Below are 56,063 nucleotides of genomic sequence, written 5' to 3'. Positions count from 1 at the left end.
TCCGCCTCCTCCGGCTGCGTTCCGCCGCCGGACGTGGCCGGCCGCGGACTCGGCTCCGTCATGGGGTCATCCCTTCCCAGTCCCCCATGTCCGGTGTCAGCTGTCCGGTGTCAGCCGAGGATCTGGCGCTTCTGTGCCGCGAATTCCTCTTCGGTCAGCGCCCCTTGGGCTTTCAGGTCGGTCAGTTGCTTGAGCTGATCGATCTTGTTACTCATGTCGTCGCCGGGGGTGGCCGGAGGCGGTGCGGTCTGGGCGGCGGGGGCCGCGGCCTGCTGCGCGTCGTCCTGCTGTGCCCATCGGCCCGCCTGTCGCCGCGATACGCGATTGGACACCGCGGTGGCGGTTCCGGCAACAACGGCGGTGCGGGCGACGCCACGAAGAAGTCCGGGCATGTTCACTCATCTCCCACGGTGCGTGCGGGGCGGGCCGTCGCGCGGACGGTCCGCGGGTCGTTGCTCTCAGCCGGCGACCGGTCTGTCGGGGGCCGTCGCCTCGGCCGCGTCCAGCGAGGCCAGCAGGGCCTGGACGGGAATTCGGCCGCCCGCCACCAGCTGCGCACCACTGCGCCGCATGGCCCGGGCGAAAGGTGCCGCCCAGAGGTTCTCGTACACCAGGATTCCCGCGGAGTTGCCCGGCTCCAGCGCGGCCCCGGCCTCGTCGATGTCGTCCTGGCCCAGCAGCCCGGACGAGGCGCCCTCGAAGACGGTCAGGTCGACCTCGTCCCCGAGGTCCCTCAGTTCCAATGCGGCTACCGAGCCGTCGCTGTCCTTGCGGACGAAGAGGAGGTCGAGGATGCGGATGATGCCGCGATCGACCAGATCGACGAGCAGGGGGAAGCCCTCGCCCGTCATGCGATTGCCGGGGAACTCGACAACCATGTAGTCGACGGGTCCCATCGCTTCGAAGTCGTCGCTCATCGCCACTCCTCACGAGCGGGTAGGGGTCCGGGCCTCGCGCGGCGCTCGCCACGGCAGACCGCGGTGGTCAGCCCTCCAGGTCATTGCAGCACCCCGCGGAGGGCTTCGCACTTCCACTTCCCACGTGCGTCAGAACCGGGCGTGGGCGGTGATGTCCGCGCCGAACTCCTCGATCATCGCGGGCGTCACCGTCGGCCTGCACTGGGCGATCGCCGAGAGACAGTCCTCTGTGCTCGCGCCGAGCGCCCTTTGGTCGCCCTTGCCGCTGCCGAGCGTCTCCAGGTCGCGCTCGAACGCCGTCTGGGCGGCGATCCGGGCCGCGTGCTCGATGTCGGCGGGGGTGAACAGATCGGTGGCCGCCACCAGGACCGTCACATCCACGTCGGGCCGGCCGTCCGTGTACCGGGACCAGATCGCCGCTCGGGCCGCCGTGTCCGGCGTGCCGATCGGGATCAGATAGTCGAATCTGCCGGGGCGCAGAAACGCCGGGTCCAGCGAGCAGATGGAGTTGGTGGCGCACACCAGCAGGCGCTCGTCCCGCTCCCGGAAGCCCGGTATGAGCTTGAGCAGTTCATTGGTCACCCCGTGCATTCCGCCCGGCTGTGCGGGCTCGGTGCGGACCGGGGCGATCTCCTCGACCTCGTCGATGAAGACCAGGACCCGTTCGAGCTCGGCGATCCGGGCGAACGCGCTGCGCAGGGCGGCCGCCAGGTTTCCCTCGTCGGCAAGGCGGGACGGGAGCAGTTCGACGAACGGCCAGCCGAGCTTGGAGGCGATGCCCCGGGCGAACGTGGTCTTCCCCGTACCGGGCGGGCCGAACAGGGCGATGGCCCGCGGCGGCCTGACACCGTGGCGGGCGGCTCGCTCAGGTTCCGCGAGCGGCAGTACGACGCGCCGTTCGATGAGGTCCTTCTGCGCCTCCATGCCGGCGATCTTGGCCCACAGGTCGTTCGGCAGGAACCGGCCGCCGAGATCCTCCAGCAGACTGGCCACGGGGCCGTGGAGCGGCTCGACCTTCTCGAAGTAGGCCACGGCAGGCTGCCGCGTGTAGCCCGCATTGAGCAGACCCTCGCCCAGCAGTTCTTCCTCGGGCAGTACGTAGGCGATACGGCCCACCCGGGCGGCGACGAGCCGTCGCTCCAGCTCCACCAGAAGGGCGCTCGCCAGTCCCCGGCCGCGCCAGGCCGAGGAGATGGCGATACGCATCACCCAGGCGCGCTCACCGGCCACGGAGGCGAGGGCCGTGCCGATGGGGACGCCCCGGTGGACGGCGACCACGGCGGGCTGCCGCGAGGTGAGCGCGCCGATGCATTCCGCGAGTGAGAAGACCGATTCCTGTCCGAGTTCGGCCGTGGTGTCGATCAGGTGGACCACCGCCGCGAGATCGCTCTCGCGGTAGTCGTGGATGAGCCAGTTCACCGGTACCGCCCCTCGTTGGGTGCTGTTCCGGTGAGGCTAGGGGCGGCTGCGCGGCGGGTCCTGCTCCACTGTGCACAACGCCCAGCCTGGAAGCCCGACGTTACGTAGGTAGCCAGGACCGGCCAGGATCTGGCGGCCGGTGCGCGAAGTCAGGCCTCGGGGCCCGTCGTACGGTGGACGACGTTCGACTGCTCGCCGTAGTAGTAGGCCCGGACGCGGACGGTCGACTTCTTCTCGTCGGGCAGGGTGATCAGGCCGATGGATTCGATGTCGGGTCCCGCGACCGCGGCGACGCGGAAGTCGGGGTCGCCGGCGGGCCGCAGTTCGATGAGGTAGCCCTCCTCGCCGCGGGCGCGGTCCTGCCAGGTGAGCCTGATGCCGTTCGCATGCATGACCGTGACCTTCAGCCCCGCGGGAGCCGCGGCCTTCGTTCTCACCGAGTGGGACGGGCCGCTGTCGCCCACCGACGTCCGTGGCTCCGCCCATTCGTGGTCGTTCCGCTGGTCCCGCTGGCTGAAGTCGCCCGCGGGCAGCGTGACGTTCACCGCTGCGGAGGTGGGCCCGTAGAAGGGCCGCAGCCGGTAGTAGAAGGGGGTCTTCGGCATCAGATCGGGGTGCGTGAACGCCGCCCGGCCGGGCGGCAGGAACTGCAGGATGGTGTACGGGCCGCCGGGTTCGGTGGCGAACTCGACGGTGCGGCCTGCGGCTCCTGGATCGCGGCCGTTCCAGCGCAGGGTGATGTCGGTCGGCGAGTCGAGCGTCGCGGTCAGTGTCATCCGCGGCCTCTCGGCGGTGGGGCTTTCGGCGGGCGCGTCCGCGCAGCCGGCCACGGCGGCCGACGTGACGGCAATGACGGCTGCGGCGGCCGGCGCGCGGTACGCGCCCCCAACTGCTTTCATCCCGGCCCTACTTGCGCCAGAACTTGATGCCGCTCCACACCACGGTGGCGGGACCCTGACCACTGCTCGTCCGGTACGCCCCGAACTTGTCGTAGAAGCTGCCGCCCGGGCTGTCGTACGTGTGCTTCAGCGACCCGTTGATGTAGGTGCGGTGGCTGCTGCCCACTTGGTGAACGGTGTTGACCCGTACGCTCGTGCCGACCGTCGCCCCATTGGCCACGGTGGAGCCGCCGTGCACCGCGTAGAGCCTGCCGCCGCGTTCCACGGCCAGCATGAAGTAAGGCCCCGCGGACGGCGCGTCCCTGAACGTCTGCTTGAGGCTGATCCGGGTGCCACCCAGGCTGGTGATCTTGAAGTAGCCCTCGAACTGGCGGGTGCCGCCGGTGTACGTGGCATACCGCCGCTCGGCGCGCTGATCGCCGCTGCCGGTCGAGCAGGTGAGCTTGAAGGTGAGGTTGTCGACCTGGCCACAGCCTCTCTCCTGGACGTTGAACGAGGGCGACTGCGAGGTCCAGCCGCCCGGCTCGACTTCGGCGGAGGCGCTCGGGGCCACCAGCAGGACTCCGCAGATTCCTGCTAAGCCGGCGAGCATGGGGCGTTTACCGGTCATCTTCCACTCCCTCGACGCAGACTGTTCAGATATATGAATGCTGGGCCGGTAGCTGAACAGCTCAGCGCATAGCAACGTAAGGGCATGGCGTGTATTCGTCAATACAGTGCTCCGGCTCTATGCCTGGGCGATCAGGCGGTCCACGGCCGCCGTGCCCGTGGAACGGACCGGCCCGAGGCCCCGCGCGTCGACCGGCTGCTGGGCGAGCGCCAGCATCGGCATCGGCCCCGGCTGCTGCACCGCCGGCTGTGCCTGCGGCAGCGGCTGCGGCTTCGACTGGGGCGCCTGCGCCAGCATCGGCGCCAGCGGCTCCGGAAGCGGCTCGGGCACCTGGGTGCGCTGCCCGTACAGCACCTGCTCCATCGCCGACATCAGCCGCATCACATCCTGCTGCGGGCGCACCACCAGCCGCAGGAACCGGCTCGAACTGCCGATCTTGTTGCTGCACTCGCGCACCAGCACCCCGTGCTCGGCGAGCAGCCGGTCCCGCAGGACCGTCCCGTCCACGCCCTCCGGCAGGCGTACGTAGAGGAAGTTGCCCTGCGAGGGGTAGACGGTCAGCCCCGGCAGCTGGGAGAGCCGCCAGGTCATCTCCTGCCGGTCGCGGCGGGCCTGCTGAAGGCTCTCGGCGTACTCCTGGCGGTGCTCCTTCAGCATGAACACCACGGTCTCCGCGAAGGAGTTGAGGTTCCACTTCGGCAGTGCGGCCCGCACCTTGCCGGCCAGACTGGGATTCGACACGAGATAGCCGAAGCGCACTCCGTGCAGCCCGAAGTTCTTGCCCAGGCTGCGCAGCACGATCACATTCGTCCGCAGGACGGCCTCCGCGGCGACGCTCGGCTCCTGTTCGGCGTCCGAGAATTCGAGGAAGGACTCGTCGACGACGATCAGGTCCAGGTCCTGGAGCGAGTCGAGCAGAGCGATGACCTGCTGCTTGGGCAGGAAGCCGCCGTCGGGGTTGTTGGGGTTGCAGATGACCGCGGCGCGGGAGCCACGGGTCCGGACGAACTGTACGAAGGACGTCGGATCGAGGCGGAAGCCGTGCGCCTCGGGCAGCAGGAGCATGTCGACGCGCTTGCCGGTCTCCATCGGCTGGTCGGTCCACCGGCCGAAGGTGGGGACGGGCACGGCCAGCGACTCGTGCACCAGCAAGTGGTCGATCCAGGTGATCAGTTCGGTGGAGCCGTTGCCCATGGCGACGGTCTGCGGGTTGAGCCCGAGCACCTGGCACAGCTCGGCGGTGATGGTGTCGGCGCCGCTCGGGTAGTAGGTGAGGATCTCGCGCAGCCCGCGGCCGAGCTGGTCGAACATCGCGGGGGTGGGGAAGTACGGATTGCAGGGGATACAGAAGTCGGTGATCTCACCGGCGGGGCCACCGCCTGCCCGGTTCAGCGTGAAGTACGACGGGCTGTGCGCGGTGGACGCGCGGAAGAGTGCGGTGACATTGCTGCCGGCCATTGACCCTGCCTCCCCTGCATGGAACGGCCCGTACGGATGCGCATGGACCCTCCACGTATACGGAGGAAGATGGGGTGATGTTCACTCCTTCGGGCCCCACCTTCCGCGAGCTCGCCGTGCAGGCGCTCTCGTCCACCGAGCACGGCTACGACCTGCTCGCGCCGAAGTTCGACGAGACGCCCTTCCGGACGTCGGAGCGCCTGCTGGACGAGGTGGTTCACGCGGTCCGGCCGCTCGGCCCCTTCTCGTCGGGACTCGACGTCTGCTGCGGCACCGGCGCCGGAGTGGGTGTCCTGTCGAAGCTGTGCGAGGACCAAGTCACCGGTGTCGACTTCAGCGCGGGCATGCTCGCCGAGGCCAGGAGGTCGGCGGAGACCCGGCCGGGCGGACCGGCGGTGAACTGGGTACGGGCCGACGCCCGCGCTCTCCCCTTCGAGCGGGCCTTCGACCTGGCCGTGAGCTTCGGGGCGTTCGGCCACTTCCTGCCCCGGGAGCGGCCGCTGCTGTTCGCCGAGGTCCACAAGGCCCTGCGGCCGGGCGGCCGGTTCGTCTTTCCCGTTCCCGCGCCGCCCCGGATCGGCTCGCGGCTCTACTGGACGCTGTGGGGTTTCGATGTGGCGATGCGCGTACGGAATCTGCTGTGGCGGCCGAGCTTCGTCATGTACTACCGCACCTTCCGGCTCCCGGATGTGCTGGCCGATCTGAGGCGGGCGGGGTTCTCGGTGGAGCTGCTGCCGATGCAGGATCTGGGCCGGTTGCCGGACGGCAGACCGCGCTGCCGGCTGGTGGTCGCACGCCGCGCGTGAGGCGCGGGGTGCCCTGCCGGACGCAGGCCGGATCCCGAACCGACTGATCTTGGACAGACGGCAGTTCGAGATCCGGCAGCATCTCACGCGTCAGGGCGTGGCGATTGGCGGTTGTGCCAGCCGGGCGAGCTCCAGGGCCTGGTCACGGAACCACTCGCCCGCCTTGGGGTCGACGGTGCCGCGCTCGGGGTCCTCGGGACCCGCCGTACCGCGCAGGCACAGGCCGTCCGACTCCCCCGGGGTCTTGATCCACAACCGCGCGTCGTGCAGCGGGTCGCCGGTGCTCAGGGTGGGACGGGCGCCGAGGCCGCGACCGGGCGGGTTGCACCAGTCCTGCGCGTCGGTGTACTTGCCGACGGGCGGGGTCCAGGGGCCGAGGCCGTTGCGACTGCTGTCGGTGACGAAGTGCTTCATCCCGGCGGGGTCGGCGGGGGCGTTGTCCTTCATCCAGGCCAGGGCAGTGGGGCGGGGCCAGTACTGGGAGGGGCAGTGCGCCGGATCGCCGCCGGCCGCGGCGTGGGCGAGACAGGCGGAGATGAGCTTGCCGTACCAGGCGTTGGCGTCGTCGGTCTGGTAGTTGGAGGCGTTGGTGTAGAAGCCGGTGGCGCGGGCGCCGCCGCCCTTGACGAGGCGGGGCACGATGGTGTTGACGGAGTGCCAGGCGGGGTGTCCCGTGTCGAGGTAGACCTTGGTGCGGGCGAGGGGTTCGAGCGTGTCGACCGCGTAGTCGACTTCGGCGTAGCGGGCGGCGGTCCTGGTACCGGCGGCGTCGTCCTGCCCGCAGTCGGCGGGCAGGAGGGCGAGCGCGTCCGGTTCGAGGACGATGAGCGCGTGGCGCCCGCCGATGCCGCGGGCGATGGCGTCGATCCAGGCCTTGTACTCGGCGGTGGTGGAGGCGCCGCCGCCGGAGTAGCTGGAGCAGTCGCGGCCGGGGATGTTGTACAGCGCGAGGACGGGCACGGCGAGGTTGTCCGCGGCGTCACGGACGACGGTGCGGACGTCGCGCTCGATGTCGGAGGGGGTTTCGTCGCCGTACCAGACGGCGTGCGGCGTACGAACCATGGCGAGGATCTTGGCCTCGTCGGCGGGCCGGCCCTCGCGGCCGAGGTCGAAGGCGTGGCGGAGGGCATCGGGGTTGGCGGCGGGGGTGTAGAGCCGGGTGAGTTGGGGGTCAGGCTCGGGCGCGGTACGGGCGGGCTCGGGCGCGGTACGGGCGGCGGCGGGCTCGGGGGCGGTGCGGGCGGCTGCGGGTTCGGGGGCGGTGCGGGCGGCTGCGGGCTCGGCCGAGGGGCCGGAGAGCAGGGCGGCGGCGAGGGCGAGAGGTAAGGGCACAAGGCGGAAGGGCGATGGGATGCGTCTCACGGGTTCACTCCTGGGCAGCGGTTGGGCCGAGGCTGTCGTACGCCGAGGTGGGCGGCGGGGGTTGTGCGGGTCGCGCGTGTCTGGACTGTCACCCCGGTGGGTACGTGTGTGCGATGAGGGGCCATTCTTTCCCCTGCCCCGTCCCTTGCCGAACCCGGGGGCTGCACCCCCGGCCCCGGCAGGGGACAGCCGGTGTTCAGGGGGCTTACGCCCCAACACCCCCGGGGAGCACGGGCTTCGCGGCGCAGCTCGCGCGGGCGAAGCCGTGCACCGCCGGGCCCCTCGCCGGCGACGCGAGCCGGCCCAGGGCAGAGGAACGGGGCGCCGGCGCCCCACCCGCTCCCGCGCCGCCCGGCGGTGTCGTCACAACCAAGGCCCCCGGGGGCGTCAGGCGACCGACCCGATTCGCCCCGTCAGTTCCTGCTCGGCGTCGTGGTGGATCGGGGTGTGCGCTCCCGTCAGGGAGACCCCGCTGCCGCCGCGGCGGTTCGCCACGATCTCCGCCGCGATCGAGAGCGCAGTCTCCTCCGGAGTGCGCGCCCCCAGGTCCAGGCCGATCGGGCTGCGCAGACGGGCCAGTTCGAGTTCTGTGACGCCGACCTCGCGCAGGCGGGTGTTGCGGTCCTCGTGGGTGCGGCGGGAGCCCATCGCGCCGACGTAGGCGACGGGAAGCTTGAGCGCCAGTTCGAGGAGGGGGACGTCGAACTTGGCGTCATGGGTGAGCACGCAGAGGACCGTACGGCTGTCCACCTCCGCCGACTCCAGGTAGCGGTGCGGCCAGTCGACGACGATCTCGTCCGTCTCCGGGAAGCGGGTCCTCGTCGCGAAGACGGGGCGGGCGTCGCAGACCGTGACGTGGTAGCCGAGGAACTTGCCGACCCGTACCAGCGCGGAGGCGAAGTCGATCGCACCGAAGACGATCATCCGGGGAGCGGGGACCGCGGACTCCACGAGGAGGGTCAGCGGCTGCCCGCACCGGCTGCCGTCCTCGCCGATGACCCGAGTGCCCGTGCGGCCCGCCTCGAGCATCGCGCCCGCCTCTGCCGCCGCCGTACGGTCCAGTTCCGGGTGGCCGCCCAGCGATCCCTCGTACGAACCGTCGGGGCGGACCAGCATTGCGCGGCCCATCAGATCGGACGGGCCGTCCGTGATTCTGGCGAGGGCCGCCGCCTCCCCCCTGGCGGCGGCGGCCAGCGCGCCGGGGAAGATCCCGCCGCGTACCGGCGTGACGAGGATGTCGATGATGCCGCCGCACGTCAGGCCGACGGCGAACGCATCCTCGTCGCTGTAGCCGAAGCGCTCGAGGACGCTCCCGCCGTCCTCGAGCGCCTGTCGGCACAGCTCGTACACCGCGCCTTCCACACACCCTCCGGAGACCGACCCGATCGCCGTGCCCTCGCTGTCCACGGCGAGGGCCGCCCCCGGCTGCCGGGGCGCGCTGCCGCCGACGGCCACCACAGTGGCGACAGCGAACTCGCGTCCCTGCTCGACCCACCGGTTCAGCTCTTCGGCGATGTCCAGCATGTCGGTCTCCTCAAGGGTGTGGGTGGGCAGCGGGACTTACTTGACTCCCAGCCAGCCCTCGATCGGGTGAAGGGCGAAGTACGCCAGGAAGACGACGGACAGCACCCACATCAGCCAGCCGACGTCACGCGCCTTGCCCTGTACGGCCTTGATCAGGACGTGCGCGAGGACGCCCGCCGCGATACCCGCCGTGATCGAGTACGTGAAGGGCATCAGCACGGTGGTCAGGAAGACCGGGATCGAGGTCGCCTGGTCGTTCCAGTCGATGTGCTTGGCATTCGTCAGCATCATCGATCCGATGACGACGAGCGCGGCGGCGGCCACCTGCGTCGGGATGACTTGGGCCAGCGGGGTGAAGAACAGGCAGAGCGTGAAGGCGAGGCCGGTGACGACGCTGGCGAAGCCGGTGCGCGCACCATCGCCGACGCCCGCGGTGGACTCGACGAACACCGTCTGGCCGGAGGCGCCGGCGAGGCCGCCCATCGCGCCGCCCGCGCCGTCGATGGCCAGGGCCTTGTTGAGTCCGGGCATCTTGCCCTTGTCGTCGGCGAGGCCCGCCTGCTGGCCGATGCCGATGATGGTGCCCATGGCGTCGAAGAAGCCGGCCAGTACGAGGGTGAAGACGATGACGCCGACGGTGATGCCGCCGACGCTGCCGATGCCGTCGAACGAGACGCTGCCGAAGAGGCCGAAGTCCGGCGTGCTGACGATGGAGCCGGTGATCTCGGGGGCGTTCAGTCCGCCCCAGGCCTTCCTGTCGAGCCCGGCGAACTGGTGGACCACGGCGGCGAACAGCGTGCCGCCGACGATCCCGATGAGGATCGCGCCGGGCACCTTGCGGACCTGCAGCAGGAAGATCAGCAGGACAGTGACGGCGAAGCAGAGCACCGGCCAGCCGGTGAGCATGTCACTCGTACCGAGCTGGATCGGCTTGGCTCCCGCGATGCCGCCCTCTCCGGGCATGGAGGTGACGAAGCCGGCCTGGACCAGGCCGATGAGGCAGACGAAGAGACCGATCCCCATGGTGATCGCGTGCTTCAGTGCCAGCGGGATGGCGTTCATGATCAGTTCGCGCAGGCCGGTGACGACGAGCAGGACGATCACAAGACCGTAGATGACGCACATGCCCATCGCGTTTTCCCAGGTCATCTCCGGAGCGACCTGGAAAGCCATGACGGCGGAGACGCTGAGTCCCGCGGCGAGGGCCAGCGGCACATTGCCGAGGAGGCCCATCACGATGGTGGTTGTGGCGGCGGCGAAGACAGTCGCGGTGGTCAGCTGATCACCGTCGAGCTTGTGGCCGGCAGCATCAGGCACCGACAGGATCACCGGGTTGAGAAGGATGATGTACGCCATCGCCATGAAGGTGGTGATGCCGCCACGCACCTCCCGACCGATGGTCGACCCTCGCTGGGTTATGTGGAAATACCGGTCGAGCCAAGACCGGCCGGCGGGCTGACGCGAACCCGCGCCGGCGTCCTCCGCCGTGGTCTTGGTCTCAAGGGACTGCTGGGTCATGGTGCCTACTCCCAAGGTTCACAGGGGCACCCGCGTGAGCGTTGTAGCTGCGGGATTTGGGATGGTGCGTTGGCTGCACGACCCGGGGGACGGCCCGAGACGAACTGGTTTTGCCTGGTGTTACAGGTACTGCTGGGGTTGCTTGGTACTGCTGGTGTTGCTGGGATACGCAAGGACCGCGAGCGGTGCGGTACTTGAGTTCTCCGGGCGGTGCGGACGCGCGGAATTGTGACGTTCCTTGGAGGCACGGCGCACCGCCCGGAGAGTTTGTGGGGACGGTGATCAGGTGCCGGTGAGGTGCTCGGGGCGCACCGGCGTCCTGTTCAGCTCCAGACCCGTCGCGTTCCTGATCGCCGCGAGGACGGCCGGAGTCGAGGAGAGGGTCGGGGCCTCGCCGACGCCGCGCAGTCCGTACGGCGCGTGGTCATCGGCGAGCTCGAGTACGTCGACGGGGATGGTCGGCGTGTCGAGGATGGTGGGGATCAGATAGTCCGTGAAGGAGGGGTTGCGCACCTTCGCGGTCTTCGGGTCGACGATGATCTCCTCCATGACCGCGACGCCCAGCCCCTGGGTGGTGCCACCCTGGATCTGGCCGACGACGGACAGCGGGTTGAGCGCCTTGCCGACGTCCTGGGCGCAGGCCAGCTCCACGACCTTGACCAGGCCGAGCTCGGTGTCCACCTCCACCACCGCGCGGTGTGCGGCGAAGGAGTACTGGACGTGACCGTTGCCCTGGCCGGTGACCAGGTCGAAGGCCTCGGTGGGACGGTGGCGCCACTCGAGCTCCAGGTCGACCGCCTCACCCTCGAGGACGTCCACCAGGTCGGCGAGTACCTCGCCGCCGTCGGTGACGACCTTGCCTCCTTCGAGCAGCAGCTCGGCGGTGGCCCATGCCGGGTGGTACGAGCCGAACTTCCGGCGGCCCATCTCCAGGACCTTCTCGCGGACGTTCTCGCAGGTGTGCTTGACCGCGCCGCCCGTGACGTACGTCTGGCGGGAGGCCGATGTCGAACCTGCGGAGCCGACCTGGGTGTCGGCCGGCTGGATCGTCACCTGCGTGACGCCGAGCTCGGTGCGGGCGATCTGCGCGTGGACGGTGACACCGCCCTGGCCGACCTCCGCCATCGCGGTGTGCACGGTCACGACCGGCTCGCCGCCCACGACCTCCATGCGCACCCGCGCGGTGGAGTAGTCGTCGAAGCCCTCGGAGAAGCCGACGTTCTTGATGCCCACCGCGTAGCCGATGCCACGGACGACGCCCTCGCCGTGCGTGGTGTTGGACAGCCCGCCCGGCAGGGCGCGTACGTCCGCCTCCTCACCGGCCGCGAGCCACTGCTGCTCGGGCGGCAGCGGCCTGGCCTTGATACGGCGCAGCAGCTCGGCGACGGGAGCCGGCGAGTCGACCGGCTGCCCGGTCGGCATGATCGTGCCCTGCTCCATGGCGTTGAGCCGACGGAACTCGACCGGGTCGATGCCCAGCTTGGCCGCGAGCTTGTCCATCTGCGCCTCGTACGCGAAGCACGCCTGGACCGCGCCGAAGCCGCGCATGGCGCCGCAGGGCGGGTTGTTGGAGTAGAGCGCGAGCGCCTCGATGTCGACGTCGTCGAGGACATACGGGCCGACGCTCAGGGACGCGGCGTTGCCGACGACCGCCGGGGAGGCCGACGCGTATGCGCCGCCGTCCAGGACGATCCTGCACTTCATGTGCGTGAGCTTGCCGTCCTTGGTGGCGCCGTGCTCGTAGTAGAGCTTCGCCGGGTGCCGGTGCACATGTCCGAAGAAGGACTCGAACCGGTTGTAGACGATCTTGACCGGCTTGCCGGTACGGAGTGCGAGCAGGCAGGCGTGGATCTGCATCGACAGGTCCTCGCGGCCGCCGAACGCGCCGCCGACCCCGGAGAGCGTCATCCGCACCTTCTCCTCGGGCAGGCCGAGGACGGGAGCGATCTGGCGGAGGTCGGAGTGCAGCCACTGGGTGGCGACGTACAGCTCGACACCGCCGTCCTCGGAGGGGACCGCGAGGCCGGACTCCGGGCCGAGGAAGGCCTGGTCCTGCATGCCGAAGGTGTACTCGCCCTTGACGATCACGTCGGCGCGCTTGGCGGCCTCGTCGGCATTGCCGCGGACGATCGGCTGGCGGTGCACGATGTTCGGGTGCGGGACATGGCCGATGTGGTGGTCGGTGCGGCCCTCGTGGACCAGCACCGCATCGGGCGCGGTCGCCGATGCCTCGTCGGTGATGAGGGGGAGCTCGACGTACTCGATCTTGATCTTGGCGGCGGCGCGGCGCGCGGTCTCCGGGTGGTCGGCTGCGACCAGGGCGACCGGCTCGCCGTGGTGGCGGACCTTGCCGTGGGCGAGCACCGGGGTGTCCTGGATCTCCAGGCCGTAGTTCTTCACCTCGGCGGGGAGGTCGTCGTAGGTCAGCACGGCGTAGACGCCGGACGTCGCGAGCGCCTCGGAGACGTCGATCGACTTGATCTCGGCGTGCGCGACGGTGGAGCGGAGCGTGTGGCCCCACAACATGTCCTCGTGCCACATGTCCGAGGAGTACGCGAACTCACCGGTGACCTTGAGCGTGCCGTCGGGCCGCAGCGTCGACTCGCCGATGCCGCCCTTGGTCTGTGAGCCCTGAGAGATGTTGGTGGGAGTGCCGGCCGGAGCGGTGGCGACTCTGGTGTTCCGTGCCATCGTCAGACCGCCTCTTCCTGGCGGGCAGCCGCGAGGCGGACCGCGTCGAGGATCTTCTCGTAACCGGTGCAGCGGCAGAGGTTGCCGGAGAGCGCCTCGCGGATGTCCGCGTCGGACGGCTCGGCGTTGCGCTCGAGCAGCTCGTCGGCGGCGACCAGCAGGCCGGGGGTGCAGAAACCGCACTGGACGGCACCGGCGTCGATGAACGCCTGCTGGATCGGGGAGAGTGTCGACGGGTCGCTGCCGCCCTCGCCGGTCTGGGAGTCCCGGGGCCTGGACTCCCACTGCTGGGCGTCCTGGAGGGAAGTACCGCAGGCACCGGTGGCGCAGCCGTGCTCGGCGCGCTGCTTGGCGAAGTCCGCCAGGCCCTCTACGGTGACGACCTCGCGGCCCTCGACCTGACCCGCGGCGACGAGGCAGGAGCAGACCGGCACGCCGTCGAGGCGGACCGTGCAAGAACCGCACTCGCCCTGCTCACACGCGTTCTTGGAGCCGGGCAGGCCCATGCGCTCGCGCAGTACGTAGAGAAGGCTCTCGCCCTCCCACACATCGTCGGCTTCCTGCTGACGACCGTTGACCGTGAAGTTCACGCGCACTGTGCGCTCCTCTCGTTGCCTCGAAAGGCCTCCCAGGTCCAGCCCAGGGTCCGGCGGGCCATGACGCCGACCGCGTGGCGGCGGTAGCTCGCGGTGCCGCGCACATCGTCGATCGGGCTGCAGCCGCCGGATGCGAGCTCCGCGAACTGCTTGGCGACCGACGGGGTGATGATCTTCTTGCTGTCCCAGAAGCCGCCCTCTTCGAGCGCGGCATTCAGGAACTCCTCGGCCGCCTTCGCCCGGACCGGAGTCGGGGCGGCGGAGCCGATGCCAGTACGCACCGTGCGGGTCTCGGGGTGCAGGGCGAGGCCGAAGGCGCAGACCGCGATGACCATCGCGTTGCGGGTGCCGACCTTGGAGAACTGCTGCGGCCCGTCGGCCTTCTTGATGTGGACGGCGCGGATCAGCTCGTCCGCGGCGAGCGCGTTGCGCTTCACACCGGTGTAGAACTCGTCGATCGGGATGAGGCGGCTGCCGCGCACCGACTCGACCTCGACCTCGGCGCCGGCGGCGAGCAGCGCCGGGTGGGCGTCGCCGGCCGGGGACGCGGTACCGAGGTTGCCGCCGACGCCGCCGCGGTTGCGGATCTGCGGGGAGGCCACGGTGTGCGACGCCAGTGCCAGACCGGGCAGCTCGGCCCGGAGGTGCTCCATGATCTGGGTGTACGGCACGGAGGCGCCCAGGCGAACGCTCTCCTCGCCGACCTCCCACTCGCACAGCTCACCGATGCGGTTCAGGTCCATGAGGTACTCGGGCCGGCGGTGGTCGAAGTTGATCTCGACCATCACATCGGTGCCACCAGCAATGGGTACAGCGGTGGGGTGCTCGGCCTTGGCGGCGAGCGCCTCCTCCCAGCTGGCGGGGCGAAGGAAGTCCATGAGTGGCTCTCTTCTTCTTCATCGGGGGTCGTTCGTCGCAAGCGGGCCCGGACGGTTGACCCTCGACTGGTTATTCATGTGCTGTTAACGCGGTGTGGCCCCAGTACACAAGCCGTGCCCCGCTCGGTGCAGTCACCGAAACCATGAAGGAGTTGGCTGGTCGCCCGTCTCGTCTTGTAGATTCGAACGAAAGGCGAGGCTCAGTAACCTCACTGTTTCCCCATGAAAACCGTGGCCAGGGGCCACCGGCAACAACGAGACAGATCGGCGGCGACGAGATGCGGCTGCGCGCACTTCTGGAAACCGAAGCGCTGGGGCTGCGGCTGCTCGGCGGCGAGGACGAACTCGACCGCGGTGTTCGTGGCGTGATGACGACCGACCTGCGGGACCCGAGCCGGTATCTCTCGGGCGGCGAACTGGTGCTGACCGGGCTCGCCTGGTGGCGTACGGCGGCCGACTCCGAGCCGTTCGTCCGGATCCTGGCGGGTGCAGGGGTGGCAGGTCTGGCGGCCGGTGAGGCGGAGCTCGGAGACATTCCCGGTGATCTGGTCGAGGCGTGTTCGCGCCATCGGCTGCCACTCTTTGCAGTCAATGAATCCGTTGCATTTGCGACGATCACGGAGTACGTCGTACGCCAGGTCTCGGGTGAGCGGGCCGGTGATCTCGCGGCGGTGGTGGACAGACACAGGCGGCTCATGACGTCGGGACCGGCGGGCGGCGGACCCGAGGTCGTACTGGACCTCCTCGGCTCCGACCTGGACCTCCGGGCCTGGGTGCTCTCCCCCACCGGACGTCAGATCGCGGGGGCGGGCAAGCCGCTGCCGCCCGCGGTGAGCGCCGCGCTGGCGGGCGAGCACCTGGCCGCCACGCGCACCGGCCGCCGAGGGCCGCACCGGGCGACAATCGGCGGAGTCACGTACTCCCTCTTCCCTATCCGGAACGCCGGTCGCGGGGCCGTCCCCGCCTCCAGGGACGTACGCGAGACCGTCCTGTCGGACTGGCTGCTGGCGGTCGAGGCGGACGCGAGCGACTGGCCCGCCGCCCGTCTTGACCTGCTGCAAGGCGTGACCCAGCTGATCGCCGTCGAACGGGACCGGCGCGAGGCGGCCCGTACGGTACGGCGCCGGCTCGCCCAGGAGGTCCTGGAACTGGTCCAGACGGGCGCCGCGCCCGCCGAGATCGCGGCCCGGCTGCGGGTGGCCGCGCCGGTGCTGCTGCCTGGCCTCGGGACCGCGCCGCACTGGCAGGTCGTGGTGGCCCGGGTGGACTGGGGTCAGGACGGCGCCGCGGGTGCGGGGGTGGCGGCCGGCGGGACGGCTACGGCGATCGAAGCCGGGCCTGTCGCCCAGTCCCTGCTCGAGGAGATCCTGGTCGACCCGGCGGCGGCGGGACCCGACGCCACCGACCGGATTGCGGTCGCCCACACCGGCGAAGAGGCCATCGCACTGCTCCCGCTGCCTGCCGTCCCCGCCGACCCGGACGCGCCCGACGCCGGGTCCACTGAGGCCGGGCTGCACGCGGACGCGCTGCTGAGCTCCGTACGCGACCCGCTCTCGGCCGGCCTCGCCGACGACGGCAGGCTCACGCTGGGCGTCTCCGCCGCGGTCAGCTCGGCGGAGGGGCTGCGCGGCGCGCTGGAGGAGGCCCGCCACGCCCGCCGCGTCGCGGCGGCCCGCCCGGGCCGGGTCTGCGCGGCGGGCCACCACGAACTGGCCTCGCACGTCCTGCTGCTCCCCTTCGTCCCGGACGACGTCCGCCGCGCGTTCACGGCCCGCCTGCTGGACCCCCTGCGCGACTACGACCGCCGCCACCGCGCGGAGCTGATCCCGACGCTGGAGGCGTTCCTGGACTGCGACGGGTCCTGGACGCGATGCGCGACGCGGCTGCATCTGCATGTGAACACGCTGAGGTACCGGGTGGGCAGGATCGAGCAGCTGACGAGCCGTGATCTGTCCCGGCTGGAGGACAAGCTGGACTTCTTCCTGGCGCTGAGGATGAGCTGAGGTCTTTCTTTGGGGGGCGGGGGTGCGGGGCGCCGCGTGCGGGCTTTGGGCCCCTCCGGGCTCGACTCCTCGGGGTTGGCGTCAGGATGAGGCTGTGCCAGTCGCTCCACGTCGGGTGGAGGCCTGAGCGCAAGCGTCAACGGAGTGGTCGTCGGTCTTCAGCGGCTTGTCCTCACCGGCCGTGGCCGCCTTGTCGTCCCAGGCGTACGACGGCATCTCGGAGAGCAGGCCGTGAAGGCGCGGTGGATCGAGAGGCGGCCTCGCGGCCGCTGGTCACCTCCCCCTAGCAGTCCTCGCCGAACTTGACCGCGCTGATGGTCACAGGCTGCCCATCGAGCTTGTTCCCGGCCGCCGGATCGGTCCCGCAGACCTGCCAGTTCGATTCGAGGAGCACCATGCGGTCCTGCCCGCTGCTGTCTTTGACAGTGAGGCTGGTCGATGAGTCGAGGGTCTGGCGTGCAATCTTGACGGACTTGCCCTTCAGGTTGGGCATGGTGCCGCCTGCTGCTTCGGGCTCGTCCTGGTCTCCGCCCGCGGGGCAGTCCTCTTCGATCTTGACGGTGCCAAAGTCGACCGTGGCGTTGGTCGGGTGATTGCCGGGGGCGGGGGTCTGAGAGCAGACCTTCCAGTTCCTGTCGAGGGCCTGCATACGGCCGCGGCCGAGAGCGTCGTGGGAGTCAAGGGTGTAGAAGCCGGCTGCTTGCGCTTCGTCTTGGGCTGACTGGAGGCCCTTGCCGACGAAGTTCGGCAGGGCTGCGGTCTCGGTGCCGCTGTCGGAGGCGGGCGCTTCGTTGTCCGCCGTCTTTGTGCTGCCCGTCGAGGTGTCGGTCGTTGGGCCGCAGGCGGTGAGTGCGGCGAGTAGGAGCGCGGCGGCGGCCGCGGTGGCGCGGGTGCGCATGGTCCCCCCAAGGACATAGCGGATGAGAGAGCCCATCATCGGGGACCGGTGCGTCGTCCGGGGTGGAAATGGTGAAGTCCCACACAGAGGTGAACCTGTCGACTATGTCCGGGCACACCGGACTTGGGGACAAGATGCGGGATTGATCGCGTAAGTGCAAGCCCGGCCAAGCGGTGTGGCGGGTCACCACGGCCCCTGGTCCGCGCCCGCTGCGCGCGGAGTACCAGCGGGTGTGCTGCTCCCCCGCCTCGTCGGCGTCGGCCGGCTCCTGCTCGTCGGCGTACAGCTGTTCAAACCCGCCCGGCTCGTGCGGGGGTGCAGCAGCCGACTGCTCCGGGGCAGGCTGCGGTGTGGCGTCGGGGCCCACTCCCATGCGGCGGAGGAAGCTCCGGATGCGGTTCTCGTCGGGTGGAAGATGCCGCCTCCCCCGGCTTACCGTTCGTTGCGGTCACCCGTGGCGGTCCTGGCGAGATCCACTTTGTTGACGCCGATGCCGCGGCCGACGTCCCAATCCTGACCGTACCTTCGCCACTGAACGACGGGGCCACCTCGCGCTGATCTCCCCGGCAACGGCGCCCGCGGCGACCCCATCGGCCGCTGACCGATTGTGAATTCATTCACCTGACCCCTTGGCCTGGCATGGCCATCCATGCTGAGATGCGACAGACTCAACAGCTCAATGGCGTGCTCGGGGAGGGCAATGTGGCGCATACCGCCATGTCTGGTTCCGGAACCACTGCAGGTGACGATCCACTCCAGACCGCGGTATGGCGGCTGCGCTCGCGCGGCTGTTGGACCGATGCGGCAGCTCTGCTCGAAGCCCACACAGCGAATCCCGCCGCAGCACTCGAACGGGCCGGACTGCTCGTCGAGCGCTGTCTGTTCACCGCCGACGGCTGGGCCGAGGCGGAGGACGCGCTGCGTACGGCGGAGGCCGTGGCCCAGGACGACGAGGAGCGCGGCGGCGCGGCGAGCGAGCGCGGGCGGCTCGCGTACGCGGCGACCCGCCTCGGCGTACGCGACCGTGCCGACGAGGCCCGCTCCGCGCTCGGCCGGGCTGCGGCGCTGCTCGCCCCCACTTCACCGGGACGCCCGCTGCTCGACTTTCGCCGCGGCCTGGTCGCGGAGCACATCGCGGACTCTCCGCAGGCCGCCCGTGCCGCGTATCAGCGCGCACACGCCGGAGCCACCGCGCATGGGGACGCGCTGCTGCTCTCCTTCACCTGGCACCACCTGGCCGGACTCGCCCTGCGCGACGGGCAGTTGGCGGAAGCGCGGCACGGTTTCACCGAGTCGCTGCGGATCCGCGAGGAGCTCGGCTATCTGATCGGCACGGCACCGGTGCTGGCCTCGCTCGCCGACTGCGAGCCGGAGCCGGAGGCGGGCCGACTGCGGGCGGAGGCGGGCCGGCTGTTCCGCCTGCTGGGCGGCGTACCGGTGTGGCTGGCGGGCCAGTTGTCATCTTCGGCCCCGGCCCAGTCCTCCCCTCCGCAGCCCGAGCCTGCCGCATGACCGGAGGCGGGCCCGCTCACGCCTCGCCGAGGTCCGAGCTGATCCAGCGCTGCGGCCGCATGTGGATGACCACCTGCTCGCCGTGCTCCTTCCAGGCGAAGTCGACGTAGCCGTCGACCTTTTCGGCCGGGAGGTAGCGGGCCGAGATCTCGACGAGCTGTTCGCGGGTGGCCGGGACGGTCTCGATGACGGGGCCTTCCACGCAGACGTACCGGACGGTGGGCGTGACGCGGTCGACCATCAGGCTGAACCGTCCCGCCCGGGCGATCAGAGCGGCCTTACGCGAGTCACGCCCCGTCATGATCCAGATGTCGCCGCCAGGTGCGTACTGGTACCAGATGGGCACGGTGAGCGGAGCCCGCCCGTCCTCGCCCGCGTCCACCGCCAGCGCGGCGATGTGGGGCTCACCCAGAAACTGCTCACGCTCTTCACGGGTCAAGGCCACGAATATCTCCTTCGTACGGATTCGGGGGCGCTCCCGGACGGAGGCCTCCTACCCAGCCTCTGCTCCTAGCCGACCAGCCAGGAAAGGGACTTGGCCGGATTCATCACGACCAGAACGACCCCGACGACCACGAGCACCCAGAAGACGCCCCAAACCCTGCGCCGCCGCGCCTGCCGCTGCTGGGACGGCCACGCCCGCCACGCGTCAGGTTCCGCCCGAACCTGATTCCCGCGCTTGCCCCAGCCCCGCACTCTGCCGTGCCGCCGCGCGGCCTCCTCGTCCTCACGCCGCAGCCGCTCGGTCACCATCCGCGCCCGCGCGGACGGCTCCTTGGGCGCGGCGAGGCGTGCGGGCCCTTCGCTCTCGCGCTGGAACTCCTCCCACGCCTCGTCGGGTATGGACGACTCGGGCAGCTCCGCGGACATGAATGACCCCCCACTCGATGGACAATCCTCTGGCCAAAGGTTAGCGGCGAGCTCGACGCGGCAGCGTGGCTCAGGACTCGGCGGTCGTGATGACGCTCCACTGGCCGACCTCGTGGTAGTTCGAGTCGTAGACGACCGAACCAGTGCCGGGTTTCAGGTCGTAGTGGTGGAGGTTCCCGCCCCAGTACCGCAGGATCCGGCCCAGCTCGCCGGCGGCGCCCCCGTCAAATGCTTTGTCACCCATATCGACTTCGAGAAGAAACTTCACTTCTCGCCTCCAGTACCAGATTTGATCGCCGATGGCGATGTGGCCACCGGCTCGTGGCTTCAATCATTTCATTGAAGTGCTACGAGGGACTTTTGAGGCAGAACCCCTGGCCATCGATCAGAAATGACCGAAAAGTCTCAACCCGCAGTGAGGCGGTAGGGTGTGCCGTCCCGCGCACAACAGCCAGGAGGCGAGGCGGTGTGAGTGACCGATTGCGGGCCATCGACCTCGCGCGTACGGCAGGCATCTCGGTTCAACAGGTCCGCAACTACACAGAGATGGGGATTCTGCCGCCGGTCGAACGCACCGCCGGCGGCTACCGCATCTTTACGAGCGCCCACGCCAAGGCGCTCGTCGCCGCCCGGGAAGTGGCCGCCGGTCACGGCTGGAAGACGGCCCGTACCGCCATGCGTGCCGTCCACGACGGCGACCTGGAGACCGGGCTGGCCGCACTCGATGCCAGCCACGCCGAACTGGACAGGGAGCGGGCTGAACTCGCCATGGTGCATGATGCCCTCGACGCAATCCTGGCAGGCCGGACCACGTCCGGGCCCACGTCCCGGCAGGGTATGCGCATCGGCCAGGTTGCCGGCGCTGTGGGCGTACGGCCACCGGTGCTCCGTCTCTGGGAGGCCCGCGGTCTGCTGCTACCGGGCCGTGAAAAGTCCACGGGATACCGCGTCTACCCCGATTCCGAGGTGCGGATGGCACACGTCGTCGCGCTTCTACGACGCGGCAACTACCCCCTGGCCACCGTGCGCGCGGTCCTTGATGAACTGCGCACTACCGGCAGCCCCGAGCGAGTGGGCGAAGAGCTGGCCAACCGCGAACGGGATCTGCACCGCCGAAGCCTGCACCGACTCAGGGCCTCCGCGGCCCTGTACACCTACGTTCAGCAGCTCGGACAGCCTCAGGGATCGGCGGCAGCGGCACCGGGCAGCATCCAAGTCATGGGGATGGCACCGGGCGCTTCCGAGGGCTCCAGTCAGGAGGCGAAGTCGGCCATCCCGCCCCCGCCCGTGGTTACGCCGCCGTGAGGCTTGGGTGCGCGGAAGGGGGGCGTGTCCTGTTGGCACGTTGTTCCGGCCGGCGGGAGGGTGCCGTCGATGAAATAGCGGCTCTCGTATTCCTTGACGCAGCTGCTGGGGTTGATCAGTGCGGTGTGCCCGTACCCGCTGTTGGTGAGCAGGCGGGCGTTGGCCAGCTCTTTGGCCATGGCCTGCGAGCCCGAGTAGGGAGTGGCGGGGTCGTAGGTGGTGCCGACCACCAGGACGGGGTGCGCCGTCGGCTTGTTCCACGGACCGCTATAGCGGTTGGCCGCTACGGCCGACCAGTCGGCACACCCCTCGGTGGCCCAGGTCCAGAAGCGTCCGGCGTCGCCCGCACGGGTGGCGCTGGCCTCCTCCAGGGCGTGGTAAGCACCGGGGTCACGCGGATTGGGGCTGTCGCCGCAGAGCACCGCACCGGCCTGTTCATCGCCCGTGTACGGATTCGGATTCGGGACCGGTGGTGCGGGTGGGGGTGGGGACGGCTCCGGGACGCGGCCCTGCCAAAGGTTCTGCAGCCTGCCGGCGAGGTCCGTCCATCCGGGGTGGACAACGTAGAGGCTGCTCACTGCGTCACTGGCCGTACGGCCATAGGTCCACGCGCCCACGGGATGCTCCCGGAGCCGCCGCAGCAGCTGGTCGAACTTGTCCCGGGTAGCTTTCGGGCTGCCGGCTGAGAAGGCGCAGCGGGCGGTGGTGGTGGACCCGCACAGGGCGAGGAACCTGTCCAGGATCGCTGCCGCGCCGCGGTCCGCGCCCATGCGCAGGAATGTCGTGAGCCGGGGGTCCTCGTTGGACGCGTGGTTCGTCCAGGCCTGCGGGTCGATGTTGCTGTCGAGGGCCAGAGCGCGGACCTTGTCGGGGAACAGGTTGGCGTAGGTCGCGCCGAGGATCGTGCCGTAGGAGATCCCGAGGTAGGTGAGTTGTGGGTCGCCCACCGCCTGGCGGAGCTGGTCGAGGTCGCGAGCGGTGTCGGCGGTCGACACATGCCGCAGGAGCTCGGGGTCACGCTGCTGGCATCGCCGGGCCAGATCCTTGTACGCGGCGATCCAGGTCGTCCGCTCCTTTTCGCCCGCTGGGAAGCCGCCGGCCGGTTTGCTCGCACCCCAGGCGTCGGCTTCCTCGGGACTCTCGAAGCAGTTCACCGCGGTGCTGTTGCCGATCCCGCGGGGGTCCCAGCTGACGATGTCGAACCGCTCCCGCACCTCCCGGGGGAAAGCCTCGTAATTCTGTGGCATCTGCACCGTTCCGGGCCCGCCGGGGCCACCGGGGTTGAAGAACAGGGTGCCGATGCGCCGTCCGGGGCCGGTTGCCTTCCGTTTGACGACTGCCAGCTCAATGGTGCGACCACCGGGGTTGAGGTAGTCCAGCGGCACCCTCGCCGTCGCGCAGTCGAATGGACTGCCCTTGACGCAGGGTCTCCAGTCCAGCTTCGGGGCGGGCACAGAAGGCGGCGGCGCGCCGCGGGCCGGAGCGAGATCCGGCCCGGTGAATATCGTCGAGCAGACCACCGCCGCGGCGAGGGCCGCCGCATGATGCCGGCGGCTCGCTATGGATCCGGGTATGTGCATACTCCGTCCGTCCTCCTTCGTGGCTGAGCGCCCGATGCCACCAAGGTCCTGGACGTCGGCACGCATCCGCATCAACAGCACCGCGGTCCGACAAGGCGCACAAGCCAACCGCGGCCGAATGCGCGAGCTGCTCGAGGGCGCGTACATCGCCGGCCGCTCCAGGCAACGTCACGGCCGTGCGCGGCGCACTACTGTCCTAGGGGCCGTCAGCCGTCCGCGCCCGTGAAGTGCTCCCGCACCAGCGACCGCACCACCGCCAAGTCCTGCGCGGTCAGCGCCTCCAGCAGTGCCATGTGTTCCGCCGCGTCGGCCACCAGGTCCGCGCGGCGCATGGCGGGGGCGCTCGTCAGGGGCCATTGGGAGCGGCGGTGGAGGTCGTCGGCGACCATCACCAGTTGGTGATTGCCGGACAGTGCGAGCACCGCGCGGTGGAAGGCACGGTCCGTTTCGGCGTAGGCGGCGCGGTCGCCGGTGGCCGCAGCCGCCGCCGTTGCCTCGGCCAGGGGACGCAAGGCCGCCCAGCGGGCGGCCGGGACCGTGCGGGCCAGGCGGAGCATGACCGGGACCTCGATCAGGGAGCGGACCTCTGCCAGGTCGGCCAGTTCGCGGGCGCTGCGTACCGTGACGCGGAAGCCGCGGTTGGGGACGACCTCGACCGCGCCCTCGATCGCCAGTTGCTGCATCGCCTCGCGTACGGGCGTCGCCGAGACGCCGAAGCGCTCGCCGAGGACGGGGGCGGAGTAGACCTCGCCGGGGATCAGCTCGCCGTCGACCAGGGCGGTGCGCAGGGCTTCGAGGATCTGGCCGCGGACCGAGTGGCGCTGGACCGTGCGGGGCGCGGTGCCGGGAGCAGGGGGCTCGCTGTGGGTGTGCTCGCCTCGCGCGTCTTCCGGGGCGCGGGCGGACTGCGCCGGAATGCGTGGCTGCGCGGGGCCCGGGCGGTCGGGTGGGCTTGCCTGTCCGGGGACGCGGGCGGACCCGTACGGCTGCGGCAGCGCGGCATCGCGCGCTCGGGCCTGCTCCACTCGGGTCCTCCTCCGGCTTGGTGCCGGGCCCGGCACCAAGCGCAGGGCCCCTGTGCACCATAGGCGGACGGTGCAGCAGTTCAAACATCGAATGCGTCGGGTAAGGTAAGGCTAACCTGCTAACGATCGCGATTCGGTGGTCCCTCAGCATGAGCGTTCCCGCCCCGTTGCCCGCCCTTGCCTCGCCCTTCGGCGAGGCGTACGCGCGCCTGGCCGAGGTCTTCCCCGGGCTGCGTGTGCGGGAGCTCACGGAGGGCGAGCGGCCCCCGTCCGGCGCGGGCTGGGTGGGCGCGGCCGAGCTCGCCGGCGGAGGACCCGCCCTCGACGCCTTTCTTGCCTGGGACAACGCTCAGGTCCTGCGGGACTACGGACAGCAGGCCCGCCCCGACGTGATCGCCAGCTTCGGTCTGCACCGCTATGCCTGGCCCGCCTGTCTGCTGATCACGGTCCCCTGGTTTCTGCACCGCCGGGTGGCGCGGGCGCCCGTCGAGGACGTCGCCTTCCACCGCGCGCGGGGGCGGATGGCGGTCCGGGTGACAGAGTTCGCCTGCCTGCCGGACGACCCCGCGGCACAGCTGCCCGGCGCCCGAGTCGTACCGGACGAGGAGGCACTGCGCGCCGAGGTCCGCGCCGCCGTCGCCGAGCACATCCGGCCCGTCCTGGACGGCTTCGGGCAGCGGATGCGCCGCGGCAAGCGCGCGCTGTGGGGCATGGCGACCGACGAGATCGTCGAAGGCCTTTGGTACGTCGCGCATCTGCTCGGCGAGGAGCAGCGCGCGGTGGCGGAGCTGGAGCGGCTGCTGCCGGGGACCACCAAGCCGTACGTCGGGACCGCCGGCTTCCGCGAGCTCACCGGCCCGGGCGGCGAGCTGCTGCCGACCCGTGACCGGGCCAGCTGCTGCCTCTTCTACACCCTGAGGCCCGAGGACACCTGCGTCACCTGTCCGCGCACGTGTGACGCGGACCGCGTGGACCGGCTGCGGCCGAGCGTCTGATCTCCCGTTTGCCGGTTGACACGCCATCCGACTGGGTGATGTAAATCGAACCAACTCCCCTTGCTCATACGGTAGTTCGAAGGAAACGCACCTATCCGTATGCCGTGGCGCCCCATTGGCGTTCTCTTGCCCCGAAACCCCTTGAGGGCGCTGGGACTTCGGCCACTATGGCGGCCGAAACGCTCTACCGCGATGCAAGGGACACCGCCCATGAGACTGACCGACATATCGCTGTGGCTGCTTCCTGGCGGCGTGATGCTCCTGGGGTGCCTGGGCGCGGTGACGGTGTTCACACGCGGCAAGCGCGCCGGTGACAAGGCCTCGGCCGACGACACCTGGGAACGCAGCGAGGAGCGCCGACGGCGCAAGGAGGCGATCTACGGAACGGCCTCCTATGTGCTCCTGTTCTGCTGTGCCGCCGTCGCCGCAGCACTCTCGTTCCACGGCCTGGTCGGCTTCGGCCAGCAGAATCTCAACCTCACCGGGGGCTGGGAGTATCTCGTCCCCTTCGGCCTCGACGGCGCCGCCATGTTCTGCTCGGTGCTGGCCGTGCGCGAGGCCAGCCACGGTGACGCTGCGCTCGGCTCGCGGTTGCTGGTGTGGCTGTTCGCGGGCGCGGCCGCCTGGTTCAACTGGGTACACGCACCCAGGGGGTTCGGCCACGACGGGGCCCCGCAGTTCTTCTCCGGGATGTCGCTGTCGGCAGCCGTCCTGTTCGACCGGGCGCTCAAGCAGACCCGCCGGGCGGCGCTGCGCGAGCAGGGCCTGGTGCCCCGCCCGCTGCCGCAGATCCGCGTCGTTCGCTGGCTGCGCGCTCCCCGGGAGACCTTCGGCGCCTGGTCGCTGATGCTTCTGGAAGGCGTGCGCACCCTGGACGAGGCGGTGGAGGAAGTCCGCGAGGACCGGCAGCTGAAGGAGCAGAACCGCCTGCGGAGGCGGGACCGGGAGAAGCTGGAGCGGGCGCAGATAAGGGCACTGAACCGGCAGCACCGGGCCTGGGGGCGCGGGCGCCACCGCCTGTCCGAACTACGCTCGGAGCTTCCCGCCCTGGGCTCCGCAACCGGTTCGACACAGGCCGCCTCGGGCAGCGTCGGGTCCGTCGCGGAGCCTGCCATAGCCGAGCCGGGACAGCTGCCATTTCGTTCCCGTCCCTCCCTGCAGGCCGTGAAGGCGGCCAACGGCACTGAGCCGCACACGGTCGACCTCACCGCCGAGGACGACACCCTGACGCTGCCGCGTCTCGACTCCCTGGAGCGGAAGCTCAGGGATCTAGAGCGGCAATACGGGTAGAGGCCGAAAGCCCGTCGGCACACAGTCACGCGAAGGCCGGTCTGCGACTGTCAGGCCGGCCTTTCGCGCAGCTCGAACCAGACCACCTTGCCCACGCCGTGGGTGCGCACACCCCACGCGTCCGCGAGACTCTGCACCAGGACCAGCCCTCTGCCGTGAGTGCCGAGATGCGCTGCTGCCGGCACATCCGGTACCGGCAGTCCGGCCATGAAGTCCCGTACCTCCACGCGGAGTGTGGAGGCGGCGACGGTGGCCGTGACCACCGCGCCGTGATCGGTGTGGACCAGCGCATTGGTCACCAGCTCGCTGGCGAGCAGCTCGGCCACCTCCGCCGTGTCCTGCTTTCCCCAGTGCCGCAGCAACTCCCGCAGCGCACGTCGTACTTCAGGGACAGCGGTGAGATCCGCGCAGCCTAATCGGCGGCGCAGCCGACCGCCGCCCGGGTCTCCCTCCGCCCCAGGTTTCCTGCCGTGTCCGCTCGCTGCAGGCCCGGCACCTCCCTGACGCCCAGTCATCATCCCCACCCGCACGTCGGACAACCCTCTCTCCGGAATGGCCCCTTGTGTCGAATACGTTCACGGAAATGCATGCCCCGCGCGGACAGCGCCACTCATGCCGATTCATGTCGATTCCTCAACCAACGGCAGCGGCGTCAGAGCCTTGGTACATTCCGCAGATTGGAGCGGGCCATCTGGACCATCCGGCCTACGCCCCCGTCCAGCACGATCTTGCTGGCGGAGAGCGCGAAGCCCGTCACCATCTCCGCGCTGATCTTCGGCGGGATGGAGAGCGCGTTCGGGTCGGTGACCACATCCACCAGGGCGGGGCCCTTGTGCCGGAAGGCGTCCTTGAGCGCGCCCGCGAGCTGCTTGGGCTTCTCGACCCGTACGCCGTGCGCCCCCGCCGCCCGCGCGATCGCCGCGAAATCCGGATTGCGGTTGCTGGTTCCGTATGACGGGAGTCCCGCGACCAGCATCTCCAACTCCACCATGCTCAGTGAGGAGTTGTTGAACAGGACGATCTTCACGGGGAGGTCGTACTGGACGAGGGTGAGGAAGTCGCCCATCAGCATGGTGAAGCCACCGTCGCCCGACATCGAGACGACCTGTCGGTTCCGGTCGATGAACTGGGCGCCGATGGCCTGCGGCAGGGCGTTCGCCATCGAGCCGTGGCTGAACGAGCCGATGATCCGGCGGCGGCCATTGGGCGAGAGATAGCGGGCCGCCCACACATTGCACATACCCGTATCGACGGTGAACACCGCGTCTTCGTCGGCGAGTTCGTCCAGTACGGAGGCGACGTACTCGGGGTGGATCGGGACGTGCTTCTCCACCTTGCGGGTGTACGCCTTGATCACACCCTCGAGCGCGTCGGCGTGCTTCTTGAGCATCTTGTCGAGGAACCTGCGGTCCGCCTTGGCCCGCACGCGCGGGGTGAGACAGCGCAGTGTCTCGCGTACGTCGCCCCAGACGGCCAGATCCAGCTTGGAGCGGCGGCCCAGGTGTTCGGGCCTGACGTCGACCTGAGCGATCTTGACGTCGTCGGGGAGGAAGGCGTTGTACGGGAAGTCCGTGCCGAGCAGGATCAGCAGGTCGCACTCGTGGGTGGCTTCGTAAGCCGCGCCGTAGCCGAGCAGACCGCTCATGCCGACGTCGAAGGGGTTCTCGTACTGAATCCACTCCTTGCCGCGCAATGCATGCCCGACCGGGGACTTGATGCGCTCGGCGAACTCCATGAGCTCGGCGTGCGCGCCCGCCGTGCCACTGCCGCAGAAGAGCGTGACCCTGTCCGCATCGTCGATCATGCTGACCAGCTTGTCGATCTCCGCATCTCCAGGTCGCACGGTGGGACGGGAGGTGACCAGGGCGTGCTCGATCGACTTCTCCGGGGCGGAGTGCGAGGCGATGTCGCCGGGGAGCGAGACGACGCTGACGCCGCTCCGGCCGATGGCGTGCTGGATCGCGGTCTGCAGCAGGCGCGGCATCTGCTGCGGGCTGGAGATCAGCTCGCTGTAGTGGCTGCACTCGCGGAACAGCTGGTCGGGGTGGGTCTCCTGAAAGTAGCCGAGGCCGATCTCGCTGGAGGGGATGTGCGAGGCGAGGGCGAGCACGGGGGCCATGGAGCGGTGGGCGTCGTACAGCCCGTTGATGAGGTGGAGGTTGCCCGGGCCGCAGGAGCCGGCGCAGGCCGCGAGCTTCCCGGTGATCTGGGCCTCGGCGCCCGCCGCGAAGGCGGCGGCCTCCTCGTGCCTGACCTGGACCCAGTCGATGGCGGAATTGCGGCGGATGGCGTCGACGACGGGGTTGAGGCTGTCGCCGACGACTCCGTACAGCCGCTGGACGCCGGCGCGGACGAGGATGTCGACGAACTGCTCCGCCACATTCTGCTTGGCCATGGGATGCGTACCCTTTCTCGGCTTGGGGCTTGAACATCCATCAACCCATGGCGGGGTCGGTTACGCCTCCCAGACTGCGACAGCCGTACGGTCGTCGGCGTATCCCTTCACCCTCACCTGGGTGTCGGCGAGGAACGCGGCCAGGCCCGGCGGCTCACCGTCCGCCCAGCGGCCGCCCAGCTCTTTGGCGAGGGCGGGCTCGCCGCGCAGCGGTTCGGCGAGGCCGGTGCTGCACAGCAACAGGGCGTCGCCCGGGTGGGCCACGGAGGCGCGGAACCGGAACGGTTCGGCGGGTGGCGGGGGCGGTGCCTCGATGTACGGGGACGGGGGCGTCGCGATCCCCAGGTCCATGGTGAGACGGTCGCCGTCCGGGGTCTCGGAGGGCGGTGAGCCGAATCCGACAACGGGTGCGCCGGTGACGGCCTCGGGCTCGGGAACCAGGGGCTCGAGGTCCTGCCAGACACCGTCGCGGAGGCGGAAGAGCCCCCCACCGCCGACGCCGAAGAACACGCGGGTACGGCACTCGGGGTCGGCGGAGAGCAGCAGGCACCGCAGGTTGGCGGTGTACTCCTGCGGCTCCACGCCCTGTTCGGCGGCGCTGGCGCGCAGCTTGCCGAAGCTGCGGTCGGTGAGCCGGTGCAGGCCCGACTTGAGGTCGCCGCGGCGGCCTGCCCTTATGTCCTCGGAGAGGCGGACGTGGCTGCGGCCGACGGCTGTGCCGATCCAGCGGCAGGCGTCGGCGGCGGCGCGATGGGCGCCCTCGGCCGCGCGTGCGCCGCTGGCGACGGCGACCAGGACGAGCGCGGCGTCCCCGGTGCCGAAGCGCGCGGTGAGCAGGGCGTCGCGTCGCGGCTCGCCGCGGTAGCGCGCGGAGTCCCCGCGGATGGAGACGGCGCGCAGGGTGTACGTGCCGTAGCTCGCGCCGTCGAGCACGGTGTCGGCGACGAGCTCGTCCAACTCCTGCGGCTGGGCGGCGGGCAGGGCGGTGGGCTCGGCGTCGTAGGTGGGCGGGCCGTCTCCGACGTACGCGACGTGCGGCCGCGCGCCACCGGTCTGCGCCTGGACAGCCGGGGCGGGCCGGGGCGGTTCGGTTCGGGGCCGTTCGGTCCGGGCCGGGTCGGGCAGGGGCGGTTCGGTCCGGGGCCGTTCGGTCCGGGGCCGTTCGGTCCGGGGCGGTTCGGTCCTGGGCGGTTCGGTCCTGGGCGGTTCGGGCGGCGGCAGGGGTGGTAAGGCGGGCGGTCGTTCGGGGGTCGTCGGCGGTTCCCACGGTGCGCGTTGCCGTGGGGGCACGGTCGGCCGGGGCGGGGTTTCCCGCGCGGCGGCATCCGTCTCCCACCAGGCGCGCGGACGCGCCGGTTCCGGCGCCGCTTCGGGCGGCTCGGGCGGGTCAAGCGGCTCCGGCGGGTCGTCCGCGGCCACCGCATCCGCCGCGGAGTCGAATCGGTCGTCCAGCGTGTCGCCCGCCCTCGCCGCGGGACCAATGTCCGGGGCGGACTCGTCGTACAGCCGGTTCCACCAGTCGTCCTCGGCGGCGGGCCTCTCCCCCTGCTGACTCATGCCCTTATTGTCCACCGCGTCGGCCGTACGAAAACGAGGCATCCCAAAAAAGCACAGTACGACAAGTGTTCAGGCCACGGTGTATGCGTTGGCCACGAGCTGGATGACGGAATTTGCGGCATCGCTGTCGGGCGCATCGCTCTCCCCATCCGAAGCAGGGACAGGGATGATGTACGCGGCGGGAATACGCCGTGGCCGGTTTCCGCCACGGCGGCCAGGGAAGTGCACGTCCGGGGAGGGGTCTGGGTGCTGGGAGCGATAGGTCTCGACGAGAGACAGGAGTCGGCATACCGCGCGCTGGTCGCGCTCGGGGCGGCGGAGGTCACCGACCTCGCCCACCGTCTCGCTCTGCCGGAGACGGACACCGAGCGCGCGCTGCGCCGACTGGAGCAACAGGGGCTGGCGGCACAGTCGTCGGCCCGCACCGGCCGCTGGGTGGCGGCCCCGCCAGGCGTCGCGCTCGGCGCGCTGCTGACCCAGCAACGGCATGAGCTGGACCGGGCGGAGCTGGCGGCAGCACTTCTCGCCGACGAGTACCGCGCCGAGGCCACCGAGACCGCCGTGCACGACCTGGTCGAGGTGGTGACGGGCGCGAGCGCCATCGCGCACCGTTTCCTACAGCTCCAACTGGGCGCGGCCGAGGAGGTCTGCGCCCTGGTCACCGGCGATCCGATGGCCATCTCCGCCACGGACAACGAGGCCGAGGAGAAGGCGGCACAGCGCGGGGTGACGTACCGCGTGGTCATCGAGCGGGCGGTGCTTGCGGCGCCCGCGGGCATCACCGAGCTGACCGCGGCGCTGGGCCGTGAGGAGCAGGTACGTGCGGTGGACCGGGTGCCGACCAAGCTTGTCGTCGCCGACCGCGCCCTGGCGATGCTGCCGCTGACGGCGCGCGGGGCGGAGCCCGCGGCGCTCGTCGTCCATGCGAGCGGGCTGCTGGAGTCGCTGATGGGCCTGTTCGAGGCGGTGTGGCGGGAGGCGCTGCCGCTGCGGCTGCGGCTCGGAGCGGGCGGCGGGGTTTCGGAGGAGGACGCGGCGGGGCCCGATGCCACGGATCTGGAGATCCTTTCGCTGCTGCTCGCCGGGATGACGGACGCGAGCGTGGCCAAGCAGCTGGACCTGGGGCTGCGGACCGTACAGCGCCGTGTGAAGGGGCTGATGGAGCTGACCGGCGTGACGACCCGGATGCAGCTCGGCTGGCAGGCGTACGCGAAGGGCTGGGTGGCTCGCGACCTGCGGTAGTGATCCCCATCCTGCACCCTTGGCAGATGGGCGTGTGGCAGCTCCTGATGGTCGGCCTGGTGATGCTGCTGGGCCTGTTCGGGGTACTCGTCCCCGGCGTGCCGGGACGCTGGCTGATATGGGCCGCCGTCCTGTGGTGGTCGATGAACGTGAAGTCCGGTCCGGCCTGGGCGTTGCTGGTGGCCTCGACGGTGGTGCTGCTGATCGACCAGGTAGTGGTGTGGCAGCTGCCGCCGCGCCGGCCGCGTGGGGTGGGGGTGACCCGGCGCATGGTGGTGTGGGCGGGCGCGGGGGCGCTCGTCGGTTTCATCCTGGTGCCCGTCGTGGGCGCGATACCGGGATTCATCGGGGGGATCTACGCCTCCGAGCGGCAGCGGCTCGGCGGGCACGGTCCGGCGGTGGCCTCCACCCGGGCGGTGATGCGGGCGGCGGGGACGAGTGTGCTGGTGGAGCTGTTCGCCTGTCTGCTGGTCGTGGGGGCGTGGCTGGGCGTGGTGATCTCCGGCTGACGGCGCCGAGCCCTCCCTGGCACCGATGTGCTGAACACCGTCCAGATAGAGAGAAACACATCGGATCTCTCCCGCTGTATTGACTGCCTCTCACCGCTTCCCTACCTTCCGTCGAGGGATAGCTCGGATGAATTGACATGTCTGCGTACGAGCCGCCAGGAGGCGACATGGCCACCGCATCAGACCCGTCCAGGGACCCGTCCAGGAGAACCGTCCTTGCCACGGGCACGGCGATCGGCGGAGCGCTGGTGGTGGGCACCGCCGGAACGATCCCCGCACAGGCCGCGCCCTCGTCCGCTCTCGTCGGGGCAGCCTCCCTCACCGCGCCCGAGGACTCCTGGCGCACGGTCCTCGACGACGCCGACCTCGTCTGGCAGAAGATGCCGAAGACTTGGTACGAGGGCCCGTATCTCGGCAATGGCTGCCTCGGCTCCGGCATCTACGCCGAGCCCGGGGGCAAGAACGCCGTCCGCTTCAATGTCCAGCACTCCGAAGTCCAGGACCACCGCCCGCAGTTCGGCTCCCTCTTCGGCCTCGCCCGGCTGCCCATCGGCCACTTCACTCTGGAGCCCGTCGGCACCATCACCGGTCTCGACTGGCGGCTGCGGCTGCGCGACGCCGAACTCACCGGCACCATCACCACCACGGCGGGCACCCTGCGCGTGCGCGCCTTCGTGCACACCACAACGTCCGTACTCGCCGTCGAGATCACCCCGAGTGAGGGCGAGAAGGACTTCCGCTGGGTTTTCCACCCGGCCGATGCCATCAGTCCGCGCGCCGCCTTCCGTCCGCTGCCCGACGGGTACACCGGCAACCCGCCCCCCGTCGTCGAGCGGCACGGCGAACTGACCGCCGCCATCCAGCCGTTGCTCGCGGGCGGCCAGCATGTCACCGCCTGGCGGGAGCGGACCCAGGTCCAGAAGCGGACGCTGTACGTCTCCGTCGCGCACTCGTTCCCGAAGACGACCGCCCGCGACCGGGCGCTGCGTACGGTGCGGGGCGCGTCCTCGGTTCCGTACGACGTACTCGCCCGACCCCACCGCACCTGGTGGGAGCGCTTCTACCGCAAGAGCTTCCTGTCACTGCCCGACGCGCGGCTGCAGCGGTTCTACTGGATCCAGCTGTACAAGACGGCCGCGGCGGCCCGGCGCGACGCCCCCGTCATGGCGACCTGCGGCCCCTGGCTGGAGTCCACCCCGTGGCCCAACACCTGGTGGAACCTCAACGTCCAGCTGGAGTACTGGCTGATCCACGGTTCCAACCATCTCGAACTCGACGCCGTATCAAGGGCCTTGGGCGAATTCCGGAACCAGCTGACCGCCGAGGTCGCCGCCCCCTACCGCGGCGACTCCGCGGGCATCCCCCGCACCACCGACACCCGCCTGGTCAACGGCGGCGCCACCCCGAACGGCAACGGCTACGGCGTCGGCATCCCCGGCCAGAACCCGCCCACCCCCGAGGTCGGCAACCTGACCTGGGCGCTGCACAACGTCTGGCTCTCCTACCGCCACACCATGGACGAGTCGCTGCTGCGCGACCTCCTCTTCCCGCTGCTGCGCAAGGCGGTCAATTACTACCTGCACTTCCTCGACCCCGGCCCGGACGGCAAGCTGCATCTGCCGCCGACGTTCTCGCCGGAGTACGGAGTGGACGCCCCGGACTGCAACTACGACCTGATGCTGCTGCGCTGGGGCTGCCGCACACTCATCGACTCGGCCGCCGAACTGGGCATCTCCGATCCGCTGGAGCCCCGTTGGCAGGAGGTCCTGGCCAAGCTCGTCCCGTATCCGGTGGACGCCAACGGTTACATGATCGGCGCCGGGGTCCCCTTCGCGAAGTCGCACCGCCACTACTCGCATCTCCTCGCGGTCTACCCGCTGTACGAGATCACCGGCCGCACGCCGCAGGAGCGCGCCCTGATCGAGAAGTCGCTCAGCCACTGGGTCAGCTTCGAAGGGGCGCTGCAGGGCTATACGTTCACGGGCGCGGCGTCCATGTCCGCGCTGCTGGGCAAGGGAGAGGACGCACTGAAGTATCTGGGCGAGCTGATGACCCGCTTCATCCAGGCCAACACCATGTACAAGGAGTCGGGCCCGGTCATCGAGACCCCGCTCTCGGCGGCGCAGTCGCTGCACGACATGGTGTGCCAGTCGTGGGGCGGGGTGATCCGGGTCTTCCCGGCGCTGCCGGCGGCATGGCGGGAACTGGTCGTGCACGACTTCCGTACGCAGGGGGCGTTCCTGCTCAGCGCGGTACGGGAGGCGGGCAGGACCCGCTGGATCCGGATCACGAGCGAGGCGGGCGCGCCGTGCGTCGTACGACACGGCATCGAGGGCGAGATCGAGGTCCGCGACGGGCGGGACGGTCGGGACGGTCGGCTGCGATGGGAGGAGGCGGGGGACGGCGCGATCCGCATCCGGCTACGGAAGGGCGAATCGGCGCTGATCACGGCGCGGGGGGACCGTCCGGACCTCCGCATCCGCCCGGTGAAGCCGAACGCGCCGGCCCCGGCGTGGGGGCTGCCGGCCTGACCGACGTGACCCTGACCGGCGTGAACCAGTCCGGCGTGAGCCAGTCCGGCGTGAAACCGGGCTGAGGTCCTAGGACTCGCCTAGGTCCCGCATCCGATGCGGCAGACGAGGTACGCGTGTGAGGCTGTTGTTCATGACCGAATTCAGCGAAGCCGAGCGCGCGTACCTCTCGTCCCAGCGACTGGGCCGGCTGGCGACCGTCGACCCGAAGGGCCAGCCGCAGGCGAACCCGGTCGGCTTCTTCCCGCAGGACGACGGGACGATCCTGATCGGCGGCTATGCGCTGGGCACGACGAAGAAGTGGCGCAACCTGAAGTCGAACCCGAAGGTGGCGCTGGTTGTCGACGACATTGTGAGCTTCCGCCCGTGGAAGGTACGCGGAGTGGACATCCGGGGCGAGGCGGAACTCCTGACGGGGCCACACGAGTTGGGGCCGCACTTCAGCGAGGAGCTGATTCGGATCCACCCGAGGAAGGTTCACAGCTGGGGCCTGGAGGAGTAGGGGGCCTGTTCCCCACCCAGCCCCGTACGCCCTTCGGGCGTTGGCCTCAATCTCCCCCAGACTTCGTCCGGGGGAGATTGAGGCGCGGGTCCGGGGCGGAGCCCCGGCTTTCAGTCTCGCCGGCGATTGAGGCCCGGGGCCGGGGCCCGGGGCCGGGGCCCGAGAATCAGCGCACGCGGCCGCGCTTCGCCTGCATCGCCGCGCGGCCCTCCGCGCCCTTCTGCTTCCAGTCACGCAGAATCTCCGCCCGCACCCTCGCGTCCGTCTTCGCGACGATGCGCTGGTTCTCCCGCAGCAACTTGCGGTAGCTCTCCAGCCGCCGCTCCGGCAGCGAACCGTCCTCGATCGCGGCGAGCACCGCGCACCCCGGCTCCGCATCGTGCGCGCAGTCGTGGAAGCGGCACCCCTCGGCGAGCTCCTCGATCTCCGAGAAGACCTGGCCCACACCGGCCTCCGCGTCCCACAGCCCGACCCCCCGCAGCCCCGGGGTGTCGATGAGCACGCCCCCGCCGGGCAGGGCGAGGAGGTTACGGGTCGTCGTGGTGTGCCGGCCCTTGCCGTCGACGTCGCGGGTGGCCTGAACATCCATCACGTCCTCGCCGAGCAGCGCGTTGGCGAGCGTCGACTTGCCCGCGCCGGACGCCCCGAGCAGCACGCTCGTACCGCCCGACACGACTGCCGCGAGCACGCCGACGCCCTCGCCGGTCGCCGAACTGACGGGCAGCACCTGCACTCCCGGCGCGGTCGTCTCCACGTCCTGGACGAGGTACGAAAGCCCGGTCACATCCGGTACGAGGTCCGCCTTGGTGAGGACGACCAGCGGCTGCGCCCCGCTCTCCCACGCCAGCGCGAGGAACCGTTCGATCCGCCCGAGGTCGAGCTCGACGGCGAGCGAGACCGCGATGATCGCGTGGTCGACGTTGGCGGCGAGGATCTGCCCCTCGGAGCGGTTCGACGAGGTGGAACGTACAAAGGCGGTACGGCGCGGCAGATACGTCCGTACGAAGCGGGGATCGCCGTCCCGGTCGACGGCGCCCCAGTCACCGGTGCAGACGACCCGCAGCGGATCGTGCGGCGTCACGAACGCGGTGTCGGCGCGGACCAGCCCGTCGGCGGTGAGGACATCGCACTGGCCACGGTCGACCCGTACGACCCGGCCGGGCAGCAGCCCCTGCTCGGCGTACGGAGAGAACTCCGCCTCCCATCCCTCATCCCAGCCATACGGGGCGAGAGGGTGCGAGGCAGCCTGAGGAGAAGAGAAAGACAAGGGGTGACCCTTCACAAGGGTGGCCCCGGCACGCGCACTTCGGCGCGGAGATGAAGGAGAGGTCAGCCGGAGACCACGGGAGTGGGATTGATGATCTGGACCTGGGCAGCGCCCAGCGCTGTGACAGTCATCACGGTCCTCACCTCCTGCTCATCTCATGCTCGCGTCGAGGGCCGAATCGGACCCCTCCGAACCAGAGGAACCATAGCCGGGGCCGGTGCGTCGCCGTCAACGGATTTTTACGCGCCGCCGTTGCAGACACCGGACGCCGACTCGGGGAAGCCTCACCCAGTCCCCCGGCTGCCCTGCGGCGACATGCGGAACCAGAGCACGGGCGGGCAGATTTCGTGTTCTTCGGGTGCACACGCCCCTTCCGCGAAACGATAGTGGCATGAAGCAGCTCGAAGCTCACGAGATGCCGCTGGACAAGGTGTTCTGCAGCGACTACGAATTTCACATCCCGACGTATCAACGCCCCTACGCGTGGGAGGTCGAGCAGGCCGAACAACTGCTGTCCGACCTTGTCGAGGCTTTGGACAGCGGATCGGATGAGCCGTACTTCCTAGGGTCCATCGTCCTCGTGAAGGAGCCTTCCCACTCCGTCGCGGACGTCATCGACGGACAGCAGCGATTGACCACACTGACGATCCTGCTCGCGGTCCTGCGGGATCTCACCGATGATCCGGGCCTACGGACGGAATTGGACGCGGCTGTCTGTGAGCCGGGAAAGATATCGAAAGGACTGCCCGCCAAACCAAGGCTGACTCTGCGCAGCAAGGATGCCGATTTCTTCCGCAACTACGTGCAGACACAGGGCGCTGTCTCCGCACTGCTGGAACTGTCGGCGGCCGGGTTGAAGACCGACGCGCAGAAGGCCGTGCGCTCCAATGCCGAAGCCCTCCACAAGGAACTGTCTTCGTGGACGGCCCACCGCCGACTGGAGCTCGTGCGGATGCTGATCATGCGCACCTACCTGGTCGTCGTGAGCACACCGGACCTCGACAGCGCCCACCGGATCTTCAGCGTCATGAACGCCCGCGGGCTCGACCTGTCCCCTGCCGACATCTTCAAATCACTGATCATCGGCGACCTCGGAGATTCTGCCGCCGAGGACGCGGCTGCCGCCAAGTGGGAGGACGCGGAGGAGGCGCTGGGCCGCGACGACTTCGCCGATCTCTTCCTGCACCTGCGGATGATCTATGCGAAAGAGCGCGCCAAGGCGGAACTGCTCAAGGAGTTTCCCAAGCAGGTCCTCAACACGCGCTTCCTGCCGGGCAAGGCACAGCTCTTCGTCAACGACGTCCTGGTGCCCTACGCGGATGCCTACGCCCAAATTCGGGATCATGACTATCGGGCCGAAACCGGAGCGGAGCGCGTCAATGCCTGGTTCCGGCGCTTGGTGCAGATCGACAACAACGACTGGCGGCCGTCGGCACTCTGGGCGCTTCGCAATCACGGGCCGGACGCAGAGTGGCTGGACAGGTTCCTCCAAGCCCTGGAACGCCTTGCCGCCAGCATGTTCATCCGTCGCGTGTACACCACTCCACGAGTCCAGCGTTACGCGGAGCTGCTGAGAGAGCTGGACGCCGGCCAGGGGCTTACCTCCCCCTCCCTCCAACTCACAGAACAGGAGCGGGCCGCTACCCGCGAACGCATCGCCGGGCCTCTGTACCTGGATGTGAGAACCCGCAAGTATATCCTGCTGCGTTTGGACGAAGTACTGGCCAACAGCTCAGGTGTCGCCTACACCCATCCATTGATCACCGTCGAGCACGTGTTGCCGCAAACCCCGAAACCGGACTCTCAGTGGCAGGCCGACTTCACCGACGAGCAACGGCAATTCTGGACGAACCGTATTGGAAACCTGGTTCTGCTCAACCGCTACAAGAACTCCGAAGCACGGAATTACGACTTCGCCACGAAGAAGGTTCGGTACTTCACGGGCAAGCTCGGTGTGGTCAACTTCGCCTTGACCGCGCAGGTCGTCGGCTCAGACAGTTGGACCCCTGCCACGTTGGACGCCCGCCAAAGCCTGCTTGTCAATTCCCTGTGCGACACCTGGCAGCTATGACACCAATGTAGACAGCCTCATAGGACTCCGTCCGGTGCAGAAGCCACGCGATCACCCCATCTCAACGGGGGCCCGTACCAGCGAGCCGTACTCGGTCCAGGAGCCGTCGTAGTTCTTGACGTCCGGGTAGCCAAGCAGTTCGTGGAGGGCGAACCAGGTGTGCGACGAGCGCTCACCGATACGGCAGTAGGCGATGACCTCGCGGTCGGACGTGATGCCCTTCCGCGCGTAGAGCGCCTTCAGCTCGTCGGCCGACTTGAACGTCCCGTCGTCGTTGGCCGCCTGCGCCCAGGGGACGTTGGCCGCGCCGGGGATGTGGCCGGGCACCTGTGCCTGCTCCTGCGGCAGGTGAGGGGGCGCCAGCTTCTCGCCCCGATACTCTTCCGGGGACCGTACGTCGACCAGGCGAGCGGCGGACCCCACCTTCTCCAGCACTTCGCCGCGCAGCGCGCGGAACTGCGGGTTCTCCTCCCCCGCCACCGTGAAGCCGGTGTGCCGGCGGTCCATGACCTCCTGGGTCATCTCCCGGCCTTCCAGCTCCCACTTCTTGCGCCCGCCGTCGAGCAGCTTCACCTTGCTGAAGCCGCGCAGCCGCAGGATCCAGTAGGCGTACGCCGCAAACCAGTTGTTGTTGCCCCCGTAGAGGACCACGGTGGTGTCGTCCTCCACGCCGGCCGCGGCCAGAAGCCGCCCGAGCGCGGCGCGGTCCAGGTAGTCACGGCCCACGGCGGTGTGCAGGTCCCTGGTCCAATGCCAGCCGACGGAGCCGGGGATGTGGTCATTTTCGTATGCGGTGGTGTCCTCGTCCACGTCGATGACACGCACCGTTCCGTCGTCGAGGTGGGCGGCCAGCCACTCGGTGTCCACCAGCGTCTCCGGATGTGCGTAGCCACTGCTGCCCATGATCTTCTCCTCACTCACATGAGTGCCATCAGATCCTGCACGCCACCGCTGACCACCGCCGTCACGGGCATACCGGCCTGGTCGAGCAGGCTCGCTGCGATGATCGCCCGGCGACCGCTTCCGCAGACTGTCCATATCTCGCGGTCCCTGGGGATCTCGTCGAGCCGCCCGGGCAGTTCGGCGAGGGGCACGGCGAGCGCGCCCGGAATTCCGCCCTCCGGACGTATGGGCCGAACGTCGAGCACCCGCACCTCGGCGGTGTGCGCGGCCAGCTCGGACACGTCCGCAGTACCGAAGGCACGCAGCGGGCGGCCGTCGGCCTGCCAGGCGTAGATGCCTCCCTCCAGGTAGCCCGCGACGTTCTCGTATCCGATCCGCAGCAGCTGGGTCATCGCCTCGTCGGCCGCCGCCTCCTCCTCGGCCGGCTCCGGCAGCAGCAGCACCATGCGTGTGCCGAACGGCACAACCTCGCCGATCAGGCTCGCGAAACGGTCGTCCAGCTCGTCGCAGAGCGACCCGGGCACATGGGCCGCGGCGAAGGTTCCGCGGTCACGCCCGTCGACGATCTGCGCTCCTCCCGCGGCCATTCCTTCCGCCATGCCCGGCGTCAGCGGCATAAGAGCGGGCGGACCACCGAGAACACCCGGTCCGAACCGGTTGATCGGTGCCATGTACTGGTAGTAGGCGGGATACGGCGCCAGGCAGCCGGACAGCCGTTGGCTGATGAACTCCTCCTCGTCCTGGGTGGTCAGTGCGGGGTTGGTGCGCCGCTCGGCGCCCACGGTGGTGGTCCTGTCCTGCAACACCGGTCCTGCCGCGCAGGAGCTGCCCGCTCCGTGCGTCGGCAGCACCCGGGTGGCGTCCGGCAGCGGCGAAAGTCGCCTCAGCGAACGGAACTGCGCCCGGGCGAGCTCTTCGGTGTGGTCGTCACCGGACAGGTCGGTACGGCCGGCGCTGCCGACCAGCAGGCTGCCTCCGGTGAAGACGGCCGTCGGCACCGGTTGGGTGTCTTCGAAGACGAGGTACGACGTGTGCTCGACCGTGTGCCCGGGTGTCTCCATCGCCCGGACGATCACGTCTCCGACGGCGATCTCGTCGTTCTCCGCCAGCGGCAGGTGGTCGAAGGCGTACGGCGCCCGTGCCGGGCCTGCCACCGTGGCGCCGGTCGCCGCGCGGACCTCCAGCGCGCCTGAGACGTAGTCGTTGTGCACATGCGTCTCCAGGGCGTACCGGATCCGCACCCCCCGGGAGGCACAGGACTCCATCAGCTCCCAGCTGTCCCGCTGGGGGTCGACCAGCGCGGCCTCGTCTCCGCTGACGAGGAGGTAGCTGGTGTCACCGAGTGATGCGGTGGTGATGATCTCGATCTCGTTCATGCCGTCACCCTGCTCCGGCGTCGTTCCCCCAGGCGTTCCCTGTTCGTCCGCGGCACGACTCGGGTGCCCGGGCCGTGGCGCAGAGCTCCGGGGGATCGCCGATGCGGGCGCGGGTTATTTCAAGGCTACGTCCGGAGGCCGACGGCCCGATGTGGCCCAGCGGGACGCCCCCCGCAGCGAGGCGAAGATTTCGTCCCGCGGAAAACGAGGCAGGCCCTTGACTAGAACAGAATCGGGAGGAAACTGGTCAATACACCGGACAACCGGAAAGAGCCGCAATGCCTACGGAGACGTCCATAGGTGGCGTGACCCTTTTCTCGGCTCTGGCCAGGCCCCCGGCGGAATCTGTCGGTATCGGAGCCAGCAGCGACGACTGAGACTCACGGCATCGGCAAGGACTTGCCGGGGACTGTCGTGTCCGCAGCTATACCGCGGCCCTCGCGACCGCGGCCCTCGCGACCGCGGCCCTCGCGTGGTCGAGGGCGCCCCGGTCACCGGTGCTGATGACCCGCAGCGGATCGCGCGGCGTCACGACCGCGGGAGCAGGCTCCACGGGAACCCCGTCCTCCCCCACCCAAGGCAGGGCCCGCTCGCGAGCTCCGTGCGGCACAGCTCGTGTCCGCGTGCCGGGTCCGGGGCTCACTGCTGGTCCCCGCACGTCACCCTCACGCGTGGTCCGGGTGGCGCTGCCGCGTGCGCGGGTGCTTGCTGGTCCTAGCCGTCCTCGGATCGGGTGACGCAGGGACCGGGAGAGGAGCGCACGACCGCCCATGGAGACGAGACAGCAGTCGTTGCGCACTCCACGAGCCGCGGGCCTGGTAGGGATCATCTTCGCCCTGTTGCTGGCCGGCGCCATCGTTCTGGTCCGCCTGGCGATGCCGGACGAGCCGAGCGACGGCGGCAGCAACTGGTTCATCGATCCCTCGCGCCGGCGCACGGTTCAGACGGCGCTCGACCTCATCCCATTCGCGGGCATCTTCTTCCTGTGGTTCATGGGCGCTGTGCGCGCACGTATCGGAGAAGCGGAAGACAAGTTCATCGCCACTGTATTCATGGGCAGCGGTCTGCTGTTCGTGGCGACTCTTTTCGGGGCCTCGGCAGCAGCCGGAAGCCTGCTGGCCACGGCTGATGGGTCCGGGGCCGGCTCCAACGAGCAACTGTCGTCATTCGGCCAGCACTTCACCTACAGCCTTCTGACGACCTACTCGATGCGCATGGCCGCGGTGTTCGTCTTCTCGACCTCCTCCATCGGGCACCGGCTCGGAGTTCTTCCGCGCTGGCTTTCCCTCCTGGGCTATCTCGTCGCCCTGACACTGCTCCTCGTGACGGACAGCATCGCCTGGTCCGAGCTGGTCTTCCCCCTGTGGGCGCTGATTGTCAGTATCCACATTCTTGTGGCCAGCTTCCGCCCACGGCCCGCGCCAGGCGTCTCTTCATGACGAGCCATTTCCCGAGCGTTATCGACCGATAACTCCTTTGGCCCGCTGTGCTCGCGGAAGCACAACAACGCTCGCATGCTGGGGCAGGGGACTACTGAAAGGGCGGCCCCTTGATGAGGCTTGTCGTCGATCTCAACCGGTGCCAGGGGTACGCGCAGTGCGCCTTCCTCGCACCCGATGTATTCGCCATGCACGGCGACGAGGCGCTGTTGTACAACCCGCACGCCGACGACGCACAGCGCGAGCACGTGGCACGCGCCGCCGCGTCGTGTCCGGTCCAGGCCATCTTGGTGGACGACCTGGGCGATGGGGCCGGCACGGTGAAGGAGGGCCTGTCCAGTGGCGAGTGACGGGTTCTTGGAATGGATGAGGCGTGAGGGGCGGATCGTGATCGTGGGCGCCTCCCTCGCCGGCCTCCGGGCCGCGGAGACCCTACGGGAGGAGGGCTTCACCGGTTCACTGACGCTGATCGGAGACGAGCCCCACGAACCGTACGACCGGCCGCCGCTCTCCAAGCAGGTCCTACTGGGCAAGGCGACCGCCGATCGCACCGCACTGCCCCGGCGTATGGCGATCGACGCAGACTGGCGGCTCGGTGTCGCCGCAACCGGGCTGGACATGGCAGCCAAACGAGTGCGCCTGGCCGACGGCGACGAGGTGGAGTACGACCGGCTGCTGATCGCGACCGGCGTTCATGCCCGGCCATGGCCGCATGAGGCGGAAGCCGACCTGGAGGGGGTCTTCGTACTGCGTACGCGCGACGACGCGGCCGGGCTGCACCGGCAGCTGATGGCCGCGCCGCGCCGGGTGCTCGTCATCGGTGCCGGCTTCACCGGCTCGGAGATCGCATCCGCCTGCCGCGAGCGCGGGCTGCCGGTCACTGTCGTCGAACGCGCAGCAGCGCCTCTCGTGGGCGCGCTCGGCGGCGTGGTCGGCCAGGCGGCCGCAGAGCTGCAACGCGAACACGGCGTGGACCTGCGCTGCGGAATCATGGTCACGGGGTTGGAGGGCGACTCGGCAGGACGCCTGCGGAGCGCCCACTTGTCCGACGGCACGACCATCGACGCGGATATCGCGGTGGTCTCGCTCGGCGCGACGCGCAACACCGCATGGCTGGCGGATTCCGGACTCGGCGCCGGTCCGCGCGGAATCGCCTGTGACGCCGGATGCCGCGCCTTTGACGTCCGGGGCATCGTGACCGACGACATCTTCGTCGCCGGCGACGTGGCACGATCCCCGCACGCGCTTTTCGGGTACCAGTTCCTGTCCCTCGAACACTGGGGCAATGCCGTCGCACAGGCCGAGATCGCGGCGCACAACATGATCAGCGCCAGTTCGGACCGCCGTCCGCACCTGTGGGTGCCGGCCTTCTGGTCCTCCCAATTCGGGGTCAGCATCAAATCGGTCGGCGTTCCGTCCCTGGGTGAGGAGGTCCTCATCGCCCAAGGGTCACTCGCCGAGCGCCGCTTCACCGGCGTGTACGGATACCAGGGCCGCGTCATCGCCGCCGTCACCTTCGACCAGACGAAGTGGCTGGAGTTCTACCAGCGGCAGATCGAAGCGGCTGCGCCGTTCCCGCCGGCATTCCCCACGGTGGACCGCCGTCCCGAAGGTCTGCGGCCGGTCCCGGCCGACTTCCCCGACCCCTCACTGCCCACCCACGGGCCGTCTGTCACCCTCAGCGGCTACTCGCCGACCGACCGGCGGATCACCTTCACCCCTGCCCGAGCCTGACCGCGGCACGGGGAACCCGGAAGCCCGCTGTCCAACGCCCACAAGGACGCCACCATGACGCAAGGCATGCTCCTGCGGCAGATCACCGACCACGCCAACCGCGCCGACCCCTATCCCCTGTACGCCGAGCTCCGCAAGACGCCGGTGTCCCAACAGGGAGACGCTCTGTTCGTCGTCAGTACCTACTGGGAGATCAAGAGCCTGCTGCACGATCCGCGGATCAGCTCGGACGCCCGTAACCTCTCCCCCCAGGCCGCCGGCGCACTCCCCCAGCAGGAAGAGGAGGCAACGGCTCTGCCGCCCGCCTTCCTGAAGCTCGACCCTCCGGAGCACGACCGGTTGCGCCGTATGACGATGCGCCCGTTCGGACCGCCGCACACACCCCGGCGCGTCCACAACATGCACGGCGAACTCGCCCGGATCGTTTCCGACCTCATCGACGGCTTCGGAGACCGGGACCAGGTCGACCTCGTCGACAACTTCTCCTACCCCTTCCCCGTGACCGTGATCTGCCGACTGCTCGGGATTCCGCGCGAGGACGAGGCACGCTTCCACTCGTGGGCCGACACCATCGCCGCCAGCCTCGACCCGGACCCGGAGCAGGACCCCGGCGAGCGGCTCCGCGTCACCCAGCAAGCCCGCACCGAACTGGGCATGTACCTGTCGGGGCTCATCGAGGAACGTCGCGGCGCACCCGGCGACGACATGCTCTCCGCACTGGTCACCGACCATGGCCCGGACGGGCAGATGACCCCGCTGGAGGTGCTCAGCACTGCTGCCCTGCTCCTGATCGCCGGCCACGAGACCACGGTCAACCTCATCACCAACGGCATGCTCACCCTGCTGCGCAACCCGGACGTTCTCAAGCGGCTGCGGGACGAACCCCGCCTGGCCGTCCCGCTGGTGGAAGAACTCCTGCGCTTCGAGCCCCCCGTGCAACTGCTTCCACAGCGCACCACCCTCGCGGACATCGACATCGCCGGCACCACCATCCCCAAGGGCGCTTCCGTCTGGCTCGTCCTGGCCTCCGGCAACCGGGACCCGCAACGGTTTCTCGACCCCGACCGGTTCGACCCCGACCGGAAGGACAACCAGCACCTCGGCTTCGGCAGCGGTATCCACAACTGCTTCGGCGCACCCCTCGCCCGCCTGGAGGCACAGCTCGCCCTGACCGCGCTCGCCCGCAGGCTCGACAACCCCCGCCTGCTGGAGGACCCACCCCCCTACCGCCAGAACGCCGTCCTGCGCGGACCCCGCCACCTGAACATCGCGTTCGACGGCTTCCGTGCCTAGCGAAGCTCCGTGGGGCGAATAACTGTTGTCGCGGAGCCTCCTCCGTCGTCTCCTGTGCGACCCCGCCGCCCGAGTGGGCGGCGGGGTCGCCGTCGCGATGTCCGACGACGACCCCGGCGCCGAACCGACCGCGCGGCCCACGATCACGTCGCAGCATTCGCTCCTCAGCGGTTGGCGGGGCTCGGCCCACACCCCCTTGAGCACCGCCCGGGCCGAGGCGCAGTTGGCCCAGTCGGGGGGACGTGAGCGGCCATTCGCGCACAGTAGGTATCCATCCGCTCACTCCGTGTGGCGAGCGCGGATGATCGCCCATAGCTTCGCCTCATGACGAAACGACAGATCAGATGCCTCGCATGCATCTCAGTAATCATGGTCACTGGACTGGGCGCGGCGGCGCCGTCCACCGGACCTGTCAGGCACACGGTGTATCCGGGCGAATCGATTCAGGCGGCGGTCGACGCCGCCGCGCCGGGAGACACGATTTTCCTCTACCCCGGCACCTACCGAGAGAGCGTGCTCATCACCAAGGCGGACCTGACCCTGCGCGGGTCCGGCAGGAGCACGGTCATCATGCCGGGGCCCGCTGCCACGCCGGCCACCAACACCTGTGCGCAGAACGGCAACGGCATCTGTGTGATGGGTACGGCGGCCAAGACCGTTAACGGGGTCAGCATCCGCTCGCTCACCCTCTCGGGCTTCAAGAAGAACGCCATCTGGGCGTCCGGCACCGACCGGCTGACGGTCAGGCGGGTGCTCGCCGAGAAGAACGGCATCTGGGGCATCGCTCAGCAGAAGTCCACCCGGGGTGTGTTCCGTGGCAACGTCGCCCGGGACAACGGAGACGCCGGCATCTTCATCGCCAACACGGTCGAGGAGGAGGGCGGGGCGACCGACACCATGGGTGCGGTGGTCGCGGACAACGTGCTGATCGGGAACAGGATCGGAGTCACCGTCAGGCGGGTCCGTAACCTCACCGTCCGCGGCAATGCCATGACCGAGAACTGCGCCGGCGTGTTCGTCGTGGGCGACGAGTCGAAGCCCGCGGCCGGCGCGATGACCGTACGCGGCAACATGATCTACAAGAACAACAAGTTCTGCGCCGCCACCCCGCGCCTGCCCGCCATTCAGGGCTCCGGCATCGTCCTCACCGGTTCCGAGGCGACCGTCGTCCGCTCGAACCAGATCCTGAACAACGTGGGCTCCACGCCGCTCTCCGGCGGAATCGTGCTGTTCAAGAGCTTCGTGGGCGCCCAGAACACCGCCAACGTCATCCGGAACAACCAGGTGCAGGGCAACAAGACGGCGGACCTGGTCAACCAGGACGGGGGAACGGCCAACACGTTCCTCAACAATGTGTGCCGGGAATCCGCCCCCGCAGGGATGTGCTGACCGGTGTTCCCCGATACCTGGAGAATCGAGGCGGTATGACCACCGTTAGCCCCAGACCAGCGTCAACCTTCGAGTCCACTCCCCAGTCGGCCATGCGCATGCGGGAGCTCGTCTTCGGAGCGGCATGCGCCGCTGCCGTGCGTGCGGCGGCCCGGCTGGGTGTGGCTGACGCACTCGGCGACGCGCCGGCGACCGCGGAGGAACTCGCGGCCGCGCTGAACACCGAACCGCAGCCCCTGCGCCGGCTCCTGCGCGCCCTGTCCTGTTACGGCGTCTTCGTCGAGACCGAGGACGGGACGTTCGCCCATACGGACATGTCCTGCATGCTGCGCGAGGACGCCCCCAACAGCCTGCGGTACATCGCCCTGTGGTGCACGGAGCCATGGACCTGGGACGCGTGGCCGCGGCTCGACGACGCGGTGCGTTCGGGCAAGAGCATCTTCCACGAGCTGTACGGCAAGGGGTTCTTCGAGTATCTGCACCAGGACGCGCACGAGTCGGCCCATGTCTTCAACCGGGCCATGACAACCTCCAGCGTGCAGTCCGCGCTGGAGGTCGCGGAGCTCCTCGACCTGACCGGGATCCGTGTGGTCGCGGACATCGGCGGCGGCCAGGGTCATGTGCTGGCGAGTCTGCTCGAGAAGCATCCGGACGTCCGGGGCACCCTGCTCGATCTGCCCGACGTGGTGGCGAAGGCGGACCCCCGGCTGCGGGCCGGCGGATCGCTGGCGGAGCGGGTGCGCATCGTTCCCGGGGACTGCCGGGAGGACATCCCGGTCGAGGCCGATCTCTACATCGTCAAGAACATCCTGGAGTGGGACGACGAGAGCACACTCAGGACGCTGGGGAACATCGTCACGGTGGCCCGCCCGGGCGCCAGGGTCGTCGTCATCGAGAATCTCGTCGACGACACTCCCTCGATGAGGTTCACGACGGCGATGGACCTGCTTCTGCTCCTCAATGTCGGCGGTGCGAAGCACACCAAGGCAAGCCTGGTGGACAGGATGACGGAGGCGGGCCTGCTCGTCGGCGAGATCCGTCCGGTGAACGCGTATCTCCATGCGTTCGAGGGCGCCGTGCCCGAGTGACTCTCCGCGGCACACTCCTACGGCACAAAAGCCCCGGGCCCGGCACAGAGCCGGGCCCGGGGCAATTGTTGTGTCAGGCCGCTCCGTCACGCTCCCACCGGTAGAACTGGCGGGCCATCGCGTCCTTGGGGGTGCGCCAGGTCTCCGGGTCGTACGGGCTGACGAAGGCCGTGAGCCGGTCGCTGATGTCCCGGAACGCCGGATGGTCCGTCACCTTCGCGATCTCGGGGCCGGGGGGCCGCTCGGATTCGATCAGGTGCAGATACACATCGCCGAACTGGAACAGGCTGCGCCGCGCGACCCCGACGAGGTGCGGCAGTTCGCCGTTGTCGGACGCCTCGAACAGCCTGGCGATGTCGGGGGCCGACTCCGGCGCCATACGGGCGACGATCAGGGCTTGGTGCATCGGGGAGCTCCCTTTCTCTCTCAGGTCCCTTGCCCGGGGTTCAGTTGGCGGTGACCGAGGCGCTGCGGCTCTCGCGGTCGCGCTGCTCGATCTTGTCCCGGATGAGTTCCATCTGGACGCGGGAGTTGCGGTTGATGTTGTCGGTCATCCAGTCGTCGTCGACCGGGGCGTCCGGCTTCATCGCGAAGTCCTGCGTCCAGTGCATGCGCGTGCCGCCCGGGACCTCCGAGTACTCCCAGAGGATGTCCATGAACTGGAAGGGCCCGGTCTCGACGCGGCGGGCCCGTACCTTGCGGCCCTTGCGGTCGGTCGTACGCTCCGAGACCCAGCTCCAGACCGTGCCGTTGTCGTCGGGGTGCATGGTCAGGCGGAAGGTCGTGGTGCTGCCCTCCCGGGAGAGGATCTCGACCGACGCGTACTCGCTGAACAGTCGGGGCCAGTTCTCGATGTCGTTGGTCACCTCCCAGACGAGGTCCATGGAGGCGGCGACGGTGATCTCGTTCTCGGTGTGTCCGGGCACTTCAGGCTCCAGTCATGAGGGTGTTGTTGACGAGGTCCACGAACTCCTGGGGGGTCTTGCAGCGGTCCGCGTCAGGGGGCAGCGGACGGCCGTGCCGGTTCTCCAGCTCGCCGACGATGCCGAGCAGGCCCAGCGAGTCGAGGCCGAACTCGTCGAAGCGGGCCTCGGGCCGGCTCGCCAGGTCGACGGGGTCGACGGTGAGTCCGGCGCCCTTCTTCATCAGGGCGGCGAGTTCTTCGATGGTCAGTCGATCGGACATGGGGGCTTCTCCTTCTCACGAGGGGGTGTCGGTGGCCCTGCGCAGCACCAGCGCCGCGTTCGAGCCCATCAGCCCGCGGCTCAGCACCAGCGCAGTCCGCAGCTGCGCGGGGCGGGCCTTGCCCGTGACGACGTCGAGGTCGTGGCACACGTCGAAGACGTTGGGCGTGGGCGGTACGAGGCCGTGTTCCATGGCCAGCACCGCGGCGGCCGTGTCGAGCACGGGGCCTCCGCAGTAGGCCCGTCCGGTACCGGTCTTGGGTGCCGTGACCGGTACGCGCCGGCCGTGTGTGCCCAGCGCGTCGGCGATCGCCAGCGCCTCTGCCCGGTCGGCCTCCGGCACGCCGAGCGCGTCCGCGAAGACCACGTCGACGTCCTCGGGCGCGCACTGGGCCTCCGCCAGCGCACCGCGGATCGCGTGGGCCAGACCCTCCCGGGACTGCTCCCACTGGGAAGGCCCGGTGAAGGTGGCCGCGTGCCCTGCCACCAGGGCGCGCGGCCGGGCACCTCGGCGGCGGGCCGCCGCCGCCTCCTCGACCACGAGCATCGCTCCGCCTTCGGCGGGGACGAAGCCACAGGCGTCGGAGGTGAAGGGCCGGTAGGCGCGCGTCGGGTCCTCACAGGTGCTCAGGTCCTCGTACCCGAGCTGGCAGACGACGGAGTACGGCGCGAGCGGGGCCTCCGCGGCGCCGACGACGACGGCGTCGGTGCCGCGTCGTACCGCCCTTGCGGCGTGCGCGAACGCATCGAGTCCACCAGCTTCGTCGCTGGCGACGACGCCGCAGGGTCCCTTGAAGCCGGCGCGGATGGATATCTGGCCGGTGCTGGCCGCGTAGAACCAGGCGATGGACTGGTACGGGCCGACGAAGCGGGAGCCCTGGCCCCACAGCCGCTGCAGTTCACGCTGTCCGAATTCGCCGCCGCCGGACCCGGCGGCGGTCACCACACCAACGGCGAAGGGCGAGCCTTCGTAGTCGGCGCGGCCGAGCCGGGCGTCGTCGAGTGCGAGATCGGCCGCGGCCATCGCGAAGTGCGTGAAGCGGTCGGTCTGGACGAGGTAGCGCTCCTCGATCAGCGCACCGGGGTCGAAGTCGCGCACCTCCCCCGCCACGCGGAGCGGCAGTTGCTCGCAGCCCTCGCGGGTGACCCGGTCGAGGACGCTGGTGCCCGCCTGGGTCGACTTCCAGAAGACTTCGGTGCCGAACCCGTTGGGGGCGATGACGCCGATGCCTGTGATGACCGTCTGCCGGGCTTCTCCGGAGCTCATCGCGCCCTCCCACTTGGCCGGGTCAGGACGACCGCTGACTGGAATCCGCCGAACCCGCTGCCGACCGAGAGCACGCTGCGCAGCTTCCGGGGGCGGGCGGTGCGCGGCACATAGTCCAGGTCGCATTCGGGGTCGGGGGTCTCGTAGTTCGCCGTCGGCGGCACTACTTGCCGGTCCATGGCGAGGACGCAGGCCACGAGTTCGATCGCTCCGATGGCGCCCAGTGAGTGGCCCACCATGGATTTGATCGAGCTCATGGGCGTCTTGTAGGCGTGGTCGCCCAGGGAGCGTTTCACCGCGGCCGTCTCGTGCCGGTCGTTCTGTTTGGTGCCCGAGCCGTGCGCGTTGACGTAGTCGATCTCGGTGCTGTTGATACGGGAGTGCTCGAGGGCGCTGTTGATCGCCTGGGCCATCTCCAGTCCATCGGGGGTCAGTCCCGTCATGTGGTAGGCGTTGCCGAAGGTGGCGTAGCCGCCTATCTCGCAGTACACCCGCGCGCCGCGGGCCCGGGCGTGCTCCAGTTCCTCCAGGACCAGTACGGCGCCGCCCTCACCCATGACGAACCCGTCCCGGTTGGCGTCGAACGGCCGGGATGCGTGGGCCGGGTCGTCGTTGTTCGGCGAGGTCGCCTTGATCGCGTCGAAGCACGCGACCGTGATGGGGGAGATCGGTGAGTCCGACGCACCCGCGACGCAGACGTCGAGCCGGCCGTCCTGGATGGCGTGGCAGGCGTAGCCGATCGCGTCGAGCCCTGAGGTGCAGCCCGTCGAGACGGTCTGCACCGGGCCGTGGGCGCCGACCTGTTCGGCCACCGCTGAGGCGAGGGAGCTCGGCGAGAACGCGCGGTGCAGATGCGGTCCGGCCGGCCGGTGGTCCACGTCCCAGCGCTCGCCCTTGCCGCTGACCGCGACATAGTCGTGCTCCAGGCGGGTGGTTCCACCCACCGCCGTGCCGAGCGAGACCCCCATACGCCAGGGGTCCTTCTTCTCCGGATCGATGCCGGAGTCGCGTATCGCCTCCTCGGCGGCCACCAGCGCGAACTGGATGTACCGGTCCGAGCGCGCCACCTGCTCCCGGTCGAGACCGTGGGCCCCGGGGTCGAAGTCGACCTCGGCGGCGATGCGCGAGCGGAAGCCCTCCGGGTTGAAGAGCGTTATGCCGCGCGTCGCCGTACGGCCGTTCGCGAGCAGGTCCCAGAACGCCTGGGCGCCGACTCCGCCGGGGGCGACGATACCGACCCCGGTGACCGCCACCCGCCGGCTCACGAAACGACCCCAGTCCGTTCCGGCGGCCTGCCCTGCTCGGCGCTTCCGGGGTGACCGGTGTCGGTGTCGTCGGGCCGCTCGTTCTCCTCCGTGTCGACGTGCCCGAGCTCCGGGCGCGGGGCGAGCGGGCCGAGGTGGAAGACCATGCGGGCTTCCACGTCCCCGACGTTACGGAACCGGTGGCGCACGTTCAGGGGGATCAGGAGGCCCTGATCCGGCCGCATCGGGTGCGTCTCACCATCCAGATCCACCTCCAGAAGCCCGTTCACCACGTACACGAACTCCTCGGAGTACGGGTGGTAGTGCTCGCCGATTCGCTCGCCGGGCTGCACGATGGCAAGGCCCATGAATCCACTGGTGGCGCCCACCGCGGTCGGGGTGAGCATGGCGCGCAGGTCGCCTCCGCGCCTGCGGTTGGGCTGGGTTTCGCTGAGGTCCACGATGCGTGGGCGGTGCGTGGTCATGAATGGTTCCTCCAGGTGCTTGCCCCCGACGGCTCGGCCGGTGGCCGTGATGGCCGGACGTGCGGTTCAGGATTCCGGCGACGCGATCCGGTCGGTGATCAGGTGCATTTGGGAGTCCGCGAGGAATCGCGACATCTCCTTCTTGGTGGTCGGCATGCCGACCTCACCGATGGCGAGCAGCCGGGCGAGGGTGGCTGCCTTGCGGGGTCCGCTGACGCCGAGCGCAAGGGCGGGCTGCGCATCGAGCTTGCCGCTCACATCGACGAGGCGGACGACGATGTCGTCGCGCTGGAAGATGGTGCTGCTCGCGATGGGGCTCTGCGGGTTCTCGGCCGCCGCCTCGTCCTGCTTGGCGAGCAGCCGGGCGAGCGCCATTCCGCAGCCCTCCTTGGCCGGGTAGTAGAGCGCGTGACGGCTCAGCTCGGCGGGGTTGCGCCCGTCGCCCGCCACATGGTGGACCGCCGGGAGAGCCGCCCGGGTGAAGAACATCCGGGCGGAGTCGGGGTCCTCGAGGTCCCGGTCCTGTTCCAGATACGGGTTGATGGCTTCCTCCACGGCCCTGACCTCGGGCTGCCTGGCCACATGGCGCAGTCCGGCGAGGAGGTCGCCCTGCACCTCGATCGCCCGCACGACGCGGTTGCCGTGCATGAAGAGCGAGGTGCGGCGCAGCCGGGTGTTCTCGTCGACGCGGGCCGCCGGGGAGGTGTACCCGGACAGGATCTTCGCGACTTCCTTCTCGCTGCCCGGCTTCACCGTGAAGGTGAGGGCATGCCGTACGACGCCGTCGCCGACCCGGGGGGCGGCCTGGAGCCTGCCCTTGAGCTGTGCGGGTGTCTCGGTGAAGGCCTGTCCGGTCTCCCGCAGGACGCTGAAGCGCAGCGAGCGGGTGTCCCGTACGCAGTTGTGCAGCGGCTGAACCGTCGTCACGTGCTCCTCGCTGTTCACCCAGGCGAGGAAGGGCGGGGCGCCCTCCCACTCGCTGGTGATGAGCCACTGCGAGGGGTTCTCGATCGACTGGCACAGCTGGTCGCTGATGTGGCCAGGGACCGACGCGACCTGATTGCGCAGATGCTCGTAGGCCTCGAGGAACTGGTTCTGTGCGCCGTCTTGGAGGTCCAGTAGCAGCACGACCCGAAGCCTGGAGCCATCGAAGGCGGACTGCGATATCCGTTCCGACAGGGTTGTCATCGTTCACACTCCTTATCGACAGCTCGGCCGCCACGTGCCGTGGCGCTCCTCGTCCGTCGTCGGTGGAATCCGCCCGGGTTTCAACCACCCTGCGGATACGGACGGTCCGCCTCCCTGGCTCGGGTGGCGCTCCCGCAATTGATCGTGGTCCGGTACTTCGACTGGCGCGAGAGCTGAGAACCAAGCGGGTGAATGGGCGAGGGAACCGTTGCCCCAGAGGGCATGAAAGTTCCATCCCCCCGGGCGGCAGGAGCTGGAGCGACTCATGGCAGATATGGAAGAGAACGTCGACCACCGCGTACCGGTCCTGATCGTGGGCGGCTCCTTGGTGGGCCTGTCCACGTCGCTGTTTCTGGGCCGCCACGGCGTCAGACATCTGCTGGTCGAAAAACACTCGGGCACCTCGATGCACCCGCGCGGGCGCGGCAACAACGTGCGGACGATGGAGCTGTTCCGGGGCGCCGAGGTGGAGGCGGACATCCGGCAGGCCGCGTCGGTCCTCGCGGACAACCACGGCATCCTGCAGGCGGGCTCGCTGACCGGCGACGACCAGGAGTGGCTGTTCAAGGAGATCGACCCCGGCGGCGGGCTGGCCCGCTTCAGCCCGACGACATGGTGCCTGTGCAGCCAGAACGACCTCGAACCCGTGCTGCTGGACCGAGCCCGCGCCCAAGGCGGCGACGTGCGGTTCTCCACCGAGCTGCTCAGCTTCGAGCAGGACTCGACGGGCGTTATGGCGGTCCTGAAGAACCGGGACACCGGGGAGCACAGCACCGTGCGTGCCGACTATCTCGTCGCGGCCGACGGGCCTCGCAGCCCCGTCAGGGAACAGCTGCGCATCGGCCAGACCGGCAACGGCGATCTGTTCCACAACGTGAGCATCGCCTTCCGCTCCCGGCAGCTCATGGACGCGGTGGGAGACCGGCGCTTCATCGTCTGCTATCTGACCAACCCCGAAGCGGACGGGGCCCTGCTGCCGGTGGACAACCGGGAGCTGTGGGTGTTCCACGCACCCTGGCACCCCGAGCAGGGCGAAGCACTCGAGGACTTCACCGACGAGCGCTGCGCCGAGCACATCCGCAAGGCAACCGGTGCGCCGGGCCTGGACGTTGAGATCACTGGCAAGGCACCGTGGCACGCCGCGGAACGGGTCGCCGGAAGCTACTCGTCAGGCCGGGTCTTCCTGGCCGGCGACTCGGCCCACGAGATGTCCCCGACCGGGGCGTTCGGCTCCAACACCGGCATCCAGGACGCCCACAACCTGGCCTGGAAGCTCGCGCTGGTGCTGGACGGATCGGCGGGTCCCGCGCTGCTCGAGACGTACGACGCGGAGCGGCGCCCGGTGGCGCGCGCGACGAGCGAACGCGCCTCGTCCCGCTCGGCTGAACACAGCCACCCCGGCTACGCACCGGCGGTCACCCCGGGCGGCGGGCGCAAGGGCGGGATCCTCTCGGTGGCGATGGGTTACAGCTATCTGCACGGTGCGGTCCTGGGCGTCGCCCCGGACCGGCCCATCGTGCCGGAGCGGATGGAGCTGATGGGCGCACCCGGCACCAGGGCCCCGCACATGTGGGCCGGCGGGCCGACCGGGCGGGTATCCACCCTGGACCTCTACGAGCGGTCGTTCGTGCTGCTCAGCGCGGCGGGCACCGCGTGGCAGGCAGCGGCGCGGAGGGTAGCGGAGCGGCTGTCCGTGCAGCTGGACGCGTACGCGATCGGTGCGGGTCCGGACGCCGATCTGGTGCCCGAGGGCGATGCCGACTGGGCCGCAATGCACGGCACGACGCCCGAGGGCGCGCTGCTGGTACGCCCGGACGGCTTCGTGGCCTGGCGTTCGCCGGGCGCGGTCCAGGATCCGGAAGCGACGCTCCACGCGGCTATGAGCACGCTGCTGAGTCGCGCCTGACCGACGTCCCGCTACCCTCCCCGGCACAGATCCGCGGGCCGGACCACACTAAATCTGTGGCGAACGCGTCGCGCGTGCGGCCTTTGCGCTCTACGGTGCGCAGATAGCTCTGCGTATGGGGGAGGTGTAGAACTAGGATATGGCCGGACGCTACGGCCGCCCGCGCTCGGTTCTACGGATGCGAACTGTCGCAGGCCAGGTCTTTCTCCTGCAGTTGGCGATCGTGGTGTTGCTCGTCGCGGCCGCCATGGTCGCGCTCGTCCTGCAGTCCAGGTCCGACAGCGAGCGCGAGGCCCGCAACCGGTCGGTCGCTGTCGCCGAGACCTTCGCCCATTCGCCGGGCATCGAGGCGGCACTGAAGAGTCCCGATCCGACGGCCGTTCTCCAGCCGCGTGCCGAAGAGGCCCGTAAGCGGTCCGGCGTCGACTTCATCGTCGTCACCAACACCGACGGAATCCGCTACACCCACCCGCTGACCGACCGGATCGGGAAGAAGTTCGTCGGCAATCTGGGGCCCGCGCTGGCCGGCGGCGTCACGACCGAGAAGATCATCGGGACGATCGGGCCGCTCGTGCAGGCGGTGGTGCCGGTCAAGGGACGTGATGGCTCGGTCGTCGGCCTGGTGTCCGCCGGGATCACGATCGCGCATGTCAGCAATGTCGTGGAGGAGCAGTTCCCGCTGCTGTTCGCGGCCACCGGGGCGGTGCTTCTCGTCACCACCGGCGGTACGGCACTGGTGACCCGACGGCTACGCCGCCAGACCCACGGCCTCGGCCCGGCCGAGATGACCAGGATGTACGAGCATCACGACGCGGTGCTGCATGCCGTACGCGAGGGCGTGCTCATCGTCGGCGGCGACGGGCGGCTGCTGCTGGCCAACGACGAGGCGCGCAGGCTGCTCAATCTGCCTTCGGACGTGGAAGGCGGCCCGGTCACCGAGCTCGGCCTCGACCCGCTCACCGCCAGGCTGCTCGCCTCCGGGCGGACCGCCACCGACGAGGTGCATCTGGTCGGGGACCGGCTGCTCGCCGTGAACCAGCGGCCGACGGACCAGGACGGCGGCCCGCCCGGCAGCGTCGCGACGCTGCGCGACACCACCGAGTTGCGGGCGCTGACCGGGAAGGCGGATGTGGCGCGGGGGCGTCTGAAGCTGCTGTACGACGCCGGTACGGAGATCGGCACCACCCTGGACGTGGTACGTACCTGCGAGGAGCTGGCGGAGTTCGCCGCGGCCCGGTTCGCCGACTACGCCACCGTCGACCTGGTGGAGGAGGTGCTGCGCGGCGAGGAACCGACTGCCGCGGGCACCAACCACGACATGCGCCGTTTGGCCTTCA

Annotated in this window: 52 protein-coding genes (2 of these 52 running past the window's edge); 19 read left to right on the top strand and 33 right to left on the bottom strand. The window is 69.7% G+C overall.

Annotated elements, in window-relative coordinates:
* The 7 genes from ACH492_RS01300 to ACH492_RS01270 form a co-directional block, all read right to left on the bottom strand.
* Window positions 1-62, bottom strand: partial view of a chloride channel protein gene (locus ACH492_RS01300; protein WP_398981541.1) — the 5' end (the start) only. The gene continues 1,321 nt to the left of window position 1, outside the view; the window shows 62 of its 1,383 coding nt (coding positions 1-62); the start codon lies at window positions 60-62; the stop codon falls past the left edge of the window.
* Between the two features lie 48 nt (window positions 63-110).
* The gene (locus ACH492_RS01295; RefSeq protein WP_398981539.1) at window positions 111-392 is read right to left on the bottom strand and encodes an SHOCT domain-containing protein; all 282 of its coding nucleotides are present in this window, start codon (window positions 390-392) and stop codon (window positions 111-113) included.
* Window positions 393-458: 66 nt separating this feature from the next.
* Window positions 459-917, bottom strand: a complete 459-nt coding sequence (locus ACH492_RS01290; protein WP_398981537.1) for a DUF6325 family protein — start codon at window positions 915-917, stop codon at window positions 459-461.
* A gap of 129 nt (window positions 918-1,046) precedes the next feature.
* Window positions 1,047-2,336: an ATP-binding protein gene (locus ACH492_RS01285; RefSeq protein WP_398981535.1), complete on the bottom strand. Its 1,290-nt coding sequence runs from the start codon at window positions 2,334-2,336 to the stop codon at window positions 1,047-1,049.
* Between the two features lie 149 nt (window positions 2,337-2,485).
* The gene (locus ACH492_RS01280; RefSeq protein WP_398981533.1) at window positions 2,486-3,235 is read right to left on the bottom strand and encodes a fibronectin type III domain-containing protein; all 750 of its coding nucleotides are present in this window, start codon (window positions 3,233-3,235) and stop codon (window positions 2,486-2,488) included.
* Between the two features lie 7 nt (window positions 3,236-3,242).
* Window positions 3,243-3,845, bottom strand: coding sequence for a hypothetical protein (locus ACH492_RS01275; RefSeq protein WP_398981531.1), 603 nt, complete (start codon window positions 3,843-3,845; stop codon window positions 3,243-3,245).
* A gap of 117 nt (window positions 3,846-3,962) precedes the next feature.
* Window positions 3,963-5,303 (bottom strand): pyridoxal phosphate-dependent aminotransferase, encoded by a 1,341-nt coding sequence (locus tag ACH492_RS01270; protein WP_398981529.1) that lies wholly within the window; start codon window positions 5,301-5,303, stop codon window positions 3,963-3,965.
* Window positions 5,304-5,380: 77 nt separating this feature from the next.
* Between ACH492_RS01270 and ACH492_RS01265 the strand changes: the two genes are divergently transcribed.
* Entirely contained in the window at window positions 5,381-6,109 is a 729-nt protein-coding gene (locus tag ACH492_RS01265; protein ID WP_398981528.1) for a class I SAM-dependent methyltransferase, read from the top strand.
* Window positions 6,110-6,199: 90 nt separating this feature from the next.
* Here ACH492_RS01265 and ACH492_RS01260 read toward each other — a convergent pair whose 3' ends face one another.
* The 6 genes from ACH492_RS01260 to ACH492_RS01235 all read right to left on the bottom strand — a co-directional run bounded on the left by ACH492_RS01260 (window position 6,200) and on the right by ACH492_RS01235 (window position 14,678).
* The gene (locus tag ACH492_RS01260; protein WP_398981526.1) at window positions 6,200-7,471 is read right to left on the bottom strand and encodes a glycoside hydrolase family 6 protein; all 1,272 of its coding nucleotides are present in this window, start codon (window positions 7,469-7,471) and stop codon (window positions 6,200-6,202) included.
* 387 nt (window positions 7,472-7,858) lie between these two features.
* The gene (locus ACH492_RS01255; protein WP_398981525.1) at window positions 7,859-8,995 is read right to left on the bottom strand and encodes an XdhC family protein; all 1,137 of its coding nucleotides are present in this window, start codon (window positions 8,993-8,995) and stop codon (window positions 7,859-7,861) included.
* 36 nt (window positions 8,996-9,031) lie between these two features.
* On the bottom strand, window positions 9,032-10,513 hold the full coding sequence (locus tag ACH492_RS01250; protein WP_398981523.1) for an NCS2 family permease: 1,482 nt from the start codon (window positions 10,511-10,513) through the stop codon (window positions 9,032-9,034).
* A gap of 282 nt (window positions 10,514-10,795) precedes the next feature.
* Window positions 10,796-13,204 (bottom strand): xanthine dehydrogenase family protein molybdopterin-binding subunit, encoded by a 2,409-nt coding sequence (locus tag ACH492_RS01245; RefSeq protein ID WP_398981521.1) that lies wholly within the window; start codon window positions 13,202-13,204, stop codon window positions 10,796-10,798.
* Window positions 13,205-13,206: 2 nt separating this feature from the next.
* Window positions 13,207-13,800, bottom strand: coding sequence for a (2Fe-2S)-binding protein (locus ACH492_RS01240; RefSeq protein ID WP_398981519.1), 594 nt, complete (start codon window positions 13,798-13,800; stop codon window positions 13,207-13,209).
* Window positions 13,791-14,678: an FAD binding domain-containing protein gene (locus tag ACH492_RS01235; RefSeq protein WP_398981517.1), complete on the bottom strand. Its 888-nt coding sequence runs from the start codon at window positions 14,676-14,678 to the stop codon at window positions 13,791-13,793. Before ACH492_RS01235 ends, ACH492_RS01240 begins: the two co-directional genes overlap by 10 nt.
* A 278-nt stretch (window positions 14,679-14,956) precedes the next feature.
* Between ACH492_RS01235 and ACH492_RS01230 the strand changes: the two genes are divergently transcribed.
* Window positions 14,957-16,681, top strand: a complete 1,725-nt coding sequence (locus tag ACH492_RS01230) for a PucR family transcriptional regulator (RefSeq protein WP_398981514.1) — start codon at window positions 14,957-14,959, stop codon at window positions 16,679-16,681.
* Between the two features lie 283 nt (window positions 16,682-16,964).
* On the opposite strand, the gene ACH492_RS01225 is transcribed toward ACH492_RS01230, so the two are convergent.
* A complete protein-coding gene (locus ACH492_RS01225; RefSeq protein WP_398981513.1) occupies window positions 16,965-17,579 on the bottom strand; it encodes a hypothetical protein in 615 nt (204 codons plus the stop codon).
* Window positions 17,580-18,236: 657 nt separating this feature from the next.
* Here ACH492_RS01225 and ACH492_RS01220 point away from each other — a divergent pair.
* Complete coding sequence (locus ACH492_RS01220; RefSeq protein ID WP_398981511.1) at window positions 18,237-19,091, top strand: hypothetical protein; 855 nt, start codon at window positions 18,237-18,239, stop codon at window positions 19,089-19,091.
* Between the two features lie 16 nt (window positions 19,092-19,107).
* Here ACH492_RS01220 and ACH492_RS01215 read toward each other — a convergent pair whose 3' ends face one another.
* The 3 genes from ACH492_RS01215 to ACH492_RS01205 form a co-directional block, all read right to left on the bottom strand.
* Window positions 19,108-19,536 carry a pyridoxamine 5'-phosphate oxidase family protein gene (locus tag ACH492_RS01215; RefSeq protein ID WP_398981509.1) on the bottom strand — a complete coding sequence of 143 codons (429 nt, stop codon included), beginning with the start codon at window positions 19,534-19,536 and terminating at the stop codon, window positions 19,108-19,110.
* Window positions 19,537-19,601: 65 nt separating this feature from the next.
* Window positions 19,602-19,961 carry a hypothetical protein gene (locus ACH492_RS01210; RefSeq protein WP_398981507.1) on the bottom strand — a complete coding sequence of 120 codons (360 nt, stop codon included), beginning with the start codon at window positions 19,959-19,961 and terminating at the stop codon, window positions 19,602-19,604.
* Window positions 19,962-20,031: 70 nt separating this feature from the next.
* Window positions 20,032-20,229: a hypothetical protein gene (locus ACH492_RS01205; RefSeq protein ID WP_398981505.1), complete on the bottom strand. Its 198-nt coding sequence runs from the start codon at window positions 20,227-20,229 to the stop codon at window positions 20,032-20,034.
* Between the two features lie 200 nt (window positions 20,230-20,429).
* Here ACH492_RS01205 and ACH492_RS01200 point away from each other — a divergent pair, with 200 nt between their 5' ends.
* The gene (locus ACH492_RS01200; protein ID WP_398981503.1) at window positions 20,430-21,266 is read left to right on the top strand and encodes a MerR family transcriptional regulator; all 837 of its coding nucleotides are present in this window, start codon (window positions 20,430-20,432) and stop codon (window positions 21,264-21,266) included.
* Here ACH492_RS01200 and ACH492_RS01195 read toward each other — a convergent pair.
* Both ACH492_RS01195 and ACH492_RS01190 read right to left on the bottom strand, forming a co-directional pair.
* Window positions 21,215-22,846 carry an alpha/beta hydrolase gene (locus tag ACH492_RS01195; protein ID WP_398981501.1) on the bottom strand — a complete coding sequence of 544 codons (1,632 nt, stop codon included), beginning with the start codon at window positions 22,844-22,846 and terminating at the stop codon, window positions 21,215-21,217. The two genes, ACH492_RS01200 and ACH492_RS01195, sit on opposite strands and share 52 nt — an antisense overlap.
* A gap of 206 nt (window positions 22,847-23,052) precedes the next feature.
* Window positions 23,053-23,871, bottom strand: coding sequence for a GntR family transcriptional regulator (locus ACH492_RS01190; RefSeq protein WP_398981499.1), 819 nt, complete (start codon window positions 23,869-23,871; stop codon window positions 23,053-23,055).
* A 149-nt stretch (window positions 23,872-24,020) separates the two neighbouring features.
* Between ACH492_RS01190 and ACH492_RS01185 the strand changes: the two genes are divergently transcribed.
* On the top strand, window positions 24,021-24,866 hold the full coding sequence (locus ACH492_RS01185) for a (2Fe-2S)-binding protein (protein WP_398981497.1): 846 nt from the start codon (window positions 24,021-24,023) through the stop codon (window positions 24,864-24,866).
* Between the two features lie 210 nt (window positions 24,867-25,076).
* A complete protein-coding gene (locus ACH492_RS01180; RefSeq protein WP_398981495.1) occupies window positions 25,077-26,156 on the top strand; it encodes a DUF2637 domain-containing protein in 1,080 nt (359 codons plus the stop codon).
* 50 nt (window positions 26,157-26,206) lie between these two features.
* On the opposite strand, the gene ACH492_RS01175 is transcribed toward ACH492_RS01180, so the two are convergent.
* The 3 genes from ACH492_RS01175 to ACH492_RS01165 all read right to left on the bottom strand — a co-directional run bounded on the left by ACH492_RS01175 (window position 26,207) and on the right by ACH492_RS01165 (window position 30,108).
* Window positions 26,207-26,671 carry an ATP-binding protein gene (locus ACH492_RS01175; protein WP_398983221.1) on the bottom strand — a complete coding sequence of 155 codons (465 nt, stop codon included), beginning with the start codon at window positions 26,669-26,671 and terminating at the stop codon, window positions 26,207-26,209.
* Window positions 26,672-26,808: 137 nt separating this feature from the next.
* The gene (locus ACH492_RS01170; RefSeq protein ID WP_398981493.1) at window positions 26,809-28,551 is read right to left on the bottom strand and encodes a pyruvate dehydrogenase; all 1,743 of its coding nucleotides are present in this window, start codon (window positions 28,549-28,551) and stop codon (window positions 26,809-26,811) included.
* Between the two features lie 60 nt (window positions 28,552-28,611).
* Complete coding sequence (locus ACH492_RS01165) at window positions 28,612-30,108, bottom strand: protein phosphatase 2C domain-containing protein (protein ID WP_398981491.1); 1,497 nt, start codon at window positions 30,106-30,108, stop codon at window positions 28,612-28,614.
* Window positions 30,109-30,354: 246 nt separating this feature from the next.
* Between ACH492_RS01165 and ACH492_RS01160 the strand changes: the two genes are divergently transcribed.
* The 4 genes from ACH492_RS01160 to ACH492_RS01145 all read left to right on the top strand — a co-directional run bounded on the left by ACH492_RS01160 (window position 30,355) and on the right by ACH492_RS01145 (window position 34,892).
* The gene (locus ACH492_RS01160; protein WP_398981489.1) at window positions 30,355-31,350 is read left to right on the top strand and encodes a helix-turn-helix domain-containing protein; all 996 of its coding nucleotides are present in this window, start codon (window positions 30,355-30,357) and stop codon (window positions 31,348-31,350) included.
* A 26-nt stretch (window positions 31,351-31,376) separates the two neighbouring features.
* Window positions 31,377-31,859: a DUF456 domain-containing protein gene (locus tag ACH492_RS01155; RefSeq protein WP_398981487.1), complete on the top strand. Its 483-nt coding sequence runs from the start codon at window positions 31,377-31,379 to the stop codon at window positions 31,857-31,859.
* Between the two features lie 167 nt (window positions 31,860-32,026).
* Window positions 32,027-34,390, top strand: coding sequence for a glycosyl hydrolase family 95 catalytic domain-containing protein (locus ACH492_RS01150; protein WP_398981485.1), 2,364 nt, complete (start codon window positions 32,027-32,029; stop codon window positions 34,388-34,390).
* Window positions 34,391-34,523: 133 nt separating this feature from the next.
* Window positions 34,524-34,892, top strand: coding sequence for a PPOX class F420-dependent oxidoreductase (locus ACH492_RS01145; protein ID WP_398981483.1), 369 nt, complete (start codon window positions 34,524-34,526; stop codon window positions 34,890-34,892).
* Between the two features lie 166 nt (window positions 34,893-35,058).
* Here the strand turns inward: ACH492_RS01145 and rsgA are convergent, their stop codons facing one another.
* Window positions 35,059-36,159, bottom strand: a complete 1,101-nt coding sequence (gene rsgA / locus ACH492_RS01140; RefSeq protein WP_398981481.1) for a ribosome small subunit-dependent GTPase A — start codon at window positions 36,157-36,159, stop codon at window positions 35,059-35,061.
* 391 nt (window positions 36,160-36,550) lie between these two features.
* Here rsgA and ACH492_RS01135 point away from each other — a divergent pair, with 391 nt between their 5' ends.
* On the top strand, window positions 36,551-38,230 hold the full coding sequence (locus ACH492_RS01135) for a DUF262 domain-containing protein (protein ID WP_398981479.1): 1,680 nt from the start codon (window positions 36,551-36,553) through the stop codon (window positions 38,228-38,230).
* Between the two features lie 51 nt (window positions 38,231-38,281).
* Here the strand turns inward: ACH492_RS01135 and ACH492_RS01130 are convergent, their stop codons facing one another.
* The 3 genes from ACH492_RS01130 to ACH492_RS01120 all read right to left on the bottom strand — a co-directional run bounded on the left by ACH492_RS01130 (window position 38,282) and on the right by ACH492_RS01120 (window position 41,062).
* On the bottom strand, window positions 38,282-39,133 hold the full coding sequence (locus ACH492_RS01130; protein ID WP_398981477.1) for a sulfurtransferase: 852 nt from the start codon (window positions 39,131-39,133) through the stop codon (window positions 38,282-38,284).
* Window positions 39,134-39,147: 14 nt separating this feature from the next.
* Window positions 39,148-40,509 (bottom strand): rhodanese-like domain-containing protein, encoded by a 1,362-nt coding sequence (locus ACH492_RS01125; protein ID WP_398981475.1) that lies wholly within the window; start codon window positions 40,507-40,509, stop codon window positions 39,148-39,150.
* A 424-nt stretch (window positions 40,510-40,933) separates the two neighbouring features.
* Window positions 40,934-41,062: a hypothetical protein gene (locus tag ACH492_RS01120; RefSeq protein WP_398981473.1), complete on the bottom strand. Its 129-nt coding sequence runs from the start codon at window positions 41,060-41,062 to the stop codon at window positions 40,934-40,936.
* 217 nt (window positions 41,063-41,279) lie between these two features.
* On the opposite strand from ACH492_RS01120, the gene ACH492_RS01115 reads away from it, so the two are divergent.
* The 6 genes from ACH492_RS01115 (at window position 41,280) to ACH492_RS01090 (ending at window position 47,452) form a co-directional block, all read left to right on the top strand.
* Complete coding sequence (locus ACH492_RS01115) at window positions 41,280-41,948, top strand: hypothetical protein (RefSeq protein WP_398981471.1); 669 nt, start codon at window positions 41,280-41,282, stop codon at window positions 41,946-41,948.
* 113 nt (window positions 41,949-42,061) lie between these two features.
* Window positions 42,062-42,298, top strand: a complete 237-nt coding sequence (locus ACH492_RS01110; RefSeq protein ID WP_398981469.1) for a ferredoxin — start codon at window positions 42,062-42,064, stop codon at window positions 42,296-42,298.
* Entirely contained in the window at window positions 42,288-43,682 is a 1,395-nt protein-coding gene (locus ACH492_RS01105; RefSeq protein ID WP_398981467.1) for an NAD(P)/FAD-dependent oxidoreductase, read from the top strand. The genes ACH492_RS01110 and ACH492_RS01105 overlap by 11 nt, the downstream gene beginning before the upstream one ends.
* A gap of 54 nt (window positions 43,683-43,736) precedes the next feature.
* The gene (locus ACH492_RS01100; protein WP_398981465.1) at window positions 43,737-44,975 is read left to right on the top strand and encodes a cytochrome P450; all 1,239 of its coding nucleotides are present in this window, start codon (window positions 43,737-43,739) and stop codon (window positions 44,973-44,975) included.
* Window positions 44,976-45,299: 324 nt separating this feature from the next.
* Window positions 45,300-46,364: a nitrous oxide reductase family maturation protein NosD gene (locus ACH492_RS01095; RefSeq protein ID WP_398981463.1), complete on the top strand. Its 1,065-nt coding sequence runs from the start codon at window positions 45,300-45,302 to the stop codon at window positions 46,362-46,364.
* Between the two features lie 35 nt (window positions 46,365-46,399).
* Window positions 46,400-47,452 (top strand): methyltransferase, encoded by a 1,053-nt coding sequence (locus ACH492_RS01090; RefSeq protein WP_398981461.1) that lies wholly within the window; start codon window positions 46,400-46,402, stop codon window positions 47,450-47,452.
* 73 nt (window positions 47,453-47,525) lie between these two features.
* On the opposite strand, the gene ACH492_RS01085 is transcribed toward ACH492_RS01090, so the two are convergent.
* From ACH492_RS01085 to ACH492_RS01055, 7 genes are all read right to left on the bottom strand, one after another.
* Window positions 47,526-47,858, bottom strand: a complete 333-nt coding sequence (locus tag ACH492_RS01085) for a TcmI family type II polyketide cyclase (RefSeq protein ID WP_307660448.1) — start codon at window positions 47,856-47,858, stop codon at window positions 47,526-47,528.
* Between the two features lie 40 nt (window positions 47,859-47,898).
* A complete protein-coding gene (locus ACH492_RS01080) occupies window positions 47,899-48,378 on the bottom strand; it encodes an SRPBCC family protein (protein WP_398981459.1) in 480 nt (159 codons plus the stop codon).
* 1 nt (window position 48,379) lies between these two features.
* The gene (locus tag ACH492_RS01075; protein ID WP_398981457.1) at window positions 48,380-48,637 is read right to left on the bottom strand and encodes an acyl carrier protein; all 258 of its coding nucleotides are present in this window, start codon (window positions 48,635-48,637) and stop codon (window positions 48,380-48,382) included.
* 15 nt (window positions 48,638-48,652) lie between these two features.
* The gene (locus ACH492_RS01070) at window positions 48,653-49,903 is read right to left on the bottom strand and encodes a ketosynthase chain-length factor (protein ID WP_398981455.1); all 1,251 of its coding nucleotides are present in this window, start codon (window positions 49,901-49,903) and stop codon (window positions 48,653-48,655) included.
* Window positions 49,900-51,168: a beta-ketoacyl-[acyl-carrier-protein] synthase family protein gene (locus ACH492_RS01065; protein ID WP_398981453.1), complete on the bottom strand. Its 1,269-nt coding sequence runs from the start codon at window positions 51,166-51,168 to the stop codon at window positions 49,900-49,902. Before ACH492_RS01065 ends, ACH492_RS01070 begins: the two co-directional genes overlap by 4 nt.
* Window positions 51,165-51,632 carry a cupin domain-containing protein gene (locus tag ACH492_RS01060; RefSeq protein WP_356229345.1) on the bottom strand — a complete coding sequence of 156 codons (468 nt, stop codon included), beginning with the start codon at window positions 51,630-51,632 and terminating at the stop codon, window positions 51,165-51,167. The genes ACH492_RS01065 and ACH492_RS01060 overlap by 4 nt, the downstream gene beginning before the upstream one ends.
* 66 nt (window positions 51,633-51,698) lie before the next feature.
* Window positions 51,699-52,820, bottom strand: coding sequence for a SchA/CurD-like domain-containing protein (locus ACH492_RS01055; RefSeq protein WP_398981450.1), 1,122 nt, complete (start codon window positions 52,818-52,820; stop codon window positions 51,699-51,701).
* Window positions 52,821-53,094: 274 nt separating this feature from the next.
* Between ACH492_RS01055 and ACH492_RS01050 the strand changes: the two genes are divergently transcribed.
* Together ACH492_RS01050 and ACH492_RS01045 are read left to right on the top strand one after the other, a co-directional pair.
* A complete protein-coding gene (locus ACH492_RS01050) occupies window positions 53,095-54,726 on the top strand; it encodes an FAD-dependent oxidoreductase (RefSeq protein ID WP_398983219.1) in 1,632 nt (543 codons plus the stop codon).
* A 139-nt stretch (window positions 54,727-54,865) separates the two neighbouring features.
* Window positions 54,866-56,063, top strand: the beginning of a protein-coding gene (locus ACH492_RS01045; protein ID WP_398981448.1) for a SpoIIE family protein phosphatase. Its footprint extends 1,484 nt past the window's final position; 1,198 of the gene's 2,682 nt are visible here — the first part of the coding sequence; the start codon lies at window positions 54,866-54,868; the stop codon falls past the right edge of the window.

The organism is Streptomyces sp. NPDC019443 (assembly GCF_044389785.1).
Classification (GTDB): domain Bacteria; phylum Actinomycetota; class Actinomycetes; order Streptomycetales; family Streptomycetaceae; genus Streptomyces.
This window is presented reverse-complemented; position numbering and strand designations above follow the sequence as displayed.

What these genes read in the sequence shown, in the direction of transcription:
- ACH492_RS01230 (WP_398981514.1), top strand. Translation starts at nt 14,957, where the DNA reads ATGCGGCTGCGCGCACTTCTGGAAACCGAAGCGCTGGGGCTGCGGCTG.
- ACH492_RS01110 (WP_398981469.1), top strand. Translation starts at nt 42,062, where the DNA reads ATGAGGCTTGTCGTCGATCTCAACCGGTGCCAGGGGTACGCGCAGTGC.
- ACH492_RS01265 (WP_398981528.1), top strand. Translation starts at nt 5,381, where the DNA reads ATGTTCACTCCTTCGGGCCCCACCTTCCGCGAGCTCGCCGTGCAGGCG.
- ACH492_RS01225 (WP_398981513.1), bottom strand. Translation starts at nt 17,579, where the DNA reads ATGCGCACCCGCGCCACCGCGGCCGCCGCCGCGCTCCTACTCGCCGCA.
- ACH492_RS01210 (WP_398981507.1), bottom strand. Translation starts at nt 19,961, where the DNA reads ATGTCCGCGGAGCTGCCCGAGTCGTCCATACCCGACGAGGCGTGGGAG.
- ACH492_RS01060 (WP_356229345.1), bottom strand. Translation starts at nt 51,632, where the DNA reads ATGACCACGCACCGCCCACGCATCGTGGACCTCAGCGAAACCCAGCCC.
- ACH492_RS01155 (WP_398981487.1), top strand. Translation starts at nt 31,377, where the DNA reads ATGGGCGTGTGGCAGCTCCTGATGGTCGGCCTGGTGATGCTGCTGGGC.
- ACH492_RS01150 (WP_398981485.1), top strand. Translation starts at nt 32,027, where the DNA reads ATGGCCACCGCATCAGACCCGTCCAGGGACCCGTCCAGGAGAACCGTC.
- ACH492_RS01145 (WP_398981483.1), top strand. Translation starts at nt 34,524, where the DNA reads ATGACCGAATTCAGCGAAGCCGAGCGCGCGTACCTCTCGTCCCAGCGA.
- ACH492_RS01170 (WP_398981493.1), bottom strand. Translation starts at nt 28,551, where the DNA reads ATGGCCAAGCAGAATGTGGCGGAGCAGTTCGTCGACATCCTCGTCCGC.
- ACH492_RS01275 (WP_398981531.1), bottom strand. Translation starts at nt 3,845, where the DNA reads ATGACCGGTAAACGCCCCATGCTCGCCGGCTTAGCAGGAATCTGCGGA.
- ACH492_RS01245 (WP_398981521.1), bottom strand. Translation starts at nt 13,204, where the DNA reads ATGGCACGGAACACCAGAGTCGCCACCGCTCCGGCCGGCACTCCCACC.
- ACH492_RS01075 (WP_398981457.1), bottom strand. Translation starts at nt 48,637, where the DNA reads ATGTCCGATCGACTGACCATCGAAGAACTCGCCGCCCTGATGAAGAAG.
- ACH492_RS01055 (WP_398981450.1), bottom strand. Translation starts at nt 52,820, where the DNA reads ATGACAACCCTGTCGGAACGGATATCGCAGTCCGCCTTCGATGGCTCC.
- ACH492_RS01100 (WP_398981465.1), top strand. Translation starts at nt 43,737, where the DNA reads ATGACGCAAGGCATGCTCCTGCGGCAGATCACCGACCACGCCAACCGC.
- ACH492_RS01195 (WP_398981501.1), bottom strand. Translation starts at nt 22,846, where the DNA reads ATGCACATACCCGGATCCATAGCGAGCCGCCGGCATCATGCGGCGGCC.
- ACH492_RS01115 (WP_398981471.1), top strand. Translation starts at nt 41,280, where the DNA reads ATGGAGACGAGACAGCAGTCGTTGCGCACTCCACGAGCCGCGGGCCTG.
- ACH492_RS01220 (WP_398981511.1), top strand. Translation starts at nt 18,237, where the DNA reads ATGCGACAGACTCAACAGCTCAATGGCGTGCTCGGGGAGGGCAATGTG.
- ACH492_RS01295 (WP_398981539.1), bottom strand. Translation starts at nt 392, where the DNA reads ATGCCCGGACTTCTTCGTGGCGTCGCCCGCACCGCCGTTGTTGCCGGA.
- ACH492_RS01070 (WP_398981455.1), bottom strand. Translation starts at nt 49,903, where the DNA reads ATGAGCTCCGGAGAAGCCCGGCAGACGGTCATCACAGGCATCGGCGTC.
- ACH492_RS01250 (WP_398981523.1), bottom strand. Translation starts at nt 10,513, where the DNA reads ATGACCCAGCAGTCCCTTGAGACCAAGACCACGGCGGAGGACGCCGGC.
- ACH492_RS01290 (WP_398981537.1), bottom strand. Translation starts at nt 917, where the DNA reads ATGAGCGACGACTTCGAAGCGATGGGACCCGTCGACTACATGGTTGTC.
- ACH492_RS01085 (WP_307660448.1), bottom strand. Translation starts at nt 47,858, where the DNA reads ATGCACCAAGCCCTGATCGTCGCCCGTATGGCGCCGGAGTCGGCCCCC.
- ACH492_RS01280 (WP_398981533.1), bottom strand. Translation starts at nt 3,235, where the DNA reads ATGAAAGCAGTTGGGGGCGCGTACCGCGCGCCGGCCGCCGCAGCCGTC.
- ACH492_RS01270 (WP_398981529.1), bottom strand. Translation starts at nt 5,303, where the DNA reads ATGGCCGGCAGCAATGTCACCGCACTCTTCCGCGCGTCCACCGCGCAC.
- ACH492_RS01175 (WP_398983221.1), bottom strand. Translation starts at nt 26,671, where the DNA reads ATGACTGGGCGTCAGGGAGGTGCCGGGCCTGCAGCGAGCGGACACGGC.
- ACH492_RS01095 (WP_398981463.1), top strand. Translation starts at nt 45,300, where the DNA reads ATGACGAAACGACAGATCAGATGCCTCGCATGCATCTCAGTAATCATG.
- ACH492_RS01235 (WP_398981517.1), bottom strand. Translation starts at nt 14,678, where the DNA reads ATGGACTTCCTTCGCCCCGCCAGCTGGGAGGAGGCGCTCGCCGCCAAG.
- ACH492_RS01125 (WP_398981475.1), bottom strand. Translation starts at nt 40,509, where the DNA reads ATGAACGAGATCGAGATCATCACCACCGCATCACTCGGTGACACCAGC.
- ACH492_RS01180 (WP_398981495.1), top strand. Translation starts at nt 25,077, where the DNA reads ATGAGACTGACCGACATATCGCTGTGGCTGCTTCCTGGCGGCGTGATG.
- ACH492_RS01090 (WP_398981461.1), top strand. Translation starts at nt 46,400, where the DNA reads ATGACCACCGTTAGCCCCAGACCAGCGTCAACCTTCGAGTCCACTCCC.
- ACH492_RS01255 (WP_398981525.1), bottom strand. Translation starts at nt 8,995, where the DNA reads ATGCTGGACATCGCCGAAGAGCTGAACCGGTGGGTCGAGCAGGGACGC.
- ACH492_RS01185 (WP_398981497.1), top strand. Translation starts at nt 24,021, where the DNA reads ATGAGCGTTCCCGCCCCGTTGCCCGCCCTTGCCTCGCCCTTCGGCGAG.
- ACH492_RS01050 (WP_398983219.1), top strand. Translation starts at nt 53,095, where the DNA reads ATGGAAGAGAACGTCGACCACCGCGTACCGGTCCTGATCGTGGGCGGC.
- ACH492_RS01165 (WP_398981491.1), bottom strand. Translation starts at nt 30,108, where the DNA reads ATGAGTCAGCAGGGGGAGAGGCCCGCCGCCGAGGACGACTGGTGGAAC.
- ACH492_RS01130 (WP_398981477.1), bottom strand. Translation starts at nt 39,133, where the DNA reads ATGGGCAGCAGTGGCTACGCACATCCGGAGACGCTGGTGGACACCGAG.
- ACH492_RS01135 (WP_398981479.1), top strand. Translation starts at nt 36,551, where the DNA reads ATGAAGCAGCTCGAAGCTCACGAGATGCCGCTGGACAAGGTGTTCTGC.